Source organism: Parcubacteria group bacterium (assembly GCA_041657845.1).
Lineage (GTDB): Bacteria > Patescibacteriota > Minisyncoccia > Moranbacterales > JAKLHP01 > JAKLHP01.
Window position 1 is genome coordinate 1 of record JBBABD010000003.1, and the last position, 56,452, is coordinate 56,452.

The 56,452-nt window shown below is 37.7% G+C and carries 52 protein-coding genes and 2 pseudogenes; 5 read left to right on the plus strand and 49 right to left on the minus strand.

What is annotated here, in order from left to right:
• Positions 1-199: 199 nt before the first annotated feature.
• Positions 200-1,318 (plus strand): PD-(D/E)XK nuclease family protein, encoded by a 1,119-nt coding sequence (locus tag WC906_00865; protein ID MFA5776976.1) that lies wholly within the window; start codon positions 200-202, stop codon positions 1,316-1,318.
• 159 nt (positions 1,319-1,477) lie between these two features.
• Positions 1,478-1,963, plus strand: a complete 486-nt coding sequence (locus WC906_00870; GenBank protein MFA5776977.1) for a DUF2062 domain-containing protein — start codon at positions 1,478-1,480, stop codon at positions 1,961-1,963.
• Positions 1,964-2,028: 65 nt separating this feature from the next.
• Here the strand turns inward: WC906_00870 and pyrH are convergent, their stop codons facing one another.
• The 3 genes from pyrH to WC906_00885 all read right to left on the minus strand — a co-directional run bounded on the left by pyrH (position 2,029) and on the right by WC906_00885 (position 3,741).
• Complete coding sequence (pyrH, locus tag WC906_00875; protein MFA5776978.1) at positions 2,029-2,733, minus strand: UMP kinase; 705 nt, start codon at positions 2,731-2,733, stop codon at positions 2,029-2,031.
• A 17-nt stretch (positions 2,734-2,750) separates the two neighbouring features.
• Positions 2,751-3,203, minus strand: a complete 453-nt coding sequence (locus tag WC906_00880; protein MFA5776979.1) for an HIT family protein — start codon at positions 3,201-3,203, stop codon at positions 2,751-2,753.
• 103 nt (positions 3,204-3,306) lie between these two features.
• Positions 3,307-3,741, minus strand: a complete 435-nt coding sequence (locus WC906_00885; GenBank protein MFA5776980.1) for a hypothetical protein — start codon at positions 3,739-3,741, stop codon at positions 3,307-3,309.
• Between the two features lie 56 nt (positions 3,742-3,797).
• On the opposite strand from WC906_00885, the pseudogene rpmA reads away from it, so the two are divergent.
• Positions 3,798-4,040: pseudogene (gene rpmA, locus WC906_00890) on the plus strand (50S ribosomal protein L27).
• A gap of 302 nt (positions 4,041-4,342) precedes the next feature.
• On the opposite strand, the gene WC906_00895 reads toward rpmA, so the two are convergent.
• The 29 genes from WC906_00895 to WC906_01035 form a co-directional block, all read right to left on the minus strand.
• Positions 4,343-5,977, minus strand: a complete 1,635-nt coding sequence (locus WC906_00895; GenBank protein ID MFA5776981.1) for a CTP synthase — start codon at positions 5,975-5,977, stop codon at positions 4,343-4,345.
• A gap of 152 nt (positions 5,978-6,129) precedes the next feature.
• On the minus strand, positions 6,130-6,570 hold the full coding sequence (gene rplI / locus WC906_00900; GenBank protein ID MFA5776982.1) for a 50S ribosomal protein L9: 441 nt from the start codon (positions 6,568-6,570) through the stop codon (positions 6,130-6,132).
• 25 nt (positions 6,571-6,595) lie between these two features.
• Entirely contained in the window at positions 6,596-7,300 is a 705-nt protein-coding gene (locus WC906_00905) for a hypothetical protein (GenBank protein MFA5776983.1), read from the minus strand.
• 43 nt (positions 7,301-7,343) lie between these two features.
• Positions 7,344-8,210, minus strand: coding sequence for a UTP--glucose-1-phosphate uridylyltransferase (locus WC906_00910; protein ID MFA5776984.1), 867 nt, complete (start codon positions 8,208-8,210; stop codon positions 7,344-7,346).
• 92 nt (positions 8,211-8,302) lie between these two features.
• Entirely contained in the window at positions 8,303-9,100 is a 798-nt protein-coding gene (locus tag WC906_00915) for a sugar phosphate nucleotidyltransferase (GenBank protein MFA5776985.1), read from the minus strand.
• A 361-nt stretch (positions 9,101-9,461) separates the two neighbouring features.
• Positions 9,462-10,403, minus strand: coding sequence for an NAD(P)-dependent oxidoreductase (locus WC906_00920; protein MFA5776986.1), 942 nt, complete (start codon positions 10,401-10,403; stop codon positions 9,462-9,464).
• A 96-nt stretch (positions 10,404-10,499) separates the two neighbouring features.
• Positions 10,500-11,186, minus strand: coding sequence for a hypothetical protein (locus WC906_00925; GenBank protein MFA5776987.1), 687 nt, complete (start codon positions 11,184-11,186; stop codon positions 10,500-10,502).
• Between the two features lie 81 nt (positions 11,187-11,267).
• Complete coding sequence (gene rfbB, locus WC906_00930; GenBank protein MFA5776988.1) at positions 11,268-12,314, minus strand: dTDP-glucose 4,6-dehydratase; 1,047 nt, start codon at positions 12,312-12,314, stop codon at positions 11,268-11,270.
• Between the two features lies 1 nt (position 12,315).
• Positions 12,316-12,669, minus strand: a complete 354-nt coding sequence (locus WC906_00935) for a four helix bundle protein (GenBank protein MFA5776989.1) — start codon at positions 12,667-12,669, stop codon at positions 12,316-12,318.
• Positions 12,670-12,717: 48 nt separating this feature from the next.
• A complete protein-coding gene (locus tag WC906_00940; GenBank protein ID MFA5776990.1) occupies positions 12,718-13,167 on the minus strand; it encodes a dTDP-4-dehydrorhamnose 3,5-epimerase family protein in 450 nt (149 codons plus the stop codon).
• 63 nt (positions 13,168-13,230) lie between these two features.
• Positions 13,231-14,250: a hypothetical protein gene (locus WC906_00945; GenBank protein MFA5776991.1), complete on the minus strand. Its 1,020-nt coding sequence runs from the start codon at positions 14,248-14,250 to the stop codon at positions 13,231-13,233.
• Positions 14,243-15,397 carry a glycosyltransferase family 4 protein gene (locus WC906_00950; GenBank protein ID MFA5776992.1) on the minus strand — a complete coding sequence of 385 codons (1,155 nt, stop codon included), beginning with the start codon at positions 15,395-15,397 and terminating at the stop codon, positions 14,243-14,245. The genes WC906_00945 and WC906_00950 overlap by 8 nt, the downstream gene beginning before the upstream one ends.
• Positions 15,398-15,457: 60 nt before the next feature.
• Positions 15,458-16,147 (minus strand): hypothetical protein, encoded by a 690-nt coding sequence (locus WC906_00955; GenBank protein ID MFA5776993.1) that lies wholly within the window; start codon positions 16,145-16,147, stop codon positions 15,458-15,460.
• A gap of 162 nt (positions 16,148-16,309) precedes the next feature.
• A complete protein-coding gene (locus tag WC906_00960; GenBank protein ID MFA5776994.1) occupies positions 16,310-17,149 on the minus strand; it encodes a hypothetical protein in 840 nt (279 codons plus the stop codon).
• A gap of 5 nt (positions 17,150-17,154) precedes the next feature.
• The gene (locus WC906_00965) at positions 17,155-18,732 is read right to left on the minus strand and encodes a polysaccharide deacetylase family protein (GenBank protein MFA5776995.1); all 1,578 of its coding nucleotides are present in this window, start codon (positions 18,730-18,732) and stop codon (positions 17,155-17,157) included.
• A 91-nt stretch (positions 18,733-18,823) separates the two neighbouring features.
• Complete coding sequence (locus tag WC906_00970; protein MFA5776996.1) at positions 18,824-20,188, minus strand: glycosyltransferase; 1,365 nt, start codon at positions 20,186-20,188, stop codon at positions 18,824-18,826.
• Positions 20,189-20,629: 441 nt separating this feature from the next.
• Positions 20,630-21,457 (minus strand): hypothetical protein, encoded by an 828-nt coding sequence (locus WC906_00975; GenBank protein MFA5776997.1) that lies wholly within the window; start codon positions 21,455-21,457, stop codon positions 20,630-20,632.
• A 15-nt stretch (positions 21,458-21,472) separates the two neighbouring features.
• The gene (locus WC906_00980; protein ID MFA5776998.1) at positions 21,473-22,744 is read right to left on the minus strand and encodes a hypothetical protein; all 1,272 of its coding nucleotides are present in this window, start codon (positions 22,742-22,744) and stop codon (positions 21,473-21,475) included.
• Between the two features lie 229 nt (positions 22,745-22,973).
• Complete coding sequence (locus WC906_00985) at positions 22,974-23,351, minus strand: hypothetical protein (protein MFA5776999.1); 378 nt, start codon at positions 23,349-23,351, stop codon at positions 22,974-22,976.
• A 273-nt stretch (positions 23,352-23,624) separates the two neighbouring features.
• The gene (locus WC906_00990) at positions 23,625-24,770 is read right to left on the minus strand and encodes a S1C family serine protease (protein MFA5777000.1); all 1,146 of its coding nucleotides are present in this window, start codon (positions 24,768-24,770) and stop codon (positions 23,625-23,627) included.
• A 9-nt stretch (positions 24,771-24,779) separates the two neighbouring features.
• A complete protein-coding gene (locus WC906_00995) occupies positions 24,780-25,517 on the minus strand; it encodes a hypothetical protein (protein MFA5777001.1) in 738 nt (245 codons plus the stop codon).
• 96 nt (positions 25,518-25,613) lie between these two features.
• A complete protein-coding gene (locus WC906_01000) occupies positions 25,614-26,894 on the minus strand; it encodes a trypsin-like peptidase domain-containing protein (GenBank protein MFA5777002.1) in 1,281 nt (426 codons plus the stop codon).
• A gap of 98 nt (positions 26,895-26,992) precedes the next feature.
• The gene (locus WC906_01005; protein ID MFA5777003.1) at positions 26,993-27,175 is read right to left on the minus strand and encodes a ferredoxin; all 183 of its coding nucleotides are present in this window, start codon (positions 27,173-27,175) and stop codon (positions 26,993-26,995) included.
• Positions 27,176-27,283: 108 nt separating this feature from the next.
• Positions 27,284-28,354 (minus strand): peptidylprolyl isomerase, encoded by a 1,071-nt coding sequence (locus tag WC906_01010; GenBank protein ID MFA5777004.1) that lies wholly within the window; start codon positions 28,352-28,354, stop codon positions 27,284-27,286.
• 96 nt (positions 28,355-28,450) lie between these two features.
• The gene (locus WC906_01015) at positions 28,451-28,837 is read right to left on the minus strand and encodes a septum formation initiator family protein (GenBank protein MFA5777005.1); all 387 of its coding nucleotides are present in this window, start codon (positions 28,835-28,837) and stop codon (positions 28,451-28,453) included.
• A 258-nt stretch (positions 28,838-29,095) separates the two neighbouring features.
• Positions 29,096-30,943, minus strand: coding sequence for a translation elongation factor 4 (gene lepA, locus WC906_01020; GenBank protein MFA5777006.1), 1,848 nt, complete (start codon positions 30,941-30,943; stop codon positions 29,096-29,098).
• A gap of 336 nt (positions 30,944-31,279) precedes the next feature.
• Positions 31,280-32,923 carry a murein biosynthesis integral membrane protein MurJ gene (murJ, locus tag WC906_01025; GenBank protein MFA5777007.1) on the minus strand — a complete coding sequence of 548 codons (1,644 nt, stop codon included), beginning with the start codon at positions 32,921-32,923 and terminating at the stop codon, positions 31,280-31,282.
• Entirely contained in the window at positions 32,916-35,471 is a 2,556-nt protein-coding gene (locus tag WC906_01030; protein ID MFA5777008.1) for a DUF4012 domain-containing protein, read from the minus strand. The genes murJ and WC906_01030 overlap by 8 nt, the downstream gene beginning before the upstream one ends.
• A 116-nt stretch (positions 35,472-35,587) precedes the next feature.
• Positions 35,588-36,703, minus strand: a complete 1,116-nt coding sequence (locus tag WC906_01035; GenBank protein ID MFA5777009.1) for a glycosyltransferase family 1 protein — start codon at positions 36,701-36,703, stop codon at positions 35,588-35,590.
• A 234-nt stretch (positions 36,704-36,937) separates the two neighbouring features.
• On the opposite strand from WC906_01035, the gene WC906_01040 reads away from it, so the two are divergent.
• Positions 36,938-37,585 (plus strand): queuosine precursor transporter, encoded by a 648-nt coding sequence (locus WC906_01040; protein MFA5777010.1) that lies wholly within the window; start codon positions 36,938-36,940, stop codon positions 37,583-37,585.
• Positions 37,586-37,631: 46 nt separating this feature from the next.
• Here WC906_01040 and WC906_01045 read toward each other — a convergent pair whose 3' ends face one another.
• The 17 genes and pseudogenes from WC906_01045 to dnaK all read right to left on the minus strand — a co-directional run bounded on the left by WC906_01045 (position 37,632) and on the right by dnaK (position 55,995).
• A complete protein-coding gene (locus WC906_01045; protein MFA5777011.1) occupies positions 37,632-38,807 on the minus strand; it encodes a glycosyltransferase family 1 protein in 1,176 nt (391 codons plus the stop codon).
• A 100-nt stretch (positions 38,808-38,907) separates the two neighbouring features.
• Complete coding sequence (locus tag WC906_01050) at positions 38,908-39,528, minus strand: hypothetical protein (protein MFA5777012.1); 621 nt, start codon at positions 39,526-39,528, stop codon at positions 38,908-38,910.
• A 9-nt stretch (positions 39,529-39,537) separates the two neighbouring features.
• Complete coding sequence (locus WC906_01055) at positions 39,538-40,635, minus strand: glycosyltransferase (protein MFA5777013.1); 1,098 nt, start codon at positions 40,633-40,635, stop codon at positions 39,538-39,540.
• 1 nt (position 40,636) lies between these two features.
• Positions 40,637-41,566, minus strand: a complete 930-nt coding sequence (locus WC906_01060) for an EamA family transporter (protein MFA5777014.1) — start codon at positions 41,564-41,566, stop codon at positions 40,637-40,639.
• Positions 41,563-43,266, minus strand: coding sequence for a single-stranded-DNA-specific exonuclease RecJ (gene recJ, locus WC906_01065; GenBank protein MFA5777015.1), 1,704 nt, complete (start codon positions 43,264-43,266; stop codon positions 41,563-41,565). Before recJ ends, WC906_01060 begins: the two co-directional genes overlap by 4 nt.
• Before the next feature lie 2 nt (positions 43,267-43,268).
• Positions 43,269-43,841 carry a response regulator gene (locus WC906_01070; protein ID MFA5777016.1) on the minus strand — a complete coding sequence of 191 codons (573 nt, stop codon included), beginning with the start codon at positions 43,839-43,841 and terminating at the stop codon, positions 43,269-43,271.
• Between the two features lie 11 nt (positions 43,842-43,852).
• A complete protein-coding gene (locus WC906_01075; GenBank protein MFA5777017.1) occupies positions 43,853-45,913 on the minus strand; it encodes an acetate--CoA ligase family protein in 2,061 nt (686 codons plus the stop codon).
• A gap of 22 nt (positions 45,914-45,935) precedes the next feature.
• The gene (locus WC906_01080; protein ID MFA5777018.1) at positions 45,936-48,419 is read right to left on the minus strand and encodes an AAA family ATPase; all 2,484 of its coding nucleotides are present in this window, start codon (positions 48,417-48,419) and stop codon (positions 45,936-45,938) included.
• Positions 48,420-48,500: 81 nt separating this feature from the next.
• On the minus strand, positions 48,501-49,601 hold the full coding sequence (gene dnaJ / locus WC906_01085) for a molecular chaperone DnaJ (GenBank protein MFA5777019.1): 1,101 nt from the start codon (positions 49,599-49,601) through the stop codon (positions 48,501-48,503).
• Positions 49,602-49,889: 288 nt separating this feature from the next.
• Positions 49,890-50,615 (minus strand): hypothetical protein, encoded by a 726-nt coding sequence (locus tag WC906_01090; protein ID MFA5777020.1) that lies wholly within the window; start codon positions 50,613-50,615, stop codon positions 49,890-49,892.
• Positions 50,616-50,708: 93 nt separating this feature from the next.
• Positions 50,709-51,005, minus strand: a complete 297-nt coding sequence (locus WC906_01095) for a DUF3467 domain-containing protein (GenBank protein ID MFA5777021.1) — start codon at positions 51,003-51,005, stop codon at positions 50,709-50,711.
• 140 nt (positions 51,006-51,145) lie between these two features.
• Positions 51,146-51,493 (minus strand): hypothetical protein, encoded by a 348-nt coding sequence (locus WC906_01100; protein MFA5777022.1) that lies wholly within the window; start codon positions 51,491-51,493, stop codon positions 51,146-51,148.
• 586 nt (positions 51,494-52,079) lie between these two features.
• Entirely contained in the window at positions 52,080-52,364 is a 285-nt protein-coding gene (locus tag WC906_01105; GenBank protein ID MFA5777023.1) for a hypothetical protein, read from the minus strand.
• Positions 52,365-52,522: 158 nt separating this feature from the next.
• A complete protein-coding gene (locus WC906_01110; GenBank protein ID MFA5777024.1) occupies positions 52,523-52,855 on the minus strand; it encodes a hypothetical protein in 333 nt (110 codons plus the stop codon).
• 220 nt (positions 52,856-53,075) lie between these two features.
• On the minus strand, positions 53,076-53,582 hold the full coding sequence (locus WC906_01115) for a four helix bundle suffix domain-containing protein (GenBank protein ID MFA5777025.1): 507 nt from the start codon (positions 53,580-53,582) through the stop codon (positions 53,076-53,078).
• A gap of 124 nt (positions 53,583-53,706) precedes the next feature.
• The gene (locus WC906_01120; protein ID MFA5777026.1) at positions 53,707-54,021 is read right to left on the minus strand and encodes a DUF4405 domain-containing protein; all 315 of its coding nucleotides are present in this window, start codon (positions 54,019-54,021) and stop codon (positions 53,707-53,709) included.
• Between the two features lie 150 nt (positions 54,022-54,171).
• Positions 54,172-55,995 (minus strand): annotated as a pseudogene (dnaK, locus tag WC906_01125) (molecular chaperone DnaK).
• Positions 55,996-56,131: 136 nt separating this feature from the next.
• Here dnaK and WC906_01130 point away from each other — a divergent pair.
• Positions 56,132-56,365 carry a hypothetical protein gene (locus WC906_01130; GenBank protein ID MFA5777027.1) on the plus strand — a complete coding sequence of 78 codons (234 nt, stop codon included), beginning with the start codon at positions 56,132-56,134 and terminating at the stop codon, positions 56,363-56,365.
• Positions 56,366-56,452: the final 87 nt, after the last annotated feature.

Here is a 56,452-nt window from a genome sequence, read left to right on the forward strand (position 1 = left end):
GTTAGATGGATTTTTCGGAAAAACAAAAACGCTCCTGCGTGTCCATAAAGGATTGACGCAAGAGCGCAGATACAAGATAATTCAGGAAATTTTAGAAAAATAGCCTCCCAATTATTTAATTAAACCTCAATGAGCAACCTTAATTAGTAGCATATTTGATAATGTTTGTCAAACGCTAATTTGTTGCTATACTTAAATTATGCGTATCTCATATTCCGCTCTGGAAACCTACAAAACCTGCCCGCTGAAATACAAATTTCAGAATATTGACAGGATAAAAACGCCCAAATCCAAGGAGGCGGTTTTTGGGACGATTTTGCATTCAACGCTGAATTTTATCCATACTCCCTCAATGCTTCCTCCAACGCTCGAGCAAGCGCTTGATTATTTTTCCCGCAATTGGAATAGCGATGTTTTTGAAAACGAATTGGAGGAACGCTCGGCTTTTTCTCAAGGCGTGCAGATGATTCAGGATTATTACAAAAAAAATGATCCGGCCAAATCGAATATTGTCGACCTTGAAAGCCGGTTTGCCATTGAACTCGGCGAGCATATTGTTTCTGGAATAATTGACCGAATTGACAAGACGGAAGAAGGATATGAGATTATTGATTACAAGACGACCAAAAAAATGCCGACACAGGAAAAAGTGGATAACGATTTGCAGCTATCGATTTATTTGCAGGCGTTTCTCAAAAGATATCCCAAAGAAATTGAAAATATTGATAAGATAAAAGTGAGCTTGTACTTTCTTAAGCATGGCGTGAAACTTACGGCAACGAGAACCCTCGAACAACTCAAAAAAATTGACGAGTTATTTCTAGTAGTCATTAAACAAATTGAAGAAGGAAAATTTGAGGCGCAGATCAATCCTCTTTGCGACTGGTGCGGATACCAAAATATCTGTCCGATGTGGAAGCATAAATTCAAGGAAGTGCGAAAAATTGATACGGAAGAAGTGAATAAAATTATTGTCGAATATATCGCCAACAACTCTCAAATCGCAACTCTTAAATCGCAACTCTCAACTCTCGAATCTCAAATCTCCAAATATATGGATCAAGAAGGTGTAGAAAGGGTTTTTGGGGAAAATGGAATTATTGCTCGGACGCTTCGAAAAACTTACAAATACGATGAGAAAAAGATCCGTGAAATTCTCGAACCATTGGACAAGTGGGAGGATGTCCTAAAAATTGACGGCATCGCGCTTAAAAATATTCTGGCTGTTTTACCTTTTGACGCCAAGAAAGAAATTGAAAATGCAAAAGTGGTAGACAAGGAAACGAAGAGCTTTAGTGTTAAGAAAGCTACTGGATAATTTCTAATGATCAATTTCTGAATTCAAAATCCAAGGAACTGTCATTCCTGGCTTGACCAGGAATCTACGCTCTCGAATTTCACTAGGCTAATATTTATACATTAAACTTATGATTATCGTTTGTGTAGATTCCTGCTTTCGCAGGAATGACATACTATTATGCTGAATAAACTTAAGCAATTTATAAAACGATTTTTCCTCATCGACGATACTCCGCAAAAGGTGGCCGGAGGCGCGGCACTGGGGATTTTTTTGGGAATATTTCCCGGTGAAGGCGTCCTCTCGGCTCTGTTTTTTTCTGCTATTTTTCGCCTAAATAAATTATCTGCTACAGCTGGAGTTTTGGCGACGAATATGTGGACGACATTTCTTGTCTTGCCGGTAGCGGCAGTTGTAGGCAGTTTTCTTTTTAATGAAAATTATTCAAATCTCATTAATCGATTTTATCAGTATAAACACCTGGAGACGACAAAAGAGGCGCTTTTTTTCAGCCTCTCAATTTTTTCCACAGCCCTTCTTCCGCTTCTCGTCGGATTTTTTATTATTGCCGGAACAGTCTCAGTCGGTTTTTATTTTATTTTAATCTTTATTTTGAAGAAAAGGCACATTGAGCATCTGAAAGATGCAATACGCGTGAAAAAATAAAAAAATAGGCGGATTTTTTTGCCTACTTTTTTATAAATCGGGTCAATTATATTGTTCGGGCTTATTTACTTTATCACCGTTCCTTTAAACTTTTTTCCGTTAAAATAATTTTCCAAGTTTGCGAGATCCCGTCCGTTCATAATTGTTACTTCAATTCCTTCTTCCTGGGCGATTTTGGAAGCGATGGGATCAAAGGGGGCGTTCATTCCCGGATTCCACTTGTCTCCCACTATTTTTCGAAAATCCTTCCAGGAAATTTTTTCTATTTTTTTGGCATCGGGAAATTTTTTGGGATCTTTATTGCAGACGTAGTCAATATTGGAAAGATTGATGATTTTTTTGATATCCATATATTTTGCCAAAATCACCGCATCATAATCAGTGGAAAATCCCGGACGCCATCCGGCAGCTACCAGAACAGATTCTTTGAAATTATAGAAATCTTCAAGATCGTGCGGATTAGTGTTTATTCTCGGATGGGCATATTGGCGAAAAACAGTTCTCATAAAATGCGCGTTCATTCGAGTAGAATGGATTCCCAGCCAATCCTGGTCGTCATTGGTAACTGTGCTGTTGCCCACTCTTACCGAAGCCTCGATATATTTTCGCGCAGTTTTTCCTCCTCCGGTGATCAAAATAAATTTATAGCCTTTTTTGATGTAGCTAACAATTAACTTTCGGAAATTTTTTACAAATTGAGTGTCTATTTCATCGGGAACAATAAGCGATCCTCCGAGTGAAATCACGATGGTTTTTTTGGGTGCTACCATGGTTTTTATAAAAATAATTAATTATTAGATTTAATTTGTTTGGCGATTTTTTGCAGTTCTTTGATGCCTGCTTGCGGACCGATTTGAGTTGTGAGATATCCGGGATATTTTTTCAAAAATACTTTTTTTCCTGCCCAAACTGCATTGAATTTCGTTCCCACTCCGTGAAGCGGATATAATTTAATGTGAGCGTGATTCACGCCCATTCCTTCCATCACCATTGCCACTCGATTTACCCTCAGTCCTTTTTTCAAAATATTAGCCACCTTCTTGGTGGCTAGAAAAAAATCGGAATATATTTTGTCATTTATTTCAAAAACTTCAGAATCATAATGTTTTTTTGGCATTACCAGAGTCATTCCTTTTGTGTTAGGATACAAATCTAAAATTGCAAGAAAATTTTTATCTTCCCATATTTTTACCGATGGAATTTCTCCTTTGATAATTTTGCAGAAAATACAATTAGCCATAATATATTTGTCATTCCGAGCGTAGCGAAGCGAAATCGAGGAATCTAATTAGATCTTTCGACTCAGTGTCGCGGCGACACTTCGCTCAAGATGACGCATGGTATCATTTAAAGCAACATCCGGCTCTTTTCAATCCTTTGTCTATTGCTTCTTGCTCGGTCGCAAAACAAATTTTGTTTTCCGGTTTTATTTTTTTGGCTAGCGTGCAGGTATTTTTGTGATATTTATCCGAATTTTTGCTGGCCACAAATTGGCAGTTTTTCGGGGCTTCATCCCCTATTGTAGTGGAAGCCTTCTCAGACGTCAAATTTTGCGTTTTTTGGCCGCTTTCAACCGTATCCGGGGTATTATTGCATTCGGTTGATTTCTCGATAATTAAGGGCGATTTTTGATAGTTTTCACCCTTCAAAACGCCTATTTCAAAGGAAATTGCGGCTACTAAAATCAAGCCAAAAATCAATACTATTTTTTGCTCATATTTAAGCCAAAATTCCTTAATTTTCAAAAAACGCTTATTTTTGGGTTTTTCGGTTGACATAATGTTGGTTTTTGTTATAATTACTTTTGTTAAATTAATAACTATTATTCAATAATATGGCACATAGAAAAGCTGGCGGATCTACCTCATATGGACGAGATTCAATTTCCAAACGATTGGGAGTCAAGATTTTTGGCGATCAAAAAGTCAAAACAGGAAATATCATTATTCGCCAAAGAGGAACCAAATGGCATCCGGGAGAAAACGTAAAACGCGGCGAGGACGATACTCTTTTTGCGATGAAAGACGGAACAGTTAAATTTAAGAACAAGAAAGTAAGAAATTTTACCGGAAAACTGGTATCAAGAAGTTATGTCAGCGTTATTCCTTCTGAAAAACCTGTTATTATAAAATTCAAGAAAATCGGAGCCAAGAAAGCGGGATTAAAATTGCGTGTTAACCTCAAAACTCGCAAACCTGGCAAGAAAAAAAGTTCAAGAAGAAGACCGGGAGGAAGAGTTATTATCAACAGCAAAACCAGAAGCCATCTTAAAAAATAGGCTGGAGCAGAAAGTTTTGCAAGAATCAACAATTTAAACTTTTTATAAAAGAGCGAAACCAATCGCTCTTTTATTTTATCACGATTTTTGAAAAGTCTAAATTATTTTTTCATTCCCGCTTTTACGAATTCCAAAAACAACGGATGGGATTCGATTGGATTCGATTGGAATTCGGGATGGAACTGGACTCCAAGGAAAAATGGATGGTCTTTTTTCGGCAGTTCTGCGATTTCCATCAGTTTTCGGTTAGGAGATTTTCCAGAAAATACCAGTCCAGCTTTTTCCAATTTTTCAATATATTCCGGATTGACTTCCCATCGATGCCTATGGCGTTCTGATATTTTAGTTTTTCCATAAGCGTCAAAAGCCACAGTATTTCTTTTGATTGTGGCTGGATATGCCCCCAGTCTCATCGTGGCTCCGTAGTTTTTGTCTTCCAAATTTTTCTTTTGTTCGGGCATAATATCAATTACCGGATTCTTTGTCTCTCGGCTTATTTCAGTTGTATGGGCATCTTTCAGATCTAAAACATTTCTGGCAAATTCAACGACCAGAAGCTGCATGCCATAGCAAAGTCCGAAATAGGGAATCTTGTTTTCCCGGCAATATTTTATCACGGAAATTTTTCCTTCGATTCCTCGGGAACCAAATCCGCCTGGAACCAGAATCCCATCATAATCTTTCAAAGTTTCGATTTTTTCCGGTTCCTTTTCAAACATCTCGCTGTTTATCCAGCTAATCTCCGGTTTTACTCCAAGTTGATAGCAAGCGTGCTTCAAGGCTTCAATTACGCTGATATATGAATCGCTTAAAACAAAATCTCCGGTTCCAAAATATTTTCCAACAATTCCGATTTTAACTTTTTCCTTGGCATTTTTTATTTTTTCTACCAATTTATACCATTCATTGAGATCTGTTTTTTGATATTTCAATCCCAGCTTTTTGAGAATAAGCCGGCTCAAATCATCCCTTTCAAAATTAATTAAAACTTCATAGATATTGTCGATGTCTGGGGCGGAAATGACATAGCGCTCCGGAATGTTGCAGAACATTCCCAGTTTTTCTTTCCTTTTGGCATCCAGGAAGGTTTCGCTTCGGGCAATGATGAAATCCGGCTGGATTCCGGCACCATTGAGCGTTCGGACGGCATATTGAGTTGGTTTGGTTTTCATTTCTCCGACTTTGGAAGGAATCGGGAGATAGCTGACCATCACAAAAACAACATCTTCGGGATATTTTATTTTCATCATTCTAGCTGCTTCTAGGAAAAGAATGTTTTGGTATTCTCCAATAGTTCCGCCTATTTCAATCAGAGTAATATCAGAGTTGGATTTCTGAGAAGCTTTTTCGATTCGAGAAATAACTTCCATCGGAATATGCGGGACAACCTCCACGCATTTTCCTTCATATTCCAGATTTCTTTCTTTGCGGATAACGGTGTCATAAACTCTTCCGGTAGTCATATAATTCGCTCGGGAAAGGGTTATCCCCATGAATCTTTCATAATTTCCCATATCCTGGTCGGTTTCGTCGCCATCATCCAGCACAAAAACTTCTCCGTGTTCGGTCGGATTCATTGTGCCGGCGTCCATATTGATGTATGGATCGATTTTGAGCGCCGTGACATTGAATCCTCTGGCCTTGAGAACTGCTCCGATTGACGAAGTGGTGATCCCCTTTCCGACTCCGCTCATTACTCCCCCAACGACGAAGATATATTTTCTTTGCTTCTTCATATGAATGCAAATTGTCGCGAATGTTAAAACAATTTATTCGAATACATTGTATTTTTCATTCGCAACTATTAGCGGATTATTTATAAAGAGCCGCGACACATATCGCGACCCCCTTATTATTATTCTACCAGAACAATGATTCTTTGTATAGACTAAGCCTTTTCAATTAAAACCGTTATTTTTGCTTTGATATTTTTTCCAAAATCTATCGTTATTGCCTTTTCTCCAGTCGTTTTGATCGGCGCAGCGAGGATTATTGATTTTTCGTTAATATTAAAATTTTGTTTTTTAAGCTCATTGGCAATTTCTTTCGTCCCCACTCTGCCGAACAGCTTTTCTTTTTCTGCCTTAGCTTTAAGCGTTATCTTTTTGCCTTGAATTCCTGAAGCAATTTTTTTGAAATTTTCCTCTGATTCTTCTTCTTGTTCCTGGATTTTTTTCTGATTCAGTTTAACTTTTTCAATAGCTTCGGGAGTGGCGATTTCAACCAATTTTTTGGGGACAAGAAAATTTCTGGCATATCCTTCCGACACATCCTTGATTTCTCCTTTATTCCCCAATTTCTTAATGTTTTCAACTAAGATAACCTTCATAAAATAGTATAAAAATTTTAATTAATCAAATGTCTTGTTTTTGCCTGCATTTTAAATATGTATAGATGAATAGCGATTGGGATGCCAGTGCTTTTAGCATATCCGGATCTTCTAATTTTTGCTGCTGGTTATTTTTAGAAATTATTATAACAGCAATTGTTTTTTTCATTTCTCTGGGAGAAGAAATAACAAAATTATAGCCGTTTTCCGTGAAGCTCTGCTCCTCCCGGAGGCCTTTTATTATTTCCATATTATCAACTTTAGAAAATATCCTTCGCTTGCTTTTTATTTCTTTTTCCGTTTTTCCGCTTTCTGTGTTTATGAAACGGATAATAAACTTTTTTGATTTTCCTAAGATATAAATCGATTCCATCAGCGTGTCAAAAAACTGCTTCTCTTTTTTCAGATCCAATTCCGGAATTTCCAAAAGTTTCATCGACATAGTTTTCATAATATCCAGCTTTCTGTTGGTTTCCCCGATATATGAATATGTGTCCGTCAAGCTTTTTGATATTTGGTGCGCTTCTTTTTGGATTTTAATTTTTTCTGTCAGGCGGACATTGGACTGTCTTTCTTTCCAGTGAAAAATCAGAAAACCCATAAGTCCGAGAACGAAAATAGCAATCTCTTCCAGCTGTTCCTCGCCAAGAAAAAACACTTTTGATTCGCAGGGAATAATATCCGGAACAAGTATTGCGGAAACAAAAATTATAAGATAAATCCAGTACATAAGCCAATGAAAATAACTGATAAATTTTTTTATTTATCCCGCTCTATTTTTTGCAGAGAAGTTTCTTGGCGTATTCTTTTAAATCTTTTCCGATATCTTTTCTTTCAAACGCGTATTGCAACGTTGCTTTCATATAATTCAGCGGATCTCCGGTTGTGAGCCATTCCCCATCTTCAACTTTCTTTGCTAAAAATATTCCTCCTTCTTTTACATAAGTTCTTATGGCATCAGTCACCCACAATTCATTCCCCTTTCCCAATTCAGTTTTCTTCAAAATGTTGACAAATTTCTGGTCTAAAATCATTCTTCCAAAGTCAGCCAACTGAGAAGGAGTATCTTCAATGGATGGCTTTTCGATGATGTCTTTTATTTCATTGGTTCCCTCTTTTAATTTTACAATTCCGTATCGATGAACTTCTGAAAGGGGCACTTCCTGGACTCCAATCATCAAATTTTCATTTTTTTCATATTCATCAACCATTTGTTTGGTAAAAGAAACTTTTGATTTAACCAAATCGTCTCCCCAGGCAAAAACAAAAGGTTCATCATCCACAAGACTGGCTGCGGAAAGAATTGGAGTCGCATTTCCGTATGGTCCTTTTTGGCGAACATAAACAAAATTTGCCATTTCCGCAAGATTTCTTACCATTTCCGAAAGCTCTTTTTTTCCATTTTTTTCCAAATCAGCTTCAAGAGCGGAGCTATGATCGAAATGATCCTCAAGCGGTTTTTTGTCCCATCTGGTGACAAAGATAATGTCTTCAATCCCAGCTTCTACCATTTCCTCAATTACTAATTGGATAATTGGCTTATCGACAATCGGAAGCATTTCTTTGGGCATTGATTTTGTGGCCGGGAGAAGCCTTGTCCCTGATCCGGCTACGGCAATAATTGCTTTTTTAATCTTCATAAAATTTGCTACAAATCTACAAATAATCTACAAATCTACAAATAGTTTTTTTAAATTTGTAGTATTTGTATTTGATTTGTAAATTTGTAGGACTATAATAATTTTTTCTTAGCGATATTCTTGAGTTCCTCATTAAACTGCGCGATGGCGGTTTCAATGAGCGGATCGAATTTTTTGTATATTTCTTTTTCCTTGACGATATTTCCGGCTTCCAGGAGCGAATCGAATGTCCCGGCGTCCATCCATTCCCCTTTTATTTTTTCTACCATCAGCTCCCCCATTTCCAAATATTTTCTGTTTATGTCCGTGATTTCTATTTCTCCTCTGCCTGATGGCGCCAGATTCTTGGCGATTTCCACGACGCGCTTATCATAGACATATAATCCGGTTAGCGCCCAATCACTCACAAATTCTTTCGGTTTTTCTTTGACCTTGATGGCTTTTCCTCTTTCATCAAACTTTACTACGCCGAATCTTTCCGGGTCTGAAACTTGCTTGGCAAAAACCTGTCCTCCGGATTTAAAATTCTTTATTGAATCGCTCAAATCATCCTCAAAAATATTATCTCCCAGCACCATTGTGACATTGTCATTATCGATAAAATTCTCTCCGACAATAAATGCATCGGCCAAACCTCTCGGAGTTTTTTGGACTTCAAAGAAGATACTTATTCCGTGATTTTTGAAAATAGACCCGAGGAGATTTAGAAACTGTCCGCTGTGCTCCGGAGCAACGATTATCAGGATTTCTTTTATTCCGGCCTTAATCAAGGTATTGAGCGGATAGAAAATCATCTGCTTGTCATAGACCGGCAAAAGCTGTTTTGATGTGGTAGCGGTCAGAGGAAAAAGCCTGGTGGCTGTTCCTCCTGCTAAAATTATTCCTTTCATATTAAGATATAAAACTATTAATTATTTTAACCATTATTTTTTTATCCTGCTATGATTGATGCATAATCGATATAATTTATAGCAAATAAAATTGTTATGGTTATGAAAATTATAATTCCGATAAATATGGAAATCTTGTATCGTTCTCTTCTGTAGCAATAAATTGAGAATATAAGCGAAAAAAGAGGCGCGCCTACTATGCTGCTGGATTTTAAAAAATTAATTAAACTTGAAACTGACAAGCCGGGGTTTAATGTTATTGCTAAAATAATTGCTAGTGCAGGACCGCCTATCAGTGAAATAACCGTCGCGTTAAAGCCAATTAATGCAACAGAAAAAATTTTAGAAAAACTTTTCATTTTTATTTTTTCAAATATTCCCTCAACGCTTCTTGCCAGTTTCGAAGCGGATTCAGTTTTGTATTAATTAAAGCTGAAATTTCCGGCCTTTTGGCTGGCCTTTTGAGGTCGGAAGAATCTATCGGAATAACCTTGGTTTTGAGTTTTTTCTGCTGGTATAATTCTAACGCGGCTTCGTGCCAAGTGCAAGCTCCGGAATTAGTGACGTGATAAATTCCAAAAGGTTTTTTGGATTCCAATATTTCTTTGGTTTTACGGGCTAAATCCGGTGCATAAGTGAAACAGCTCATTTCTCCATCAACGACTCTGACCTCGTTATTTTTTTTACCGAGTTCCAGCATCACGTCAAAAAAACTTCTTTTGGCTCCTTCGGCCTGAGCCGGTTTGCCGAATATTTTTGAAGGACGGATAATATAATAATTTTTGGTATTCTCTTGAACCTCTTTTTCGCCCATTAATTTCGTTTTTCCGTATTGGTTTATTGGTTTTGGTTTGGAGTTTTCGAAATAACCGATTTGAGGAGCAATCCGCCGGCTGGCGGATTTGTGCAATCCGCAATTTCCGCAAGAATGCGTGCAACCCGCCGGCTCTTCGATTTCCGGATCTTTTCCGCTAAAAACATAATCTGTTGAATAATGAATTAAAGTCGCTTTCAGTTTTTTGGCGATTTTAGCCAGATATCCGGGAGCCAGTCCGTTTATTTTTTTGGCTAGTTCAAATTCCTTTTTGCTTTTCTCGCATTTATCGACTGCGTTATAGGCGGCGGAGTTAATGATAATTTCCGGATTGATTACTTTGATTTTTTTGTTAACTGCGACTTCATTGGTAATATCCAAATCTTCCTTGTCCCAAGCGATGACTTTGTAATTTTTATCATCTTTAAAAATAGAAACTAATTCCTGTCCCAACATTCCTTTAGCACCGATGATAAGTATTTTTTTCATAACTGTCCGCATATGTCATTCCTGCGAAAGCAGGAATCTACACTTCCGAAAAATCGCTAGCGTAGATTCCGCATCAAGTGCGGAATGACATGAAAACTAAGAATTTATAATTTTTTCCAAATATTCTTTGACTTTCAATTGCTCCTCAAAAGAATTTTCCAGCTCGATGCTGATGATGTCCGGGAGATATTTCAGGTATTTTTTTATATAATCAAATTCTTTTATTTTTTTAAAATTATGCGAATCATAGGTGCTCCATTCTGGCCATTTTACTAAGCTGTCTGTTATTGCGGAAATATGGCAACAACCTATTGGATATTTTTTGGCTAATTCTTCAAAATTTTCGTATCCATCCCAATTTGTCAGTTTTCCATTTTCCCAATGAGAAAAATCAATACATAAACCGCCAAACATTTCTATTTCTTTTTCATCCGGGATAAAATGAACATTTTCTATGTAAATTTTTTTGTAATATTTGGAAAAATCTATATTTTCAATAAGCGGAAATTCCTTGAGCGAATGGATGTTAAAAACTTTTGTTCCGTATTTTTCCGCCAAATAATCAAATTCTTCTGTGTCCATATCGGTTCTGGCATGAACATGCGGAATTGATATCTGAATCTTTTCTAATTCTCTGTAAATTGTCTTTCGCTTGTCTTTTTTTAGCGGACCTAAAAATAAAGCTACCTCCCGAATATTAAATTTTTTTATTTCTTCTATTTTATTTCTCCAATCTGATCCTGGGGTCGTCGTCAGTCCCAATAAAATTTTCTTTTCAAGCATAATATTTTTTATTCAGTATACTAGTATACTGAATAGTCATTATCTATTTGAATAGTTCTGTTCGTAATATTTCTGATAATCTTATTTCTTAATTTTTTCGTAATTTTCTACGAATCCTTTCCCGAGAAGCGGTCGCCACCACTTTTCATTATCTTTATACCATTTGACTATTTCGTCCATTCCTTTTTCAAAATTAATTTCTGGTTCCCATCCAAGTTCCTTTTTTATTTTATCAGTATCAAGCAAATACCTCCTGTCGTGTCCTGGTCTATCTTCGATATAAGTTTTTAGAGTTTCTGGCTTATCGAGTCTTTTTAATACAGCTTCGGCTATTTCTTCAACGCTTTTTTCCATTCCGCTTCCAATATTATATGCTTCCCCCACTTTCCCTTTGTGAATTATTAAATCAATAGCTCGACAATGATCATCCGTATGGAGCCATTCTCTCTTATTTTGGCTACTCCTGAATAACGGAATTTCTTTATTGTCGATTAAGTTTGTAATAAATCTAGGAATGACTTTTTCCGGAAATTGGTAGGGACCAAAATTATTTGAACAATGACTAATTGTCACAGGTAGCTTGAATGTGTGAAAATACGCCATCACCTCGTGATTAGCTCCTGCTTTTGATGAATTATACGGTGTTTTTGGCAAATATGGGTCATCTTCCTTGAATGCTCTATTCTCATCCAGATCCAAGTCCCCAAAAACTTCACAAGTTGAAATGTGATGGAATCTTTTAATTCCCGCTTCCTTTGCAGCTTCCAGAAGCATTTGAGTTCCAAGTACGTTTGTTTTGACAAAAATATCAGGTTCAACCATAGCTCGTCCATTATGAGATTCAGCGGCAAAATTGACTATTACATCAATTTTTTCATCTTTAAGCAGCTTTTTGTTATTTTCCAGATCCCCAATATCTCCTTTGACAAATTTATACCTCGAATCATTTTCCACATCTTTCAAGTTTTCTAAATTTCCGGCATAGGTCAAAGCGTCCAGATTAACGATTTGGTAATCCGGATATTTTTTAAGAATGTAATGGATAAAATTGGAACCGATAAATCCAGCTCCACCGGTGACTAGGATTGAGAGTTGAGAGTTGAGAGTTGAGAGCTGAGGATTTTCCATATTATTGTTCGTTATATTTTATTAAGCCACTTAGCATTTTTGATATTTCTTCGCTCATTGAATATAATTTTTTATAATCTTCGTTGGATATATATTTTTGCATCAATGCGATATCTAGCAAACCGATTACTTCATAAATTGATCCTTTTGCGATATTGTAAAAATTTCTAGATTCTCTGTTGCTCAATCTTCCGCTTCCTTCTGCGATGTTAGCTGTAATTGAAATAGCTGCTCTAATTATTTGACTTATCAAAGAAAATTTTAAATGACTAGGAATTTTATCAGTCAAAATAAAAATATCTTTAACAAAGATTAACGACTTTTTGTAAACTTCTAATCTTTCAAATTTGTACATGTTGAGAATTAGGCTAAAATAAATTTTCTCAAATCTCTATCTCAAATCTCATATCTTAAATGGTGAATTTTCATCTTTTTCCCATCTGATTTCATCCACTTCTTCTTTCTTTTTTTCTCCTTTGTACAATTTATCCGGCAGGTTGATGCAGAAAGCATCTGCTTCTGATACGCATTGGTAGCCATGGACGACCCCAGGCGGCACAATTACCATGGTCGGATTATTTTCTCCAACCTCTATTTTCAAATATTCTCCTTTAGTTTCACTTCCTTCGCGATTATCCCACAAATGCAACTCAAAATTTCCCGGACCCACAAAAACAAAGCAATCTGATTGGAATTTATGCTCGTGCGGTCCGCGAATGACGCCATTTTTGGTGGCGCTGACATATCCCATTACCGGCTGATAATTCAGTTCATCGTTTCGATAAATTTCCGCCAGCCAGCCTCGCTCGTCATCGTATTTTTCTAATTTTTTGATTGTTATATTTTTGATCATAATAAAAAAATATCATTACTTATATACAGTAATGATATTATAATTTGGCTAAAAAGGCAAAATTTATAATTCCCCTCTCAAAAGCTGGTTCAGTCTTTTCTTGAGTTCTTCTTTGGTCGGTTCGCGGTGGAAATCGATAGGTTCGGCGAGTTTTTCGGTAGAGGCTTCTATAGAAGCTTCTACTGGTGTTTCTTTTACCGGCTCTTTTATTTCTTTTGTTTTTTCGGTTATTGCTCCTTTGATTATGTTATTTCTGAAATAATCTTCGTCTATGAAAGGCAGGTTTTCCGGAGCGGAAGATTTTTTTGTCGGGATTTGAACCGCAGGTTTTTTTATCTCATCCTTTTCCGGTTTTTTTTCAATTATTATGGTTTCTTTTTTCTTGATTTCATATTCAGGCTTAGGCTCATATTTTTTCTCGAAAACGGATTTTTCGAAACTAATTTCAGATATTGTTTTTTTTCTCAAGAAATAGCGGAAAATAGTTGAAAAAATTAGGCTAATAATCAAAGAAATTGCCGTTCCGATTGTTAAGCTTAAAATAGCCAATGCAAACAAATTTCCCGAAGAAGTTTTAACGGTCAAAGCGTCGACTATTCTAATGTCAGCATCATTCTTGATGTCATAATAAAAGCTGGCGACATTTAAAAGCGTGGAAACAGTTGCCTTGGAAACAGTTTCCGCCTCTTTCGCATCATTTCCTTTGGCGGAAATTTTGATTATTGAGCTTTTCCCTTCTCTTTTTACTTTGATAGTCTCATTCCAAAGCTTTGTTCTTTTATCATCGGAAAGTCCGGCATATTTATCCGTTATATTCCCGTTATCTCTTACAAGCTTGTTATAGAAGGATAATTTTGTCGGTAAAATTTTCAAGTTTTCAATTATGTGTTCGGAATCCAAAGCGGCCTTTTCGCTCTTGGGAATGAAAATTATGGAAATCTCCGAGCGGTATTTTCCGGCAAAATTAGACAGAAGAAAGAAAGCAATTCCGGAGAAAATCAGAGCGAAAAAAATCACGCCAAAAGCGCTAATTTGATAATTAGCTTTTTTGAAATTATTTTTTCCGGACTTGAAATTAAACATAAGATTTGTTTTCTGCCTGAATCTTTCTGGGCAGCAATTTATTTGGCATTTTTTGGTTTAATTCATATATTCTCAAAATTTTTCTGGATATTTCATTCCAACTATATTCTTTTTTTATTCTTTCTCGGGCATTTTTACCAATTCTTTCGACTTCTTCCGGCTTATTGAGAAGATAAGCCAGCTTTTCTTCGAGATCCTCCTCGCTTCTTGAATGAAATGAAATTCCTGATTTTCCGATAGTTTCCAAATTTTCCTGGTCATCGCTTACCAGTGGAGCTAATCCATAGCTCATTGCTTCCAATAGGTATGAAGAAGAATTTTTCGGTTTGAACGGCTGGACGAAAAGATAAGCGTGGGAAAAAAGCTGCTGGAGACTTGATCGGCTGTGGTTTCCGGTAAGGATTATATTTTCCGTTCCATTAGCTGAATTTCTGATATTATTTTTGCTTTCGTTTTCCAAAAGAGCGTCTTCTATGACAACCAATTTGAAATTGTTGGGAAGCTTGTTGGTTCCTTCCAATTTTTTGAAAGCTTCAATGAGATAGTTTGCTCCTCTTTCTCCGGAAATCCCGGTTGCCGAGAGAATATATTTTTTCTCTTTGAGGTTCCATCTTTCAAGAACTTTCGCGCAAGGATTATATTTAATTTCTGCGCCATCCGGAATATAGAGCGCTTTAGTTTTATATTTGTTAAAAACATAGCTTCTTAGGGATTTCTTGAGGACAATTGTCGCATCCGGAATAGTGCAAGTTATTTTTTCTCCAAATTTTAAATATTTTTTAGCCAGTCTTCCCCATTTTTTGTCAATGTAATTTCGATAGTGAAAAGTCGAAATAATAGTCGTTTTTCTTTTCAGAAATTTTGGAATGAAACACAGTGAAGCTGATCCGATTGATTGGTAATGAATAATATCATATCTTTTAAAAAGCGTGTGGATGGTGGCCAAGAAAGAATAGCTGATACTCGGAATATGAACAAGATTCACGCTCTCGTATTTTTTTAGTTCTTTTACGGTATAATTATTGCGGACATAAACAAAAACACTATGCCCCATTTCGGCGAGTTTTATTGCCAATTCCTCAACGTGTTTTTCGAGGCCTCCGGAAACAGCCGGTATTCCCTTTTGTCCGATAAATGCTATCTTCATGATGTGTCTGCTTGTATTAACGCAACATATTACAGTACCAATAAGGATGCTTTTTGTCAATTATATTCTGCCTTCCAGCAGTTCGTTTAGTTTTTCTTTTGCTTTTTCCGGGTTTAACTTATTTGAAGATCTTTCTTGTTTTTTCGATAACTTGAGTATTTTTTTTCCCGCCTTTTTTCCTCCAAACAGATCTGAAATAAAGTAGGAAAAATAAACAGAGAAAAAAGCGACAATAAAACTTACTGCCAAAAGAATCCCGTAGTTATATTTTTTGCTTTGGCCGGTGATTGGTCCGTCAATAATTTTTGCGGAGATACTGTTATCGCCGTCATAATATTTTTTTATTTCCCAGGATAATTCAGAAGACGAAGCTCTCAATAATTCTTCTGTTTCAGATTGGTTTTTTCCTGTGACGCTTAATCTGATGGCATTGCTATTAGCCAGTCTTTTTGGCTGAACGACAGAATTCCAATAATTTTTTCTATCGTAATCGGATAAGCCGGCAGACTGGTCTTTTATCTCCGGATTGAATTTCAATATGTTATTATAAAAAACTAAAGTCTTTGAAATTTGTATTACATTTTCGATTGTCTGGGAAATATTTTTTTCGATTTGGGGATTTTCAGATGAGAGCAAAATATCCGTTTCAGATTTGTAAACATCGCCAATATGAAACATCGCCGCAAAAATAATAGCGGTGGCAAGAATGGAAATAATCCAATATGATTTTGAGCTAAAAATGGCTTTCATGGGCTTATACGTATCTTATTTTATGACCTTTGATTATACTTCTACTTGAAAGTTTTGTCAATAGCTTTTGGGTATAAAAAAAGCCTTTTTTAAAGGTTTTTTAATAAAAAATTTGGAAAGGAAAAGGATTAAGCTTCCCTTTTTGCTACTTCTAGCCACAAATCATAACTCTTGAGCATTGTAATTTTTGAATTCCACATCCATAAAATCAGTCCGGATTCCGGCATAACCTTCATCGAGGAAAGGATTGTCTCCATAGGCATCTCCGGAATCGGTCGTTTCCAAAACCAATTGCCAATCGCCTTTTTGCTCCCAGTCGACATATAATTTTATTTCCACAGTTTCGTCATCTGTATTTTTCACTTCGCTTTTTATTCCAATCCAAGTTTTGACAGGTATAAAATTAGCATTGCTGTTCCTGCTATATTTTTTTCCGCTTGTCAAAAAAGATTTTTCATCCATTGTGTAATATTTCTCGTCTATTTTTTTCTTGACGACAAAATATCCGTCTACTCGAAGGCCGGCATAATAGAGATTATCCCCGTCTTGATAGCGGTTAAAAAGCAAAATGCCGTTGGATTCATTTCTATTTTTGCTGTCGCTTAAATTGATTTTATTTATATAGAAATAGAAAGACTGGGAAAAATCCTGATATTTGTTTCTATTCACCAGCCGGAAAATATTCTGCGGCTTATATCCTCCATCGGTGTCTGTCGGATTGTTTTTCGCATAAAGTTTCTGCCATTTCGAATTTTTTGGAAGGTTTCCGATATTAGTGGAAAATATATTATCATTGTCTCCGACATCCATTATTCCGCCGGAATTCAGCCACCAGTCGGCACTTTTGCTTTCTTTTATTTTCCCGGTTTCTTCCAGAATATTTTTGCTTAAATTAACTTTTCTATTCCTTAGGTTGATAGCAAAAGCGATAATCGCAAAAACCAGCGCAATGCCGGCTGCGATAGCGATTATTCTCCAATATTTTCTTATTTCGAAATCCATATTTTTTATTTTACATCTAAATTAGATATCAGAATACTGCTGTTATTTATGGAATTGTCCCAGGTTTTAAATCCAATTCCTCCATGGCTTAAATCCGAAGAAAGTTTTCCGGAAACAAGCGCCTTTCCTTCAATAAGGCAAGATGCCTGGTCGCCCTTCGTTGACATTCCCACGGAAAGATCTGTTCCGGAAATGAGAGCAAGGGGTTTTGCTGATTCGGAAATTATTCTTTCTTCTCCTTTAACTCTTTCTGTTAGGGAAACCCCGAAATTTGAAAAGTCGCAAGAAACGTAGTTGTTTCCGCTTATATATCTTCCAATAACCGAAAACGAATTTCCCTTAATAAATTTGGCATTGGCGCTTATCGAATAATCTCTCCACAGGAATGTTCCGCCAAGAAATGTAAGGCTGCTATCTTCAGATTCAGAAGCGCCGGTAAGAAGCAATCCGTTTTCCAGGCTTGATTTTCCCCATCCCGTAATCCATCCGCGATCTTCGGAAAAAGAATCTGCATAGGGAAATGTCTTTTTTTCGTTTCCTTCTAAAATAAAAAGGAGCTTACTGGCGGAAATATCAGAGTCCATATTAATTCTTTTGACAAGCTTGAAATCTTTTCCGGCATAATTTGCGGGAAATTCACTGGCTCCGGACTGCCGAAAAGAAAGAGGAAAAATATCGCTTACGTTATTTTTGATTATTTCTTCCGAGGTAGGATTATTTTGGGTATTGTGTCCGTAATCTCCAAAAGGATAAGCGAAAGCCAGCGCAGAAATTCCCAGATTATTTTTTAAATCCTCCTTTGAGGCTGCCAAATCTTTTTTGATTCTCAGCGTATATTCCTCATCCGTTTCAAGGCGATTTTGCGCATCAAGCCACAACTTATCGCTCATAAAATGTCCTTGATTTCCATTCTCGTCTATTTTTTCAGTATTATGGCCGTTTTGAGTATGAGATCCGAATTCCCATCGCCCGGTTGCTTTCATTCCTTGAAGTTCTGTTTTTGAAAGATGAAAGACGCTTTTTTCGTTTCCTTTTCCAAGCGATCGCCCGGTAATCACAAACATCACAGCATTATAATCAAGCGCGTGAAAAATCGGATCCGAGGGATAAAAACTGTCTGATCGTCCATCGTCAAAAGTGATAAGCAACGATTTCTTGGGAAGTTTTTTCTCTTCCTGCATAAATGAATAGAAATCTTCCAGTGTGATTGTTTGATAACCCGCCTTTTTTAGAGTGAACATCTGTTTTTTGAATTCTTCAAGAGAAATGTTTACTCCGTCCGGCTTCCAGTTTGGGTCTTCGATAATTCCGTGATAAAGAAGAACGGGAACAGACTGGGCATCTTCTTGCTTGTCTTCAGTATTTTTCTCTTTCAATTTTCCCGTAAACAAATTTTTATATCCTCCGGCATAAGAAGCATATTCCCATTTAGCCTTAACAAAATTCCCTTGCATCAGTAGAAATTCTTGGCTTAAGTAATAATTATTCTTAAATATCAAGATTCCGCCAACCATAGCCAAAACCGCCATTGCGACAAAAATGGTAATAGTAAATTTTATTTTTTTCAGTTTTTTGTTATGCATAAACTTTTCTATGTCATTCCGCACTTGATGCGGAATCTACGCTATCGATTTACGGAAGTGTAGATTCCTGCTTTCGCAGGAATGACATATGCTATCGCGTTCCCCATCCCCTGTCCTGAATCCTAACTGCCGCCCAAACAATTACAAATGAGAGGCAGAACAAATTAAACATTGACCAGAGAAAAAGATAGGGCCAATATTTATTTTTCTGATCAATGTAGCGATAATAGATCACCATCAAAGCGGTTACCAAAAGAACTCCCAAGATGTGATAAAAAGGCATCACTCCCTTGGTAAAAGGAGCATAAATCAATGCGCGGAAAGTCATAATCGGCGTGAGAAAGGATATCAGAACCAGTGGAAAATAATAGAAAAATGAAACAAATGGCTGTTTTTTCCAAATAAATTTGCTGGTGAAAATCGAATTGACTATCCAGGATTTTTTCCAGCGGAGTTGCTGAGTGAATAATTGCTTCCAGTTTTCAGGAACGATAGTATAGACTTTGGCTTTGTCCGCATAAATCGTTTTCCATCCTTCCTTCAAGATCCAGCTGGTGAGCGCTCGGTCGTCTCCCCAAGTTGCCGGACGTCCCAAAAAGGTTTCTGAAAGCCATTTATATAAAATCGGCATCACGGCGCTTTTTCGATAAGCGCTGCAGCATCCGCTGGCGCAAAAAATGGTATTAAAAGTAGATTCCGCCGCTTTCAGAATTCGAAAAGACATAAAATAATAAGCGGTTTGCATCCGGGTAATAATATTTTTGTCGGCGTTTTTCGGTTCTCCGTTAGCGCAAACAACTCCCACTTCCGGATTTCGAAAAGGAGCAAGAAGCTTTCTAAAAGTTTTGGGATCAATGTAACTATCGCTATCGAGCTGAATAATAATTTCTGATGAAGAAACCCTAAAACCGGCTGCCATTCCCCATCTTTTTCCCTGATTCGGCCAGTCAATTATTTTTATGCTGGGATAATGCTTTTTTAATTCATTGAGAATGTGGATAGTTCCATCAGTGCTTCCGTCATTAACTACAATCACTTCTATTTTCTCTTTGGGATAATCCACTTCATAACACTTGATAATTGAATTGGCGATGTCTTTTTCTTCGTTTTTGCAAGGTATGACAAAAGCCACTGTCGGTTCATAGTCTTCCGGGTAGAGTTCATCGGAAAAAGCATTTTCCTCCAGCAAACTTTTAAAGGAGCTTTTATACAGCATCGCCGAAATGATTCTGGAAATTTCAAAAGTTGTCACAAAAATAGCGTAGGAAAACAAGGTGGGATCAATAAAAAAATCTGAAGTCGTTTTTGATTTAAGAATAATTATGAAGAATATGAAAACCACGCCGGACAAAATTATGCTCGTTTTGTAGAAAAGGTCTTTCCAATCAAAGCCGAAAGAATAGTCATTAAACTCCCTAACCAATGCTTCATTTTTTTCATTAAAAAATCCTTGCATATATAATAATACCGACTAAAAAATCTAATTATTTCTTGCTTGTCCGCCAGAGCTTTAACGGAGACGGATTAAATTGACCTGAAATATTAGCATAAATGGTAATTTTTGTCAAACTTTGGGGGTTTAGTATGTTTTTGGGTATGGAAAAAGGATGCCTACGAACTCGTGAAGCATCCTTATATATTGCCATCCTCTAGATTCAGAGGATTTGTTTTCGAAGTTAAGGAACATTTATTTCTGTTTACTAAGCTTTGAACTAGCTACAAATACTCTCCGATCGCATAGCGTTTCGGAATAGCATATCTTCGACTTTCATAGAAAGTCTGAAGTATAGTACCGGAACTCTCATTGAGAGATCTGGTATGTCACTCGCATAGCGTGGTGACATTAGTTCTTGAGAGTCCCAAGTCAATCGAATGACTCGGGACTCTCCGTCCAGTTTTACGTGTAGTTCAGCTTCTCTGTTGCATCCTTGAGAAAAACAATGAGCGTTTCCTGAGGAGTGCCTTTGAGCTTATCCTCGAAAAACTTCTTCATTGTCCCCTTTACGTATCTCTTTGCCAATGCCTTCTTGGGCTCGGCCTGCCTCACGAATGATTCAGGATAATCTGGGCCGTCAGGCATTGAATCGATCTGGAAAGTGTTATATGTCTCCTTCTCCTCGTCTGCGCAGGAGCATATAACACGATGATTCACCCCGTTTGCTTTGACCACAAAATTGAAGGGGCGAGGGTCGAAGCCATATATCTCTTCGGCTGTGTCTTTGGGCACGTTGTCAACCTTCTTCTCAATCCGTCCTGTTCTAAAATATACCAGGGCGCCGAGACTACCTAAGCCGATGACAAACAAAGCGATGAGCAGGTAAGTATTACTGTTACTTTCCCTTATCGCCTTATTACCGAAATCCGTGATGGATTTGGCTGTTTCGGTGTCCTTTTTTGCAAGGGATTCCCTAAGAGCCGTAGCCGTCTCGGTGTCCTTCTTCCCGAAGGCTTTCTTGTAAGCTTCAGCCGTTTCGTCTTCCCTTTTTTTAAGGGCTTCCTTAAAGGCCTTGGCTGTTTCGGTATCCTTGCTTTTTAAAAGTCCGGATACCTTGTTGAATACTTTTGTCGCGATTCCATCCTCGGTGACCGGAGCCGGTGGAACCGGCTCTCCTTTGACTACTACAGTTGCAGTCGGAGCTAGTGGAACCAGCTCCTCAGCGGACACCTGCGTCATAGACGCAAGTGCAACTGCCACGAACAGCACTGCTATAAAAAGTCTTCTCATGGTAACCTCCTTTGGCTATCGTTTCAGATCAGTGTAACATGTCGGGACGCTTTTCAGCTCCTTCGCTCGCGCAAAGGAATACTGTGCTTCCTTTCCGTTCAATTCTCGAATTGCCCAAGACCAATTGTAATAGACCTTAAGTACAGTTTCCTGCGCTCCAGCCAATTTCTTGGTCGGGGTGCCATCAGGCTCTTTGCCGTTAAAGAAGTCTCTTTCGGCAATTTGATATTGCTCAATTGCCATAGCAAGATACTTCTTGTCACCGGTACATTCATAGAGATCCAGGAAACCGTCGCCGGCTGCCTTTCGGTGGATCTCATTATTGAGACACGGGGTTTTGCAATGGAGGCAAGCCTCCAAATGCATCCTAATCCGTGCCCAGATTTCATCCAAATTACACTTCAGTTTCTCCGGTTCCTTTGACTTTTCAACCGCAGGCGGAGTTATCGATTTTGGCGGAAACAGAATTTCCAGTGGCACAGAGCAAACCACAAAAGCTGCTCCAGGCCTGCCGAACTCAGTGTTCTGTTGCTTTGACACGCCAGCACTTGGCGAAACAGCTCCGCCGTTCAAGAAACTCTTAGATATCCAGCTGAAAATGCCAGACACTGAGAATTCAAAACCCTCGGGGACGAAATATCCCTGAAAGAATTGGTCGACCGGTACAAAGACATTTGCTCCGAGAGGAGCTAGGTCTTCGAACACTCGCACTTGAAAGTGCGGAACATTTACCGGATTCTCTTTGTCGAGCTTGGAGTTGTAAAGCATGATGCCCATAATGTGCTCATCGCTGAGCCTGGGCAAGATTTGCTCTACAAAAACCTTTGGATTAACAAAGTAACCCTTGCTATCCCTTGCTGCCTGATAAGTGCGTTTGATAATGGGAGACGGAATTATCTTTCTGTTTCGCCTCTCCCATTTTTCAGCGCCGTTCATTCCGTCGTTGATGTCCTTGATTGTCTGAACTTCCGAAGAAGTCAAGACCCTCATAAACTGCACGGAAGTTTTCAACGAAAACTGGCTAATGAAATGCCCGTAATCGTTAAGAGGAAACTCCGCGGCACCGATATAATGAGTACCGGTGAACGGCAAGCTTCCAAGGGATTTATTCCCATTGCTCTGAGGAGCATAGGTTATTCCTTGAATCTGCGCTTGCTTCTGAATCTCTGTCTGATTTTGTTCAACGGTATTCTCGAGAGTGCTTACACTCTCGTTTCCACCTGCAAACGTGATGTTCGCGATAGAAACCATTGCCACTACTGCCAGAATTACGAGAATCTTTTTCATATTGACCTCCTTGGTCGTGAGATGTCGTGTCTATCTATCTATCTATCTATCTATCTATCTATCTATGTAATCCGAAAAAATTATATTCGGTTGTCAAAAAACTTATCTATATATTTTCACAGTGTTTGTCAATTTTATTTGACCAGCACTGAATTAAATATTCAGAATAAAAATATTTTGCCTGGAAGGAGAAAAACTTCTTCTCCTTCCAGACGTGAGTGCGGGCGGTCTACCGAGATTTCAAGGTAATCTTTCCGCTTCCCCACTGCTCCCCGTATTGTCTTTGGAATCCCCCAGGGATCTCTCTAGCCTGTTCGTAGCCCGTGTCATATCCGCCTGACATGTCTACCCTGACGAGATCGGGGTTGCGCTCATAACCTTTGGCTCCGATGCTGAGTGACCCTGCCTGCTGAGCCTCCATGAAGTAGCTTTTACCAAAGTTGCAGGCATCGCCGCAGCCGGTTTTCATGGTTCCCACATTAAGAAACGTGTTAGTTGCGGTATCTACATATCCGCTACCTTCTCCTACCCACTGCGCAGACGCTGGCGTTGTTGTGAATGCAAAAACGATTCCGATAATCAAGGTCAAAAACATTGCTTTTTTCATGGTATCCTCCTTGTTTTTTCCGACAAACTAGGTTTGCCGGCACTTCTACTTCTTTAAACTTTAAAGAACTTTCACCTCCTTGTATGATTTTTTGCTATTGTTTCAAGCGGGTTTTGTTGCGTATTTGTTAGGATTTCTACGCCTCCCTTGAAACAACGGCGATTCTTTTTACCCTATTTTTAGGAACCTTATACCCTAGCACAAGCCTTTAAATTTGTCAAATAAAAAATCGCCCGAAGGCGATTTTTTAAAAATATATGTTATTGAAGTTTGTTATAGTTTCACCGGTATTTTCATCTCTTGCCCATCCCTCAAAATTGTTAATTCAATCGCGTCGCCTTTTTTATATTGGCCAAGAAGATTGGATAGCGGATTATCGAGATTTATTTCCTTGCCGTCGACAAAAGTAATGACGTCATTTATTTTCAGTCCGGCTTTTTCCGCTGGAGATCCGGCAATGATGGCTAGTCCTTGTTTTCCGGAGGGAGAATAAATCAACGCTCCTTTGTCGTAGCTTAAATTGTTGGCCAGCGCATAAGCCTTGCTGATGGGTAGATAATAAATTCCCATTTGCGCTCTGGCGCCAAGCTCATTTTTGATAGCCAAGTCCATCGTGTTTTTGACAACATTGGAAGGGATTTGAAAAAACTTTTCTTGATTATCAACCACGACAGAGCCAACGATTCCAACTAATTCTCCATTGTAATTTATTACCGGTCCGCCCAAATATTCTTTCTGGTTCAGGAAATCAGTTTCAAACACGCCTTCCAACTTTTCCGACAAAGATAAAGTTTTTCCGGCAATGTTGAAGGTTTTATTGATGTTGCTCAAAATTCCGGAAGAGTATCTATTTTGATAATCTTCAAATGAATTTCCGATGGCGATTAGCTTTTTCCCCGGGTAAAAATCATCTGAATTGGCAAAAGAAGCAACAGAAAGATTGGAGGTATCCATTTTAAGAAAAGCCAAATTGGTAAATTCATCTATTCCGACTAGCTTGGCGTCAAATGAAGATCCATTAAGCAAAATAATTTTGTAATTAGCATCGTTTTCGATGAGAGTCGTCCTATAGGTTACTACAAAACCGTCCGAAGCCACCACCACTCCCGTTCCATTTTTGATTCCCTGAAGAGGATTTAGAACCGATTTATTTTTTTCCGAAACAGAAATTATGTTTACGACCGTTGCTCCGGCTTGAGAAGCTACTTTACTTACCGAATCATCCTCCTTTACTTCCACTTGCTCGGTTTTATTGACTATAGTTATGTTTTCTGAAGCTTTTTTAAATATTTTTAGTTTTGACAAAGTTGGAGAAAGGCTGATTTTAGGAATGATATAACCCTGAAAAACCATAGAACCAAATCCCCCTATCAGAAATAGCAAGAGTCCAACTAAAAATAATCGCGTAAATTTATTCATAAAATTAGTTTATACTGTTAATTGCCACCTTGAACTAAAAAGAATTAGTCCAATGAGAAAGCTGAAAAATATCAAATTAATAACAATCTTCCTTTTTGACAGCTTGTAGGTAAAATAGCTCTGGGCAAGGTCCCAGAACACATAATAGAAAATAAGGGCAATAACGCCGGTTGTCAAGTACCCGAACGGCCAGAAATTTATTACCCAGGAAATTTCTGCCATTGTCAGTCCGAGGATTAGGCTGTAAGTCAGGACTTTTCTTTTGTCGGAAGAAAGGATTCTGAGGTAATGATAACTCAAAATAAAGGTTATGGACAGGAAAACAATCATCAGAAACCAGAGCGGGATTGAAAAGTTAATATATAATCCGTAGAATCCGGCATAAAAGAAGAAAACTGTGGCAAAAAGGCCTCCGGAAATAATTCCTCTGGCTGTTTGATCTCCCTCGTAATTTTTCAAACGGTAAATTCCCAAGAAAATAAAGTAGTAAATCGCTGAGGAAATAACAATAAAAACCTGCCGATCCATACTATCATGAATCAGGTAGAAAAGAATAATTGAAGAAATCGAAAAAATAATAGGAACTGTTGCAAGAGAATAGCTTTTCCCGCTTTTTTTCGCGCTATAAATAGAAAATAAAACCAGAAAAATTCCGGCTTGCCACACCAAATTGCCAGTCGCAAAAACAACCTCGAAAATTGCAAGAAACATTATTGCATACAATAGCGATTTGAGATGAAAAAACATTATATATTTGTCATTCTGAACGTAGCGTAGCGAAGTGAAGAATCTCTATTGTATTTCGTTCGAGATCCTTCGTCGCGGCGACTCAGGATGACTTCGTCATTTTCTTTCTTCCAATTTGACTTTTATGTCATTCGTGCTTCCCTTGTGCCACACTTTGAGAGTTATCGTATCCCCGACATTATAATTAGCAATAAGATTGCTTAGTTGATTTTTGTCATCTACCTTTGTTCCGTTTATTTCAAGAATAATATCATTCTCCTGAATGCCGGCTTTATCGGCGGGAGATCCGGGCATTACCGCTAGGTCGGTAATTTTTTGTCCTCGGGTTATTAACGCTCCATAAGCATAGGCGAGATTATTTTCCGATTGTATTTTTTCATCTATTGCAACGCTTCTCACTCCGAGAAAAGGAGTGGATATTTTCCCATTACTGTTTACTTGGTCTACGATTTTTTTAATTTGATCGGCTGGAATTGAAAAAGCAATATTCTGGGCTCCCTGTGCCATGGCTACATTTATTCCTATCACATTTCCATTAATATCCAAAAGCGGTCCCCCTGAATTTCCGGAATTTATGGCTGCGTCAGTCTGAATGATGTTGCTTAAGTGCTCAGATTGTCCAAGGCCTGAACCTGCAGTTAAATTTCTTCTAAGTCCGGAGATAATTCCCTTGCTCACGGTGTTATAGAATTCTCCGAGAGAATTCCCGATAGCTATTACAGTCTGGCCGATTTTCAATGAATTAGAATCGCCAAAATTCAAAGTTGGGAAATTATCCCCTTCTATTTTTATGACAGCAATATCTTTAACGGGATCTCTAGCCAGAACTTTAGCCGGATATTCTTTGTCATCGCTAGTAATAACGGTATAATCGGCGCTTATGTCGCTAACGACATGCTTATTTGTTGCAATCATTCCATTTTGATTGACAATGAATCCTGATCCGGCTCCGACAGTCTGTTTTTCGGTTCCCGACTCTTGACTTGAAGGATTATCGAAGAATCCAAACGGATCTTCAAAAAAACTTCTGTATTTTGGAACGTCTTTTGAAATTACTATGCTTACGACTGCCGGTGATGATTTTTGAACTACGTCGATAATGGCTGAATCTTCTTCGATAAGCTGTTTCTTTCTTACCTGAACGGATTGACCGGAGTTTTTTCCTGGATTGTCGATTTTTGAAAAGATCTTGTCGGATATTTTTCCTCCCATAAGACCAAAAATTGCTCCAAAAAATGAGGACAAAAATACCGAAAGAATGGCGAACATTATAATTATGGAGTTTAGGGAGAAAGGCTTTTTTAGGATTTTCCTCCCGGTTTCTTGTTCTTTTTCCTCCTTTTTTATATTTTCTTGGTCGTCATTTATATTTTCCATAAAAATTTTATTCGCCCAAAACCTATTTTTATCAGAAAATAGGTTTTGGTGAAAATTAATTTCACTTGTATTACTCTGTTTTGGATATTGATATTTCGCTATTTTTCCTGGGAAATAGCGCTTACCGGACAGCTTGCGCTTATTTCGTCGAGATTGCAGTTTCCGCATTCTTCCGATATAACCTTTGATTTTCCATTCTCAACCTTAAAAAGGTTTGGACAGATAGACTCGCAAACCCCGCATCCAATACATAGTTCTTCGTCGACTTTTATTTTTGGCATAATATTTTATCCCACGAATTACGAATTATTTGCAAATATACAAATTTATCATAAACTAAGAATTAAAATATTTGTATATTCGCATCCGATTTGTAATTTGTAGGTTTTTTAAAATAACACTGATGCGTCTCCTTGAAAATTTTCTATGGCGTCATTTTCAAAATCTTTCATATCTTGTTTTTTGAATTCCAACAGCTGGGTTTCTTTATTCCATGAATAATCTTTGACAATTACGGTAAATTTCATTTTTTTCATTTCTTCCGTCAAAAAATCAGCGAATGTTTTTTTAGGAATAAAAATTTGCCTTATTTTTGCCAGTTCATTTTCATTTTCTGTTTTTTTGTCTTCAAGCTCGACAATATGAAAACCGAGAGAACTTTCTATGATTTCGCTTTTCTTGCCTTTTTCCAGCGAGAAAACAATGTCAGATATTTCCGGAATTAATTGATTTTTCTTGAACCAGCCAAGTTCTCCCCCGTCTTGGGCTGTTGACCCTTTGGAATATTTTTTTGCTGCTTGGGCAAAATCTTTATTCTTAGCAAGATCTTCTTCCGCTTTTTCTATTTGAGATTTGGCTTCAAATATTGTTGGGTTATTTACTTCAAAATATTTTTCCAATTCTTGCTTGCAAATATCAGGGCGCACTATCTTTTTCTTAAAATCATTTTCAGTCCATCCATAAAGGCGATCCAGATTATTTTTCAAATCTTCCTCGCTTTTGTATTCTTCCAATTTTCTTGATAAATTTTGGTCGACCAGTTCTTTCGATATGTTTATGCCATTCTTTTTTGCGATAATTTCGATGGCCTTGTCTTCTATCATTCGATTTAAAATCCCTTTTTCTTTAATTTTAAGCCTTTTTTGGCCGCTTTCTGTTGAAAAATCAACTCTCATATTAATCTCGGAAAAATCCTGGCTTTCGTAGAATTTTTTTACAGAATCCAAGTTTGAATTAAGCTCGCCCATGCTTATGAAATGAGAGTATCCTATTATTGCAGCCGGATAAGGAATTATCTTTTCCGCTTTTTTGATGAAGCTATTGTTTAATCCAAAAAAATAGATAAGAACGCCGAAAACAGCAACAATTCCGAAGATTATTATCAAAGCAGAATAAATAATAGTAGATATTCCTACTTCTTTATTCTTATTTTTTTCTTTTTCTGCCTCGTTTTTTTTCATGAGAATTTAAAATATAAAAGAAGTCTTTATTTGTTTATTTGAGAGGCTTCGCCGCGGCGGCTCAGGATGACAGCAGGGTTTATATATTTGCGGGAACTAATATTTAAAGAAATAATCCCACCATTTTTCGTAGTTAGGTTTTTTCGGAACTTCTTTTTCGGCGACAGTTGTTTTTCCGGCTATTCGTTCGCTACCGGAAACCAGACTTGGCTTAATAATGGCTACGTTTTCATTTTCCTTCTGTAAATTGAGTTTTTCTTTGGCCATCTTTTCCTGAAATTCAGGAGTTTCAAAATAAACAATCTTATCCTGCATTGCCTTGTTATTCTCACGAAGTTTCTCTGCTTCTGTTCGCAGATTGTTTATTTCGCTTTCAATCTGCTTGCTTCTTTTGTTTTCTTTGAGCGCAAAATAAGAAATCCATCCGGTAATAACAATCCCGGCTACTGCGAATAATATTGAAAAAAAGGATTTTTTTCTCATTTTCATATGTCATTTCGCACTTGATGCGGAATCTACGCTTTCGATTATCTGCAATCTAACGATTATGTAGATTCCTGCTCCCCGATTTCTCGAGGACAAGTTTCGCAGGAATGACAGGTATAAATTGTTTATCTCATTAACGGAGCAAGTTCAAAAGCGATCATAGATAAAACTCCCAAAACAGTAATAATTGTCCAAATAATTCTCAATTTCCTTTTCCGTTTGTTTGTGTGCATATGTTAATTATATCAGATATGATTATTTCTTCAAAACGGCCAGAAAAGCTTCGGACGGAATGCTCACTTTTCCGATGTTGCGCATCTTTTTCTTCCCCCTTTTCTGTTTTTCGAGGAGCTTTTTTTTGCGGGAAACGTCTCCTCCGTAAAGTTTGGCAATAACATCTTTTCGAAAAGCTTTAACAGTTTCTCTGGCAATTATTTTGGCTCCAACAGCGGCTTGAATAGCCACAGCGAAGTTTTGGCGAGGAATTGAATCTTTGAGCTTCTCCACGGTTGATTTTCCCTCATAAAAAGCTTTTTCTTTCGGAACAATTCGGGAAAAAGCTTCTATTTTTTCTCCAGCGACCAGAATATCAAGCTTAACTAAATCATACGGCCGGTAACCGATCAGTTCATAGCTCATAGAAGCAAAACCGGAAGTGGCGCCTTTAAGATTGTCATGAAAATTTATAATGACATCGGTTAGTGGCGCTTCAAACGAAAGCAATACCCGTTCCTCGTCAAGATATTCTGTATTTTTGTACATCGATCGGATCCCTCCCATAAGTTCCATTACTTGTCCTAAGTATATTGAGGGAGTAATGATATCCAATTTTACAAACGGTTCGGAAATTTCTTCTATTTGAGAAGGATCGGGCATTTCAGAAGCTGAATATATTTTTATTAACTTGCCGGTATTAGCTATTTTAACTTCATAAACTACGCTTGGCGTGGTAATGGTTGGAAAAATATCAAATTCTCTTTTTAGTCTTTCGTGGATGATTTCAAGGTGAAGAAGTCCCAAGAATCCGCAGCGGAATCCTCTTCCCAAGGCCTTATTGCTTTCCGGTTCGAAAGCAAAGGCGGCATCATTAAGCTTGAGTTTGTCCAGTGCATCGCGCATAAAATTATAGTCATCACCTTCAACCGGATAAAAGCTGGCATAGACCATCGGTTTCACTTCTTTGTATCCGGGCAAACTTTTAACTTCGTCTTTTGTTTTAGTGAGAGTAATCGTGTCTCCCACTCGGCAATTTGAAACGCTTTTGAATCCGGTGGCGATGTATCCAATATCTCCAGCTATCAAAATTTCCGAAGGATCAAGTTGCGGCTTAAAATACCCGACTTCGATCACGGTACTTTCATTTTTGTTGATGGTCATCAAGAGTTCATCGTCTCGTTTCACTTTTCCGTTCATAATCCGGACATAGGCCAGCACTCCTTTGTAGGAATCGTATTTGGAATCGAAAATAAGCGCTTGAAGCGGTTTTTCCTCGTTTCCAACAGGTGCCGTAATTTTTTCTATGATAGCCTCCAGAATTTTTTCCACTCCTTCTCCGGTTTTTCCGGAAGCTAAAAGGATATCTTCTTCTTTGCAACCGAGGATATGGATTATTTCTTTTTTAGTTTTAGGAACATCGGCATTAGCCAGGTCAATCTTGTTGACTACCGGAATAATTTCCAGTCCCTGTTCAATGGCGAGATATAAATTGGAAAGCGTCTGCGCCTGCACTCCTTTGGTCGCGTCAACCAAAAGCACTGCGCCTTCAACTGCCGCCAAAGACCTTGAAACTTCATAATTAAAATCAACATGTCCTGGAGTGTCAATCAAATTGAGGATATAGGATTGTTCTAATCGTTCTAGCGTTCCATCGCTTTGCTTGTTCAAATCGTTTTTAACGTTTTGAACTTTATAAACAATTCTCACCGGCTGTAATTTTATGGTAATTCCTCTCTCCCGTTCCAAATCCATCTGATCTAAAATTTGGTCTTTCATTTTTCTTTTCTCAACTGTGTTGGTAAATTCCAAAAGTCGATCGGCGAGCGTCGACTTCCCATGGTCTATGTGAGCAATTATGCAAAAATTTCGGATGTTATTTTGAGCCATATGTCCTTTATTCTATATTAAAAAGGCATTTATTTCAATACTTGATAATTTATATAAAAAAAGCCGCGGATTCCTTTTTTGAATTCCACGGCATAAAGAGGCAGGGGGCAGGAATCGAACCTGCGTGAATACATGCCATTGACCGGGCAATGCATATTTTTCGCGGATGAACTTTCTTTGGCAGTCTTTGCTACCAGACCTCTCAAGCCATCCATTTCCCCGTGCACACCCCATCAAGGTGATAGCGTTTGGCCATTGCGCCTCCCCTGTCCAATTGCATAAAAAATAGCAGATGTTTTTTTAAAAAGCAAGAAGCATATTGGTTGTGTCTATTAATTACATTCCATCCGTCTCCTCGGTGATTTCATTGATTGTCCCCTTAGTTCTGTAAAATCTTTTAACGATAGAGTTTTTAAAATGAAAAAATTCTGGAGTTTTGAATACCCAGCTCATAAAGACAAAAACTATTATTCCCAATCCTCCGGAAATGATGAGCTGGAAGAAAATCCCCAAAAAAGTATCAATATTGGCAATCCTATCTATTGCATATTTCATTATTTGAGTAATAAGCCCAGCAATAGTGGAAGCTAGGAGTATTTTTGAGGTCGAACTAAAAATATTCTTTCCATCTAATCCCCCCAGTTTTTTTCGAAGAATCACAAAAAGTAAAACCATATTTAAAATGCTGGCCGCAGAAAAAGCGATAGCTAATCCGGAAACGGCGTAATTTTTAATCAAAAGAATTACCAAAATGATATTCACCGCTTCACTGACAAGAGCAATATAAAAAGGAATCTTAGTGTTGTGGATAGCGTAGAAAGCTCTGGCCAGGAGCGGAATAAGACATTGGGCAAAAAGGCTGACAGTTAGAAATCCAAGAGTTTCAAAAGTCATAACCGTGTCTTCCCAATTGAATTGTCCGCCTCCAAGAATGACACGAACAAGTTGAGCCCTGAGGAGTAAAATTAAAACACTGAGCGGAATTATGAAAAATAAAATTCTCCTGAATGTCTGGGAGAAGTTTTTGATGAATTCGTCATGTAATCCTTTGGCATAGGTTGCACTAAGAGTTGGAAAAACAGCGACCGCAAAAGAAACTCCAAAAAGCCCCAAGGGAAAACTCTGGATATTATTGGCAAAATTAAAAACCGCCAAACTTCCGGAAGCTAATGTGGAAGCAAAAATCGTTATCACTAATAGATTGATTTGGCTTACTGCAATTCCCATTGTTCTTGGGATCATCAGCCGAATTATTTTTCTTACATTTTCATTTCTGAAGGCTCCAAAAAGGATTGGCTTAAATTTGAATCCGGAAAATTTGACGGCCGGATACTGAATTAGCATATGAAGCAAAGCTCCCAAAATTACGCCTACAGCCAAACCTTTTGGCCCCATTAATTTTACAAAAAACAAGGCTCCGATTATGATTCCAATGTTATACATTATCGGAGCGATAGAATAAATAAGGAATTTTTTAAGAGACACTAAAACCCCTCCGAAGATAGCGCTAATTCCCAAAAGAACCGGACTTAAAAACATAATTCTGGTCAGCATTATCGTAAGTTCCATTTTTTCTCCGGAAAATCCGGGAGTAATCAAATGAACGATGAAAGGTGCAAATATTGCCAAAATTGCCGCCACAATAATCAAAACAAATACCATTATATTTAAAATTCCGGAAACCAGTTCCCATCCCTCTTCTTCTTTTTTGTTTGAAATAAGTCCGGTGAAAACAGGAATAAAGGCGGCGCTCAAAGCTCCAAGAATCAGCAGATTGTATAATAGATCTGGAATTCTGAATGCGGCGTAATAAGCATCCAGAGTATCGCCGGCTCCAAACTGCGAAGCCAGAATTCGGTCTCGGAAAAGTCCCAAAAATCGGCTGGCAAATCCGGAAACGGCAATAATAAAAGCCGCCGCCGTAATTGACTCCGTTGGTTTGCTGTTTAATATTTTATTATTTACTAATTTTTTAATCATTTAATATCGCTCCGCTTTTCGTAAAAACTAATCCAATAAATTTATCAACATCCAATTTTGTTTTAACTTGCAGTTCATTTCCCTTATTTTCAATATTTTCCGGATAATTCCATTCAATTTTATAATTTTTCGGAAATTTAATACTCGAGGTAAATTTGCTTCCAACGCTTCCGGATTGTTTTTGCGCTAAAAGCGAATAAGAATCAGCCGGTTTGTCCTGATTTTCTAAATTTATTTTAAATGGAAGCAAATATTTATATTCAAGCGTCATCGTTTCCTGGGGACTGACGTATGTCCAATTGGCAAAAACAGTCTTTTCGGAGTCTTCATAAATTCTCGTTTCTGAATTTTCGTCAATCAGCATATGATCCTCTTCTTGCTGAACTGAAGAATCTTTTTTGAATCCCAGCGCGTTGTAATCAAGCGGAGATTTGTTTGTTTCTCTTGTCTGTCCCTCGGCTTCAAGGAGTTTCGATCCAAGCGGAACATAGACTCTTATGTAGTCGGCATTAACTTTGTTGTACCATTCATAATTGGAATTGCCTCCATTATGATGCCTTGTAATCGTTACGGTGTCAACAATTGATCCGTCTGATTGGATTTGAGCTTCGTGGCTTATTGTTTCATCTACTACTCCATCAGTTTTATAGCCATTAATATTGCTGTTTATAACGTTTAAATAATCCTTCTGGGCGCCGGAAACTTCCCCGGACCAGCCTCTTTCGGAAATTATTTTTTCTAGATCTTTATTTTCGGAATAAAGAAGAATATGTTTTTCTGAAAGTCCGGAAGAAAGAGCCTGAATTGTCATTGCGATGCTTTTTGCATCGCGAGCATTAAAAATCTTATCCAATATTATGGGAGCTAAGTCGGATAATATTTTTTTAGGCTTATTTTCTTCCTTATCATAATCTACCTCGACTTCATATTGGGTTTTTTCGATAAAATTATCAGCATTTATGACAACATCATATTCCTTCATTTCAATCGGACCGGTTATGGCTAAGAATTTTTGCATTACTGTTGGAGTCAATGCAATTACTCCGTCCGCAGTCGGCCCGCCGGTTTTTTCGTAAAAGCTTATGGCTTCCTTAGCTGAAACAGGAAAGTTTGGAAACCAATTGCTGTCATGCAAGCTCCAGGCAGCGCTGATTTTTTGGATTGGCTTGGGGGGAACTATTTTTTCTGTGAGTTGTCCATCAGGATTGAAAATTCCGTCAATGAAAAAATTGCGTATTCTTCCATCGGATATGTCCAAGAGTCCATAACTTCCAATGAATCCTCCCGTAGCTCTCATTTCCTGATTGTTTTGGAATAGAAACAAATATTTTCTCGGTCCGTTCCCTCCCAGGAGATCGACAAATATTTCGTTATTGTTAAGAAAATTATTGGTAATTTCTATTATCCCCGGAAGTTTTTCTTTTAAGGACAAAAATTGCGTCCTATTATTTTCAGGCAAATTGTCAATATTAATCTCGTCTATATTTTTTTGGGTTTGTTCGAGCTCGCTGTTGGCTGTTGCCATTTCTTTTTTGGTTGACTGAAATAATTCCAAAAAAGAAACATTCTGATCGCCTTCTCCGCCGATAGGATTTTTCAGCGTACCGGTTGTTTTTATAATTTCATTCAATGATTGTCCAGCTAATGAAATATGCTTTCCTGCTTCAATTAAATTTTTTCCCGATGATAGCTTTGAGGAAAATGGAAAAAATTTGGAAATTTCAATAAAAACTTTTCCCATTTCATCCAAATCCCTTGAGCTTTCTGAAAATTTTTCATAAGATTTTTCAAATTCCAGTTTGGAGGCTTCATAATTTTGGCTTTTGATGCTGCCAATAGCTGAATTTAAGCTAGAATATCCTTCCTGGCTTGTTCCCAAAATCCTTCCTTTTATTTTGAGTCCTTTAGCTCCAAATGCAAATCCACCGATTAGAATGGCGACAATAATGGATAAACTGGCGAAACTCAAAGCAGTTCTTTGGGGTCTAAAATTTAAATTGAATTTAGCGGGAAAAAAGAGATCAAAAAAACTAAAATTTCCTTGTATGTCTCTTGGCATTGCTCTCGCGCCAAAATAGCCAGTTCGTGTTTTTGAGAGTAGGCGCTTTATAAAACAACGGGCAGACAATATAGGCGCTTTGAATATGTTTTTTTTAGTGCGCTGATAATTTTTTTCTCTCGCATAATATTTTTCCGGTTCTTTGCATATTTTTTCCGGATCGGATTTTATCCTTGGTATGAAATCACTTTTGTAAAAAATTGGAGATTCGCTGCTCCGTACTTTTTCTCCCAGTTGATAAATATTTGCTTCTTGCGCTTCTTGATAATAATTATTGCGATTTTCGTTTAATGTTTCTTGGCGTAAACTTTGTTGAGGAGTCAAATCTTTCATTCCGCGATATGTTTTTACTGCGGCAGATTTTTCTAATTCTTTTATTTCCCAAAGGAGTGTTTGCTCCATTTTTTCTATTTTTTTCCAATCCAAATTCCCGGTTTCATCAACCGGACGGATATCGAACATTTGAGGAATGATATTATGCTTAGGCATTTATCCATGTCATTCCGGGCTTGACCCGGAATCTAGATGCTGAAATAAATTAAAAATGACAATTTTCTGGATTCCCGCTTTCGCGAGAATGACATAATTTCGGAATAATTTATAATCTAAACCTTATATATTTTAAGCGTAATTCTCGCCATTTTTTCCCAGCTGAATTTTTTTGCCCACTCCAGTCCTCTTTCAGCCAATTGCTTTCTCAATCCTTGGTTTCCATAGAATTCCGTTATTGCTTTAGTGATATTTTCTTTTTTAGCGGCATCGAAAAAATATGCGCTTTCATCCAGGATTTCTTTCATACAAGGATGGTCTGATGATGCTATCGGAATTTTTCTCATCATTGCTTCTAGCGGCGGCAAGCCAAAGCCTTCATAGAGCGAAGGGAAAATATAAAATAACGAATTTTTATAAATAACGTCTAATTCAGAGTCAGGAACAAAATCGGTAAAAATTATATTTTTTATTTTTTTCTCCGCCGACAATTTTTTCAGTTTTTTGTAAAAGTAATCTTCTTTTCCAACGAGAACCAGCTTTAAATCTGCCTGCTTTTCAATTCCTCCATAACCCAAAATCAGCGCTTCCAAATTTTTGTGAGGATAAGCGTTTCCAACATACATTATGTACGGTTTTATTATACCATATTTTTCTAGAATTTGTTTGTCATTTTCCAGATTAATTGCGCTATTATTTTTATCCGCTGCTTGATAAGTTACTATGATTTTATTTTCTGGAATTTTGTAATGCTCGAGGATGTCATTTTTGGTAAAATTGGAGACAGCAATTATTTTTTCCGCCCTTGTTATGGCGGATTTAATGACTATTTTGTAGGCCAAAAATTTCAGCCAATAAAAAATTGGATTGAGTGCTGTATTTTTGATTGTTGAAAAATGAAGAAGAATTAGGTCGTGGATGGTTATGATAAACTTTTTTCGGTACAGAAGCGGAATATTAAAATGGGGAAAATGGACAAGATCCAAATCATATTTGTCAAGAACTCTAGGCATGTTTATTTGTTCGGAAATCGTATACCACTGGTAATCCGCTAAAACTTTTTGAAAGTTGCTGTTCTTCGGCTGATATTCTTCAAAATTTTCTTTTCGGAGAAAAATAAAATAATCATTGGTATTATCAATTTTTTCCAGTTTTTCTATTAATTTTTGGGTGTATCTCCCCAGCCCTTTTCCGAGCGAGCCATAAAACCGGGCATCAATTCCAATGCGCATGATTATAGTATAAAGTATTTTGTATTTAGTATCTAGCACCCCGCAAATTGACAGAAAAACTCTTCTCTGGTAGGTTTTAGATATGCTGCTAAGAAAAAATAAAAAAACTTGGTCCGGTTTTACCGGCAAATATTTTTCCCTCTAAATTACCGAGAAAAGATTTTTGTGTATTGTTATATTCAATAATCTGCTCGGCAGGTTTTTTGTTAACTAATATTTGAAATGAAAAATACTATGTTTAAAATAAAGAAATTCGATCTGTTAATTTCCGTCTATATATTCTGCATCATTGTTTCGGAATTGATGGGCGCCAAAACATTTCCGCTTTTCGGAAAATTCAGCGCCAGCGTCGCCATATTTTTGATGCCTTTCATATTCACCATTAATGATATTGTTACTGAAGTATACGGAAAAGAGAGAACCAGAAGTATAATCAAATCCGGACTGATTATGATTGTTTTTCTGATTTTATTTTCTTTCCTGGCCATAAACCTTCCCCCTTCTCAGAGATTTTCCGGAAGCCAACTGGCTTATCATAATATATTTGGAGTATCTATTAGAATATCAATTGCTAGCTTGCTCGCCTTTTTTATGTCTGAGTATATGGACGTGCTGGTTTTTGTCAAAATCAGAAAGATGATGGGAAAAAAATCTTTGTGGCTTCGGAATAATGTTTCCAATTTTGTCGCCCAATTTTTCGATACCAGCATCTTCTACCTGTTTGCTTTCTATGCAATAGATAAGCCCTTTTTCAACAATTTTGTTTTTCTGGTAGGACTGATAATCCCCTATTGGACATTAAAATGCTTGGTTTCCGTTTTTGAAACTCCTCTTGTTTACGCCGGAGTTAAATGGCTGAAGAAAGAAGAAATTGAGAAATAAAAAACCGCCCTGGTGAAACTCGAGTTCACTGAGGGCGGTGGTGGTGCTATCGAGGTCGAACCTCGATAGGTTTAATTTTGTCAACTACCTCTAAGAAATTCCCAGCGCTTTTTTGCCAGTCAAAATCCGTTGCTCTCTTAAGGCCTTTTTCGCGAAGCTTGCTGCACCATTCTCTATTTAAAAGTATTTCTCGCATAGCCTTGCAAAGCTCATCGGTTTTTTCCGGATCAATCAAAATTCCGGAATCCCCGACTATTTCCGGGAGGGATGAATTATTTGAAGTAATGACCGGTACTCCTGAGCTCATTGCTTCCAGCGGTGGAAATCCAAAACCTTCAAAAAAAGACGGATAAACAAAAAGTGAAGCCAGATTGTACAAGTAAGGCTTGTTTTCAGGTTTAATGAAACCAATAGTCAGTATATCATTTTTAAATGGAGATTTATTTATTTCTTTTAATACTCCCTTCTCTTTCCAACCATTGGCTCCGGCAATCGCGAGTTTATATCTATCAAGTTCTTTATTTTTCAGCCTTCGAAGCTGATCATAGGCTTTTACTATGCTAATGATATTTTTTCTCGGTTCAATTGTTCCAAGATATAAAATAAAATGATAGGGCAGGTTATATTTTTCCTTGACTGCAAGCATTTCCGGATTATTTCTATCTATAACTTTGAAATCATCTGAAACGGCGCTATGAATCACGGAAATTTTTTCTGAATTTATTTTGTAAAATATTTCAAGATCGTTTTTTGTTGAATCGGAAACGGCTATTATTTTGTCGGCTCTTTGGCAAAGTTTTTTGGGATTTATCAAAAAATGCCAAAGCCTTGTTTTCCAGGGAAAATTTTCCGGCATTATTTCAAAAGACAAATCGTGCATAGTTAGCATTAATTTTGTCCTTTCGGAAAAAGCGCCAAAATTAATATTGGGCATCCAAAAAACATCAGTCCCTCCGATAAGCCGGTCAATTTTTGGCCAGTTAAAATACCAGACAAGCAAATTGAAAATTTTGTTGGGATAATGAAAGCTTTTTATTCTTACGTTAGGATATTTTTTTAGCCAATCAAGATCAAGGTTCTTTCCTTTCAGTGAATTAAAAAAAAGAACATATTCATTCTTTTTATCCAACTCAAAAATATTGCTCAAAAGATTCAGCGTATACTCTTCAACTCCCGTTTTTCTTCCCTCCTGCAAGCATCTGATGTCAATTCCTATTCTCATGACCCCACAAATTACGAATTAAATACAAGCTACGAATTTATTTAGTTTTAGTTTTTGTATTTGTATATTCGTAAAAAATTCGTAATTCGCAGGAGAAAAACTAATCTTTTTTCAAGTAATGCCTAATTAGCATCACCCAGATTCCTAAAAAGATGCCAAGCACAATAGAAATTGGCAAAACGTCGCTCCAAGTTACCTTGTATTCTTTTATTACCGGTTCATCCCCGATAATTTTAAACCAGCTATCTTCTTTTTGATATTGATTTAAATTTTTTGATTCGCTATTGATTATTTTGGTTATCGCTTCCGAAATATTCTGAGCGTCGCGGGCGCTTTCTGATGAAAATTCAACGCTTATAGCTTGAGAAGTCAGCCTTTGCACCTTAAAAATTTTCGATAACGTCTTTAAATCGATACCTCCGGACATTTTGCCGACCTCATTATAGATGTTGGTAACTATGCGCGGATTCTGAAGCCACCTGACTACTGTATCGGCAAATCTTTCATCAGCCTGAAGCCGGTAAAAATCATCATAGCGATAATTGTCAGTACTCTGGATTCCCGTTCGGGTTACATTGAGAAGCAGGGACACCTCATAACTTATCGGCCTTGAATTTTCATAATATTTATAACCGGTTCCAATTCCTAAAATAATAGCTACTGTAACTGCGAACCAGACCCAGTTTTTTGCAAATATTTTTAAATATTGTTTTAATTCCATTATTATATTTTATTTTTTAAAGTTTGATAGTTCTCTTTCGATGTACTCTCTTATTTTACCTTTAAATATCTCCTTGTCAAATCGCAAAGATTTTGATCTGATATAGTTTTTATCAAAACTCATGCTTTTAAATTTTTCCACTGCTTTTATTATGTTTTCAGGCGCTTGTTTATCGAAAAATATTCCCATTTTTTCCTCCTCCATATGTTCGAGGATATCTCCTCCTCGGAAAGCGATAACGGGCTTGCCTGAAGCAAAAGCTTCGATGGCCACTATTCCAAAATCCTCTTCTTGGGGAAAAATAAAGGCTTGGCACTGCGAATAATATTTAGGAAGCTTTTCATCCGGAACCCTTCCTAGAAATTCAATATTCGATCCGGCTATTTTTTTAAGTCTTTTCATTTCCGGACCTCTGCCGATTATTTTCAAGGGCAAGCTCAATTCATTAAAAGCTCTGATCGCAATATCATGGCGCTTGTAGGCAATCAGCCGCCCAACCATTAGAAAATATTTTTCTTGCTTTTCACTGGTGGAGAAATTATTTATTGAAACCGGAGGGTTTATTACGGTTGAATCCTTTCCGTAGTATTTCTTGATTCTTTTGGCGACAAAATTTGAATTTGCGATGAATTTATCGACTCTTTCGGCGCTCAATTTGTCCCAAAGTCGGATATAGTTCATTAAGAATGGAACCAGTCTTTTGACAAAAGATGGAAATCCAAAATCAGCCGTATATTTTTGGCAATCATCCCAAGCATAACGCATTGGCGTGTGCATATAGCAGATGTGAAGCGTCTGAGGACCGGTTATTATTCCTTTGGCAAAGCTAGCGGAATCGGAAAGTACCACGTCATATTTGGAAAAATCGAATTGTTCGATGGCGGAAGGCATCAAGGGCGGAAACAAGCGATGTTGTTTTCCAGCAAAAGGAATTTTTTGAAGATAGGAGGTTCGGATATCTTTTTTCTCAAAAACCCCATGCATCGCTTTTTTGTCGTAGACCAAAGTATAAATTGGCGCATAGGGAAAAAGCTCGCAGAAACATTCCAGCACCCTCTCCGCGCCTCCATATTGAACCAAGTAGTCATGAACTAAAGCGATTTTCATATTATGATAAGGTTATAAATATTACGCCTAATACCATTATCGATGCTCCTAGTATTCTTGATCTTATATTTTTTTCTTTGAAAAATAAATATCCAAAAATAGTAGACATTACAATGCTCGTTCTTTTGATTGAAATTACATTTGCCACCAATGCGAGTTGGACTGCTGTCATTTGAAACAATGAAGTCAAGCTGCTAAAAAGGCCGATGGGTATTATTTCTTTTATGTGATTAATTTTAAAGACATCTATTTTTTTGAATCTTCTAAAAAGCAGAATGGCTCCCAGAGAGATATTTATGTAAAAATGAACTGATAATGTCCAGAAAATAGAAGATGTTTCTATTGACCCAACCTTGTCATAGATAGATGTTATACTCCAGATAAAAGCTACCAGGAGCATGAACTTTGGTCCTTTTTCTTTTATCAAAGCGTGGAATGGTTTCCAAAAGCCAAGATGTCTCTCTTTGATGTTTAATAGGTAGGAACCAAAAACTACAAGCAATATTCCCATGATACTTATTAAATTAGGCAGTTCGCTTTTCCCCAATATTATTGGAGAAGTAAAAATTAAAAGCACTGGAGTAAAAGCAAGCATAGGAATTGTAACTGAAAGGTCTGAATTTTTTATTGCTTTAAGGTAAATAACTGTTGCAAATAAATTTAGAGTTCCATTAATAACCAAAGCCTTCCAAAATGTAATTGATATTTCATCAAATTGTGGTATTGAAAAGACACTAGCGGAATTAGGAAAAATTTCCTTAAGAGGAGTATGTATTATTAATATTAAAAAAACAAAATCAAAAATTATAGAAAAAATTCCCATCAGGAAGGAGATTGAGTATTCATCAATTCTGTGAAGTTTTTTCTTGCTAAGCACATCCTTTAATGATTGGGAAAATGCCGTAAGAAGAGATAGAACTATCCAACTCATAATATTTTCAAGTCGATTAATTTTAACTGGATTTTTTTATTTCCGTTCCAATTATCTTCGCAAATTGTGAAAACCGTGTCAATTTTATCGCCTTTTTTGAGATGGGAAAATCCGTTAGTGAGATTGAAGCCGATAGCTTCGAAAATTTTCGGCGTTCCGTCCTGCGCCCTAAGCGATAATTTCAGATGTTTTTCTCCGTTTCCAACCGTTCTAAGCTCGCTGACTTTCATGTTTTTCATGAGAAATATCGGTTCTTCGTTTCCCTGTCCAAATGGTTCTAATTTTCGAAGGCTTTCAGCCAATTCAAAATCCAAATCTTTGGGAAAAATTTCAGCATCAATTTCGAGCACTGGAGTCACATCCTTTCCTTCTAGTTCTTTTTCGATTATTCCGCTGAGTTTTTCAAAAAAAGCGTTCAGTTTTTCATTTTTGATTGTAATTCCTGCCGCTTGGCTGTGTCCTCCGAATTTGACTAGCAAATCAGCGCATTTTTCGATAGCTTCAATTATATTTATTTGCGGAATACTTCGAAATGATCCAGAGCTTTCCTCTTCTCCTTTATTGAGAACAGCAACAGGCTTGTTGAATTCATCGGCTATTCTCCCCGCAGCCAGACCAACGATTCCATTTGGGAAATGTTCGGAGGCGGCAAAAATAAATTTCTTATTTTTAAACATATTATTCGCCAAAATCCTGATTTCATCCACTATTTGTGCAGTAGCTTTTTGGCGCGCTTGGTTGTTTTTTTCAAGCTCCAACGCTAAATCCCTGGCTTTTACCTGATCGCTTTCTCTTATCAAATTAAAAGCCGTGTTAGCGTGGTCCATTCTTCCGGCCGCATTAATTCGCGGAGCAATTTGAAAAGAAATTTTATGCGTATCGGGAATGTTATTTTCATCAACCTGAATCCTTGCCACTTGGAATAATTCCAAAAGGCCGGCTCTTTTTGTTTTGGAAAGCACAATGAGCCCGAATTTTGTTATTACTCTATTTTCGGAAGCAAGCGGAACGCAATCAGCCACTGTTCCTATGGACACCAAATCAAGCATCCATTTCAATTGATCCATTTTTTCCGGAAAGAACTTTCCATATAGAGCTTGGACAAACTTGAAAGCCACGCCTACTCCGGCAAGATTTAGAAAAGGATATCCGGAATTTTTGAGATGCGGATTTATTATGGCAAAAGCTTTGGGAATTTTTTTGGGAACGTGATGATGATCAATAATGATAACGTCAATTCCATTTTTGTTAGCCTTAGCAGTTTCCTCATAATTGGTAATGCCGCAATCTACAGTAATAATGAGTTTTATATTTTTCTTTTTAAATTCTTCTACTGCATTAAGATTCATTCCGTATCCTTCTAATTTTCTGTCCGGAAGATAAACCACAGATTCAATTCCAATATTATCCAGTGCTTCTTTCAGGATTACGGAAGAAGTAACTCCGTCGGCATCATAATCTCCAAAAATTGCAACTAATTCTTCGCTTTCTTTCGCTTTCAAAACTCTTCCTACAGCTTTTTCCATATCAGAAAACAAAAAAGGATCAAAAAGACCCTTGTCATAGTCAGGGAAAAGAAACTCGTTTATTTTTTCGTTAGTATCAAGGCCTCTCTTGAAAAGTATGTCTAAAATTACCGAATGAAGCCTTGGCAAAACAGTCTTGTCTATCTTTTCTTTTTCTCTAATTTTCCAATTCATATCTATTTCACTTGCCATCCGCAAGAAGGACAGATTAAATGCGCTTCAAATCCCTTATCTTTGGAATTAACAGATATCATTTTCAATATCATTTTTTCATTGCATTCCAAGCATTGAAAATTATTGTTAAGTCCCAAGTCTTGTGCCAATTTTAGCGCATCCATAGAAAAATTGTTAACTTCTAATCGGTATTCTTTTCCTTCTGAAAATATAGAATTAACCTTTTCTACTACTTCCTTGGGAGCAGTAAAGCCTTTTATAATAAAATATCTAACCCCAAGCAAATTCGCCTTCTGTCTGTCTTCCTCTCTGCCCATATGCGAGGATATTAAGATTGGTATGTCGGAAGTCAAGGCATTCTTTTTTAGCGATTCTACCATTGAAAAACCATCCATTCGAGGCATCATAATCCCAGTAAAAATAACATCTGGTTTCTGAGTTGAGGCTTTATCTAATCCGTCTATTCCATCATCAGCTTCAATTACTTCGAAGCCGGCATTTTTAAATGTTCCGGAATACACGTTTCTTAAATTTGCATCATCTTCAACGATGAGTATCTTTATTTTTTTGCCCATATTTTATGTTATCAAATTATTATTTTGACATCAATAGCCAAAGATTTTCTTCCATCATTATAAATTAGCAGCGGATTAATATCAAATTCCTTGATTTCATTCAAATTCTCCGCTAAAACGGAAAGTTTCAGAAGAATATCTGCTACATTTTCAATGTCATATGCTTTCTGGCCTCGCGTTTCTTCGAAAAGAAATTTAATCGGACTTTTTAAAATGGTTTCTTTTATTTCCGAAATTGTAACCGACGGAATAAGAAAATCAACCATTTTGAAAATTTCAGTATAGATTCCTCCTAAGCCGAATATTACTATCGGCCCCACAGTTTCATCTTTTTTAATTCCTAAAATAAGTTCAGTTTCAATTCTTTGCATTGGCTGAATGATTATATTTTCTTTAGGAAAATTCTCAGACATTTTTTGATAAGCTTCCCTGAAATCATTTTCATCTCCTATGTTCAAAATAACCCCTTGTTTGTCGGTTTTGTGGAGAACTTTGTCGCTGTCCACTTTCATAACCATAGGAAAATCTATTTCCAATTCTTTTTCGGCGTTGACTTCTTGAAATTCGATGGTGTCAATTCCATAGATATCCATTATTTCCTTGGCTTCTCTGAAATACAAGGCAGTTCTGTTCTCAAGCCTTGCATTTTTAATTATATTTTCTGCCTTTTCTGATTTATTCTTGTCTATTTCTATCGCATTTCCGCGTATGCCTATCTTATTTTTGTTTATTTCCCATTGGTAATATTTATCCAGAGCATTTATAGCATCCTCGGGAAAAGTATAATTAGGAATCTTGCTGTTCTTCAAAATTTCCACCGATTTTTCTATTTTCTTTCCGCCCAAAAATACTGCCACTATCGTTTTTTGGGTTTTTTTCTTAAAGGCTGATATTTTTTGGGCGATTTTATCAAAAGGAGTGTTTTCCTGGGGAGTAAGGATAGTAATGATCGATCCAATATTTTCTGCATCAACTGATTCCAGTGTTTTTTCATAACGATCTTCTTGTGCGTCTCCCAAAAGATCAATCGGATTTTCAATTGATGATTCTTTCGGTAAAAATTCTCGCAGTTTTTCTTTTGTCTTGCCATCTAATTCGGACAATTTTATTTCTTTTCCCGAGAAAGCATCAGTAGCTAGAACCCCGGGACCGCCGGCATTGGTAATAACTGCTGTTTTTTCGTTGGCGGGCGGATTTACCAGTGAGATTAATCTCATTGTGTTTATAAATTCATCCAGTGAATCAACCCGAATGACCCCGGTTTTTTTGAAAAGCGCTTTGATTATCTCCTCGCTTCCGGCCAAAGCTCCGGTATGGGAAGAAATAGCTCTTTGAGATTTTTCCGTCTTTCCGGCTTTTAAAATTACAACTGGTTTCGACTTTGATATTTTTTTTGCGATTTCTTTGAATCTAATTCCGTCCTTAATTCCCTCTAGATACATTCCGATTACTTTTGAATCTTCATCATTTTCCAGATATTCCAAGAGTTCATTTTCGCTTAGACTCATTTTGTTTCCAATGGAAATGATATTGGAAAAACCGATGTTATCCCTGGAGGCAATGTCCAAAAGCGCGCTAATAATCGCTCCCGATTGGGAAACAAAAGAAATATTTCCAAAGTTAGGAAGTCCTCCGGCAAATGAAGCGTTTAATTTTATTTTTGGCGCGATAAAACCAAGGCAGTTCGGTCCTAAAATGTTCAGTTTTTTTTCTTTAGCTATTTCCAAAAGTTCTTGTTCGAGTTTCTTCCCTTCTTCTGAGGTTTCCGAAAATCCGGCAGAGATCACAACGAAATTTTTAACAGAATCGCCGCCGTTTTGAATGGCTTGATTGACAAACTTGGCGGGAATGGCAATGATCGCCAGATCAACCGGTTCTCGGATTGATTCAATGCTGGGATAGCATTCTCGATTAAAAAGTTTTTCGTGTTTTGGATTGACCAAAAAAACTTTGCCTTCATAGCCAAGATTCAAAATATTTTCCGAAATCGCTTTTCCTACCTTTCCCTTTTCTTCACTGGCGCCGACAATGGCGATGGATTTCGGATCGAATAATTTTCTAAGGTTATCCATATCGCTTACTACATACGCATTATCATCCTTCTTCCATATGCTCTTTCCTGAAGGTAAACTCGCTTCCTTTTTTTATATTTCCAGAGATTATTCCTTTTACCACGCTATCTTCAATTTTATCCTGAAAAAACCTTTCGATGTTTCTTGCGCCAAATGTTGCATCATATCCACCCTCCGCCACAATTTTTGCTATCTCAGGATCAAATTCAATAGAAATATTTTCATTGCTTCTTAATTTCTTCGCGTATTTTACTAGCATCATCTCGGAAATTTTTAATACGGTTTCCATATCAAGAGGATGAAAAAAGATGACGCCTTCAAATCTGTTGAGAAATTCCGGACGGAAAATGCCTTGTTTAATAACATAATCAATTACTTTTTCTTGAGTTTCCTCGGGTTTTGCCATTTCTTTTATAGTCTCGCGGATAATTTCTGATCCGGCATTGGAAGTGGCAATTATTATCAAATTCCTAAAATTAATCTTTTTTCCGAAAACGTCAGTAAGATTTCCCTCGTCCAGAACTTGTAAAAATAAATTAAGAATATTTGAATCGGCTTTTTCGATTTCATCCAAAAGGAGGATTGAATAGGGATTTTCCTTTATTTTGCTAACCAAATGCCCTTCTCTGCCTGAAGATAAGGAGCCAATCAATCTGTCAATTGAATCCTGAGTCTGATATTCGCTCATATCCAGCCTGATCATTCTGTTTTCGTCTCCAAAATAGGCCTCAGCCAAAGCCTTGGAAGATTCTGTTTTTCCGACTCCCGTAGGGCCAAGAAAAAGGAAACTTCCTAAGGGTTTTTTTTCATTGGCCATTCCCACTCGCGCTCTTCTCATTGTTTCGGCAATCTGCTTGATTGCAAAATCCTGTCCGATTACCCTTTTATGCAGAATATTTTCCAAATCCAATAGTTTTTCCCCTTCCTTTTCGGATATTTCTCCCAGCGGAACTTTTATTTTTTGCGAAACGGCTTCATTTACGACCTCTTCAGTTATGAAATTGGAATAGGCATTATTATACCAGTAGAGCATCGTTTCTTCCATAATATCAAGCGCTTTTTCCGGAAAAGGAGAATTGCTGATATATCTTTCCGAAAGTTTTATTAATTCTCTCAAGGCTTGATATGTAAAAATGACTCGCTTCTTCTCTTCCGTTTTAAGTTTGTAAAGGAGAACTTTGAGCGTATTATCAGCACTCATTTCTTCTATGGTAATCTTATCGCAATATTTCATCACCGATTCATTTTTTTCTATGTTGGAATGAAATTCCGAAGGAGTAGTTGTTCCGATAATTTGAAAAGTGGGATATGCCAAAAATTGAGATAGAACTTCGGAAATATTTTCTCCTTCATTTTGAGGATTGTTTTTGAGAAATTGATGGATGTCTTTGATAAAAAGTATTATATTCCCCGCATAGGTTGCTTCACTGAAAAGGTTCCCAAGAATAGCGTCAATTTCATTTTTATTTCTTGTCTTGGATATTATTTCTGTGAGATTAAAGCTTAAAATTCTTTTTTTGTTAAAGAATTCTCCCGCTTTCATACTCCTTATTTTTTTTGCCAGCGTATGTACAATCGTATCTCTCCCAACTCCTTCTTCTCCGATAAGAATGATATTGTTCTGGCTGGGTCTTGTGAGTAGAAGCTTAAGCTCGCTCAAATCCTTTTCTTTTCCGACAAGTTCTGAATATTTATACTGTGAATAATCTCCATCCGACAAGTCGTCAGCATATTTGTCGAGATGCACTGTATATGCAAAAGCCCAGTATTTCCCAATAGGAGAATCCGACAAAAGGTTTTCCTTCAGCCAAAATCTTCCCTTTCTGTCATTCTCGAGTTTATTTTTCAGCTCCCATTCAACAATTGCGTCAAATTCATTTCGGCTAAGATTTATCTTTGAAAGATATTCATCTAAAAGTTGCTGATTTTTGAGGATTTCCAGATTGATTCCCTTGGAATCCGCACCTATTCTATTCCAGACGCGGTTAAACCATTTCTGATGGGCAATTTCCGAAAGATTTGATAGATCATAATTTTCATTGGATATCTTGAATGATCTTATCGAAATAAATAGCAGGATAATACTTGCGGAAAAAAACGTCGAAGAAAGACATAGGAGCAAGCCAGATCCGTTAATCAAAGAAAGATAAAATGAAATCAGGCTGGCAAGAAAAATTATTGGCAAAATAAGCCAAATTAAAAACAAGATAGCTCCGGAAAAAAAAGTTAAGATTTCAAGGAAAATAGCGCTTATTATGACAAAAAATCTAATAATTGCTCCCAATATCCTGGTTATGATATTTTCTATGAGATTATTTACCCAAACAATCGGATGGAGGCCTCTTTGCATGCTTCTTGAGATATCTTTTTTCCAAGGAGAAATTAGGGTGACAAGAAGGAGCGCTACCGAAAAGTGTTTCCAGAAGTAACTAATAAAATTTTTCCAGATTTCGAAAAATCTTTTTATCCCGAGAGAATAGTGCCAGACGGCAAATCTAAAAGGCATTTTATTTTTTATAAAGAATTATTTTTCTTTATAATAGCACAAAATCAAACTTTTGTAAGCTAAAGCAAAAAACCCGAAATTTTATTCAACTTCTTTCAATCTTTCAATCAACTCTTTTTGCTTCCTCGACAAATGCTTTGGAATATTAACAATTATTTTTACCAAGTGGTCGCCGCGGCCGCGTCTGTCTAAGGAAGGGACGCCTTCATTCCGCACCCTGAAAATTTCTCCGGATTGCGTTCCGGCAGGTATTTTCATCTTGAGCTGCCCGCCAATAGTATCAATATTAATTTTATCTCCCAGGGTTGCTTGGGAAAAGGTGATGTATTCGTTGGAAATAATGTTATTTTTCTCTCTTTTAAATTTCGGATGCGGAGTGACGTGAATGTTGACATATAAATCTCCGCTTGATCCTCCTTTTTCTCCAGCTTCCCCGCGTCCTTCCATGGAAAGAGTCTGTCCATCTTGAATTCCAGCTGGGATTTCTATTTCAATATTTTCTTCTTCTTTAACTCTTCCATCCCCCCTGCATTTTCTGCATCTTTCCGAATAAGTTTCTCCAGCTCCTTGGCAAGTTGGACAAGTGGAAACTTGCGAAAAGCTTCCGAAAAAACTCTGCATACTTTGCCTTATTTGTCCGGATCCGTGGCAGGTTGGGCAAGTTTCTTTTTTGGCGCTGGGTTCTCCTCCAGTTCCATGACACCTTTCACAAACCACGTTTTTGTAAATATTAATATTTCGTCTGGCGCCTTTTACCATTTCTTCAAAAGAGATTTCTGCGTCAACTTGTATGTCTTTCCCCGCTTTTTTTCTAGACCTTCCTCCTCTTCTTTCCCCGCCAAAAATATTGGAAAAAATATCCTCAAAACCAAAATCTTGGAAATCGAAACCGCCTTGGCTTTGCTGATTGAATCCCGAAAAATCAAATCCGCCAAAACCTTGTCCTTGTCCGCCTTGAAATCCGCCTTGGTCAAAGGTTTGTCCGAATTGGTCATATTGCGCTCGTTTGGATTTATCGGAAAGCACCTGATAGGCTTCGTTGATTTTCTTAAACTCCGCCTCGTTCCCGCCGGTTTTGTCCGGGTGATGTTTGTGAGCCAGCTTGCGGTATGCTTTCTTTATCTCGTCGTCCGTCGCGCCTTTTGCCACGCCTAAAATTTCATAATAATTATCGTTAGCCATAAAAATATCCTAGCATAAAAAATAAAAGTTAGCAATCAAGTGTCTGGACTGCTAATTATGATTAATTTTATAAAAAAATGGCAGAAATCGCGGTTACGATTTCTGCCAAGTGAAGAGAAAGAATTTTCTCTTAACTCTTCCCTTTCTTCCTCTGATCTCCTCTTTCTGATGTGCTCAGGCACATCATCGCTTCGGTTATTTCTTCTACCTCCTTTTCTTCTTTTTCCCTTCTTTTAGAATCATCCATCTAGTTCCCCTTCCCCCCTAACGCGTTTTTTTTATTAGAATCTAACTTGCAATCAATTCTTGCCACTTCTGTCTAAGCTTACTATTAGCCATCTCAATATCTCCAATGCCTGGGAAACTGATGGGATAGTTTTCGATTGCATCCCATGCTTCTTGGAGTCCTGGTGGCGTTGACCACCCGAATCTATCCTTGATTATCCTGGAAATTCCTTCGACTGTTTTTGCCTGATAGGGCAACTCATCCCTTTCAAATGTTTCCAGGATAAACAGTCGTTTATGAGGGCAAAGATACAACTTAGCTATTTCTGATCCCTCGTGAAATAGATGAAAAATCAGTGACATCATCCCCACGTCAGCAACTAGCGGAACTTCTCCCATTGATCTTTTCCATATCATGGATTCCTCCTCGTATTGACGTAAATATTGGGGAAGCAATTCTCCCCACTCTTTCTTTAGCTTCCCGAGCTTTTCAGGCAGAATTTTTTTACCAATGCGAATAGTGCTTTCCCACACTTGGCGCAGATTAGCTGGCGCCTCAAATTCATAGTAGTCTCCTATCGTTTGCATAATACTTTCAGGAGAATAAAAACCAACTGGAAAGTCTTGAAAATGGAGCTTCAGAAAAATTACTTCCTGGAAAGGCTGGATATAAATATCAACAGACCTAACTCCTTCTGGACCAAAATGAATCCAGTGACAACTGGGAAGATTGAAAAATCCGCAGTCAATATCTTCGAATAATATTTCAAAGTAATCTTTGTTTGCCATAATCCCCCCTTGTTTTTTTATGTGTAATCTTAAGAACAACGGATAAGTATGGATTATCTATTTGTTTTTGTCAACTGTCTTTTTTTTGTTTTTTTATTCCCTTTCCTGAAATCCAATCGAGCTGGGGGCTTCAGATTCTGCTATTTTTCCGAAGCCAGTTTCATATTTTTTGAGTTTTTCGTCCATCGCTTTTACCATTCGTTTGAAATGTCCCGGGGAAACGATGATTCGGGAATTGAGTGTTCCTGTCGGCGGAAAAACATTCAGAAAATCTATCACGAACTCCTCTTTGGTATGCATAATCTGCATCACATTAGAATATTCTCCTTTCAGCTTCTCATCGGTCGCTTTGATGTTTATTTTTTGGGTTTGCGGATTATTTTGTTCCATAAAATTTAAATTAAATGGTTATAGCTCTTAAATTATAGTCTTTTTAGTAAAAAAAGCGAACTGACGAAAAAATAAAAAAATCCCCGGCTGCTAAGATTAGCAAACCGGGGAAAACTGCATCCTTCAGGGATTTAACCATTCTACACTCGTGAAACATGGATTGCTCCTCCTATCCTTGCCTCACGAATAACGTCTAGGTCATTTGCAACGTCCGCATAGACAAGAATGACATGCGAACAGTCTTTTCTTGTCCCGACTATGGGTTGTTTGGAATTACCTCCTGATCGAAACCGAACAACTCCGGAAACAATCTTAATTATTCTATCCTGGTCCTCTTGCACAACCTGAACCTGGATAGTCATAATTTGCGAAACATGTATCGCTCCGCTCTTCTCTGCCTCACAGACGACCTCGTCGACATTCGTAACGTGCTCAAAGATAATAATGACATCGGAACAGCCTTCCCTTGTCCCTATTATGGGCTGCAAGCTAGCTACAGACCGATGTTTAACGACACTAGAGATAATATCGATTATCTTATATTGGTCCCCTTGCGTAACATGAACCTGGATAGTCATGCATCCCCTCCTTGTTTGGATTGAGCGACAAATGAAGTTAAACGCTAATGCTCAAAAAAGTCAAACAAAAAAATTCTTCGCTGAATCGGGGGAGTTGACACTAAAGCAAATATAATGCTATAAATTTAGACAAGGAGGTATCAAAGATGTTTAGGCAAGAGTTTAGCTAGTTAAAACTAAATATTTGCGAGAATAGCGAAATGGTGTCCCATAAGGGATTACCGCCTACGGGCAAAACCTCCGAATCCTGCAAAAGCCAAGTTCTGCGAAACAAACGCAGCGTGCTCCCTTGCAGGATTTTTTATTTTAAGCATTATTTGATATAATAAAAGTGCGGCGGGAGGACTTAATGCAACGGGACTTTGCATCAACGATGCTCTCCCTTAAGTCCCTCCCGCTTTTTATTTTGCAGAAAAATTATTCTTCGTATACTATATAAAAATTTATAAATAAAATGGGCTACGAATTGCTTCGCAGCCCAATACTTCTGTTCATCTTATCTGGTCAGTTCCTCCAAAACTGCCAGCCAATTTTTCGTGCCGTCGGAATTCATCGGCGAGTGGCGCAAGATTACCTTGCTTTCGCCAATCATTATCGTTCTCCCGATGAACCAATCCATCATAGCGCCAGCCGGATGGTCATGGTGGCCTGTGTCAGTTGCGACACCGATCAGTTTCACACCCTCGATTGCCATCTTGATGGCGAGAGCATATCCTACATCGATCAACTGACCAAGATGCTCGAGTCCCTTGCCACCCAACATCTCTGCTTCGGCAGGCATCAAGAGATCGAGAAGGGCGGCGTCAAATTTCTCACCGTCCTTTACGGTCTTTGCTGCTTTTGAATAGTCAGCGAAGACGATTACCTCATGCCCGGCTTCAGTTAGTTGGGCGTATCCTGCCAACCGATGCTTCTTGCTATCGTCCACAAGCATAATCTTCATAGGTCACCTCCAAAGGTAAGCATGAACGGAACAAGAGATTTGTCTCCCGGTTGTAGATGCTTGTCATCCAATTGGCAGACCACTATCCTTTCGGGATAGTTCCGTTTTAGCGATCTGATACCCTGGTCTTCGTGCAATGGCATGAGAAAAAGAGCGATTGTTGCATCCTCATTTTCCTTGAGTATGCTCAATGCCTTTCCCGCCGAATCAACGATGATTAGCTCTGCCTCCTCGAAATTATCTACTAGTGTGTTCTTGCTGGAGAGCGACGCAACTTTCTTGATTGACGCCTCAATCGGATTATTTGGACTGTCACTCTCGATGGACACAAATAATTTCATAATGAATCCTCCCTTTGAGATATAATTTTACGGCAGTGAGAAGGAGATTTAGCTAGATAACCAGAAAACCTCCTATTCACTGCCGTAAAATATAAAAAGAACTATAACTGATGATTATAGCACCTTTTTGTGTTGATGTCAAGCGTAAATTATGTCCTATTTTCTGATAATTCCTTCCAGTTTTTGGGTTGGTTGGGAGATAAAAAAACTAATAAGACAAATCGGACTTATTATTTCTGTAATTTGTTCTTTTTTGATATAATCTTTCATTGAATCCCCCATTTTTCAAGAAATCTGCGCTTAATTTTGCGAGCTGTTTGTCTAGGAGATAATTCGTTTGGTGGATGAGGCAAATTAGCATGTTGGCGGCAGACTCGGAATTGTTGAGATAAGACTCATAGGACGAATAAGACCTATCTTTCAAATAAGCAAGATTGCGAATCGTTTTTATTCTTGGATCTTCTTTGATCCAACTTTTCAAATGATTTTGACGCAGGAAATCTTCGTAATCCAAAAGTAATTCTTCCAAACTAGCTCTGGCAACGCTAGTCAATTTTATTTCAGTTTTCTTAGAAGTAGCGGATGCTTGGCTTCCTTCGGCAATGTTCTGCCTTCCACTTCTGGCGGCTTGCTCCATCTGGTCTTTTGTCCGACTTTTCCAGTCGATATATTTTTTGCAAAATTCAACAGTCAAATCAAAAACCAAAGTCGACATTTGAAAAGATTGCAAATTTCGATAACCACCGTGCTTAAAAAATAAATTCGTCTTATCTGTTATATTTTTGTCTTATTTTTCATTTTAAAAGCGCGAGAAAGAATCTCGCGCTTTTCTTAAAGTGTTATTTCTTTTCAGTTTCCACTTCCTTGCTTATCTGACATTCCTCATTTTTTTTGAAGAAATTTTTGGTCATACAAACAAACATTTTCCAATACATTGCAACGTGGATCAGGGCGAAGACGACCATTATTATTCCTGCCCAATCATGGACCGCTCCCCAATCATGCCTTCCCCATCCTAGAAAGTCATTGTGAATTCCGCGATTTCCTTCTCCCGGAGGAAGAAAGAGGAAAATGATAGCACCGGTAATTGCTGTGATTACAAATGAAACCAGGGTGATAAAATCAATAGCATACTTAATTTTTATTTTGTTCATTTTTTTTAAATTAATTATTAGAATAAAGCGAGCGGATTTAAATCCGCTCCGCTTTAAAGTCTACTTTTTTTCTGTCTCTGCTTCTTTTGGCTGCTCGGGCGTTCCATCCTTCGCTGAAGCTTCGGACTGGCTAGCGCCTGCTTGGCCTTCTGTAGTATTTGCGGAAGAGGCCTGGGCGGCAGCGTAGAGTTTCTGGCCGATCTTTTGAGCTTCTTGGGAAAGCGCTTCAGTGGCTTTCTTGATCGCTTCGAGGTCGTCGCCATTCTTTACCTTGTTCAGTTCCTCAATTTTCTCATTGACCGGTTTCTTTTCGTCGTCGGTAATTTTGTCTCCAGCTTCTCTCATCGCTTTTTCGGTGGTGTAGGCCAGAGTGTCCGCCATATTGCGGGCTTCGATCAGTTCTTTCTTTTTCTTATCTTCTTCGGCATGAAGTTCGGCATCTTTTTTCATTCTCTCGATTTCCTCTTTGGAGATTCCGCTAGAAGCTTCGATTCGAATTGATTGTGATTTTCCGGTCGCTTTATCCTTGGCGGTAACGCTCAAGATTCCGTTGGCATCGATGTCAAAAGTAACTTCAATCTGCGGAATGCCTCGAGGTGATGGCGGAATGCCATCCAAAATAAATCTTCCCAATGTTTTGTTTCCAGCGGCCATTTCCCTTTCTCCTTGAAGAACGTTGATTTCCACGCTCGGCTGGTTGTCAGCAGCCGTAGAAAATACTTGCGACTTGGAAGTTGGAACAGTGGTATTTCGATTAATAAGCGGAGTGGAAACTCCCCCCAATGTTTCGATTCCGAAAGTCAAAGGCGTAACATCGAGAAGCAGAACGTCTTTCACGCTTCCTTCCAAAACTCCTCCCTGGATAGCGGCGCCCATTGCCACCACTTCATCCGGGTTAACTGAGAGATTGGGTTTCTTTCCGAAAAATTTCTCAACTGTTGATTGGACGAGCGGCATTCGAGTCATTCCTCCTACCATAATTATTTCATTGATGTCTTTGGTTTCCAATTTCGCGTCCGCCAAAGCTTTTTTCATCGGTTCCAAAGTTTTTTCCACCAGATCGCCAACCAATTCTTCCAATTTCGCTCGGGTAATTTTCATTACCAAATGCTTTGGTCCATCGTTGCCAGTAGTAATAAATGGCTGATTAATTTCGCTTTCCATCGCCGTTGAAAGTTCTATCTTCGCTTTTTCCGCCGATTCTTTCACTCTTTGAAGCGCCAGAGGATCTTTGGAAAGATCGATTCCTTCCTGCTTTTTATATTCATCTAAAATCCAGCTAATTATTCTTTGATCGAAATCGTCTCCTCCGAGATGAGTATCTCCATTGGTTGATTTTACTTCCACCGTATCTTCGGCCACTTCCAGAATAGAAATATCATAGGTTCCGCCTCCCAAATCGTAGACAACTATTTTTTCATCTTTCTTTTTGTCGAATCCATAGGCCAGAGCGGCGGCCGTCGGTTCATTAATAATCCTTTTGACATTGAGTCCGGCAATTTCTCCCGCTTCCTTGGTTGCTTTTCTTTGAGAATCGTCAAAATAGGCCGGTACAGTTATTACTGCATCAGTAATAGTTTCACCTAACTTCGTTTCGGCATCTTGTTTCAGTTTCTGAAGAATCATCGCGGAAATTTCTTGCGGAGTATATTCCTTTCCGCCCATTTCCACTTTGGTTCCTCCATTGGATTTCACGATTTTGTAGGGCAAAAGTTTCAAATCTCTCTGAACTTCCGCGTCTTCAAAATGCCTTCCAATAAGGCGTTTGATGGAAAACAAAGTATTTCCCGGATTGGTAACAGCTTGGCGCTTGGCCAAAAGTCCGACCAACCTTTCGTTGGTTTTGGAAATGGCTACCATTGATGGAGTAGTCCGGTTTCCTTCCTTGTTTTCAATTATTTCCGGTTTTCCTCCGATGACCACGGCCATCGCAGAGTTGGTTGTTCCAAGGTCAATGCCTAGAATTTTTGACATATTTTGTTTAGCTTATAATTTGTAGGTTCTGGTTTATAGATTACAAAATTAAGCTTTTGATTAAATTATTTATTTGACAATTATATTAAATTTTCCTATATTTAAGGCAAAATCTATTGCAAGGAGGGTGTTCTTTATGAACGAAAATGGAGAGAATTTGATTCCGATTTCAATTGATGAAGTGAGGCAAGTGAGTCGAGCCCTTGGGTATAGTTCTGCCAGAGGAGCAGATGTGGCAGCCAATAAGCTAGACGCTCATGTCAGAGAAAACTCAATCGTCATGATTCCGATTGAGGAGTGGAACTCTTTCAGGGATCTGTCTGGAATTTCTGTTTTAAACACATACATTTGTCGGTTCTTTGATTATTAATAATTGTAGCATTTCGTTAGGAGTTTTTCCATTTAAACCGCAATGTTCCAGATTATTGTATTCATTGTTCCATATTCTAATCTTTTT

Bases quoted from the DNA above. Each gene is read 5' to 3' on its own strand.
- WC906_00920 (MFA5776986.1), bottom strand. From the start codon at position 10,403: ATGAAAAAAATACTTATCATCGGTGCTAAAGGAATGTTGGGACAGGAA.
- WC906_01050 (MFA5777012.1), bottom strand. From the start codon at position 39,528: ATGGAATTAAAACAATATTTAAAAATATTTGCAAAAAACTGGGTCTGG.
- WC906_01075 (MFA5777017.1), bottom strand. From the start codon at position 45,913: ATGGATAACCTTAGAAAATTATTCGATCCGAAATCCATCGCCATTGTC.
- WC906_00895 (MFA5776981.1), bottom strand. From the start codon at position 5,977: ATGAAGAAGCAAAGAAAATATATCTTCGTCGTTGGGGGAGTAATGAGC.
- pyrH (MFA5776978.1), bottom strand. From the start codon at position 2,733: ATGGTAGCACCCAAAAAAACCATCGTGATTTCACTCGGAGGATCGCTT.
- WC906_00980 (MFA5776998.1), bottom strand. From the start codon at position 22,744: ATGAAAAAGATTCTCGTAATTCTGGCAGTAGTGGCAATGGTTTCTATC.
- WC906_00905 (MFA5776983.1), bottom strand. From the start codon at position 7,300: ATGTACTGGATTTATCTTATAATTTTTGTTTCCGCAATACTTGTTCCG.
- recJ (MFA5777015.1), bottom strand. From the start codon at position 43,266: ATGAATTGGAAAATTAGAGAAAAAGAAAAGATAGACAAGACTGTTTTG.
- WC906_00880 (MFA5776979.1), bottom strand. From the start codon at position 3,203: ATGGCTAATTGTATTTTCTGCAAAATTATCAAAGGAGAAATTCCATCG.
- lepA (MFA5777006.1), bottom strand. From the start codon at position 30,943: ATGGCTCAAAATAACATCCGAAATTTTTGCATAATTGCTCACATAGAC.
- WC906_00985 (MFA5776999.1), bottom strand. From the start codon at position 23,351: ATGAAAAAAGCAATGTTTTTGACCTTGATTATCGGAATCGTTTTTGCA.
- WC906_01055 (MFA5777013.1), bottom strand. From the start codon at position 40,635: ATGAAAATCGCTTTAGTTCATGACTACTTGGTTCAATATGGAGGCGCG.
- WC906_01015 (MFA5777005.1), bottom strand. From the start codon at position 28,837: ATGAGAAAAAAATCCTTTTTTTCAATATTATTCGCAGTAGCCGGGATT.
- dnaJ (MFA5777019.1), bottom strand. From the start codon at position 49,601: ATGGCTAACGATAATTATTATGAAATTTTAGGCGTGGCAAAAGGCGCG.
- WC906_01005 (MFA5777003.1), bottom strand. From the start codon at position 27,175: ATGCCAAAAATAAAAGTCGACGAAGAACTATGTATTGGATGCGGGGTT.
- WC906_01000 (MFA5777002.1), bottom strand. From the start codon at position 26,894: ATGGAAAATATAAATGACGACCAAGAAAATATAAAAAAGGAGGAAAAA.
- WC906_00955 (MFA5776993.1), bottom strand. From the start codon at position 16,147: ATGAAAGCCATTTTTAGCTCAAAATCATATTGGATTATTTCCATTCTT.
- WC906_00990 (MFA5777000.1), bottom strand. From the start codon at position 24,770: ATGAATAAATTTACGCGATTATTTTTAGTTGGACTCTTGCTATTTCTG.
- WC906_00870 (MFA5776977.1), top strand. From the start codon at position 1,478: ATGCTGAATAAACTTAAGCAATTTATAAAACGATTTTTCCTCATCGAC.
- WC906_00965 (MFA5776995.1), bottom strand. From the start codon at position 18,732: ATGCATAACAAAAAACTGAAAAAAATAAAATTTACTATTACCATTTTT.
- WC906_01060 (MFA5777014.1), bottom strand. From the start codon at position 41,566: ATGAGTTGGATAGTTCTATCTCTTCTTACGGCATTTTCCCAATCATTA.
- WC906_01040 (MFA5777010.1), top strand. From the start codon at position 36,938: ATGTTTAAAATAAAGAAATTCGATCTGTTAATTTCCGTCTATATATTC.
- rplI (MFA5776982.1), bottom strand. From the start codon at position 6,570: ATGAAGGTTATCTTAGTTGAAAACATTAAGAAATTGGGGAATAAAGGA.
- WC906_00865 (MFA5776976.1), top strand. From the start codon at position 200: ATGCGTATCTCATATTCCGCTCTGGAAACCTACAAAACCTGCCCGCTG.
- WC906_01080 (MFA5777018.1), bottom strand. From the start codon at position 48,419: ATGCCTTTTAGATTTGCCGTCTGGCACTATTCTCTCGGGATAAAAAGA.
- WC906_01095 (MFA5777021.1), bottom strand. From the start codon at position 51,005: ATGGAACAAAATAATCCGCAAACCCAAAAAATAAACATCAAAGCGACC.
- WC906_00910 (MFA5776984.1), bottom strand. From the start codon at position 8,210: ATGAAGATTAAAAAAGCAATTATTGCCGTAGCCGGATCAGGGACAAGG.
- WC906_01035 (MFA5777009.1), bottom strand. From the start codon at position 36,703: ATGCGCATTGGAATTGATGCCCGGTTTTATGGCTCGCTCGGAAAAGGG.
- WC906_00995 (MFA5777001.1), bottom strand. From the start codon at position 25,517: ATGTTTTTTCATCTCAAATCGCTATTGTATGCAATAATGTTTCTTGCA.
- WC906_00935 (MFA5776989.1), bottom strand. From the start codon at position 12,669: ATGTACAAATTTGAAAGATTAGAAGTTTACAAAAAGTCGTTAATCTTT.
- WC906_00885 (MFA5776980.1), bottom strand. From the start codon at position 3,741: ATGTCAACCGAAAAACCCAAAAATAAGCGTTTTTTGAAAATTAAGGAA.
- WC906_01090 (MFA5777020.1), bottom strand. From the start codon at position 50,615: ATGGCAAACAAAGATTACTTTGAAATATTATTCGAAGATATTGACTGC.
- rfbB (MFA5776988.1), bottom strand. From the start codon at position 12,314: ATGGAAAATCCTCAGCTCTCAACTCTCAACTCTCAACTCTCAATCCTA.
- WC906_01030 (MFA5777008.1), bottom strand. From the start codon at position 35,471: ATGCCTAAGCATAATATCATTCCTCAAATGTTCGATATCCGTCCGGTT.
- WC906_01130 (MFA5777027.1), top strand. From the start codon at position 56,132: ATGAACGAAAATGGAGAGAATTTGATTCCGATTTCAATTGATGAAGTG.
- WC906_00975 (MFA5776997.1), bottom strand. From the start codon at position 21,457: ATGAGAAGACTTTTTATAGCAGTGCTGTTCGTGGCAGTTGCACTTGCG.
- WC906_00915 (MFA5776985.1), bottom strand. From the start codon at position 9,100: ATGAAAGGAATAATTTTAGCAGGAGGAACAGCCACCAGGCTTTTTCCT.
- WC906_01070 (MFA5777016.1), bottom strand. From the start codon at position 43,841: ATGGGCAAAAAAATAAAGATACTCATCGTTGAAGATGATGCAAATTTA.
- WC906_01105 (MFA5777023.1), bottom strand. From the start codon at position 52,364: ATGCCTGCCGAAGCAGAGATGTTGGGTGGCAAGGGACTCGAGCATCTT.
- WC906_00970 (MFA5776996.1), bottom strand. From the start codon at position 20,188: ATGCAAGGATTTTTTAATGAAAAAAATGAAGCATTGGTTAGGGAGTTT.
- WC906_00925 (MFA5776987.1), bottom strand. From the start codon at position 11,186: ATGCTTGAAAAGAAAATTTTATTGGGACTGACGACGACCCCAGGATCA.
- WC906_01120 (MFA5777026.1), bottom strand. From the start codon at position 54,021: ATGAACAAAATAAAAATTAAGTATGCTATTGATTTTATCACCCTGGTT.
- WC906_00940 (MFA5776990.1), bottom strand. From the start codon at position 13,167: ATGATCAAAAATATAACAATCAAAAAATTAGAAAAATACGATGACGAG.
- WC906_00960 (MFA5776994.1), bottom strand. From the start codon at position 17,149: ATGGATTTCGAAATAAGAAAATATTGGAGAATAATCGCTATCGCAGCC.
- WC906_00945 (MFA5776991.1), bottom strand. From the start codon at position 14,250: ATGTTTAATTTCAAGTCCGGAAAAAATAATTTCAAAAAAGCTAATTAT.
- WC906_01010 (MFA5777004.1), bottom strand. From the start codon at position 28,354: ATGAAAAAAAACGAGGCAGAAAAAGAAAAAAATAAGAATAAAGAAGTA.
- murJ (MFA5777007.1), bottom strand. From the start codon at position 32,923: ATGATTAAAAAATTAGTAAATAATAAAATATTAAACAGCAAACCAACG.
- WC906_00950 (MFA5776992.1), bottom strand. From the start codon at position 15,397: ATGAAGATAGCATTTATCGGACAAAAGGGAATACCGGCTGTTTCCGGA.
- WC906_01045 (MFA5777011.1), bottom strand. From the start codon at position 38,807: ATGAGAATAGGAATTGACATCAGATGCTTGCAGGAGGGAAGAAAAACG.
- WC906_01115 (MFA5777025.1), bottom strand. From the start codon at position 53,582: ATGTCGACTTTGGTTTTTGATTTGACTGTTGAATTTTGCAAAAAATAT.